The 54,561-nt window shown below is 68.5% G+C and carries 66 protein-coding genes and 2 tRNA genes (1 of these 68 cut by a window edge); 47 read left to right on the top strand and 21 right to left on the bottom strand.

Translation table 11 applies throughout. From position 1 onward, the window contains the following. A protein-coding gene (locus ABZ904_RS18130) for a hypothetical protein (RefSeq protein WP_361824249.1) crosses the window boundary here: on the bottom strand, positions 1-965 show its 5' portion. 322 nt of this gene lie to the left of the window's left edge; only the first 965 of its 1,287 coding nucleotides appear in the window; the start codon lies at positions 963-965; its stop codon lies off the left edge, out of view. Positions 966-1,346: 381 nt separating this feature from the next. On the opposite strand from ABZ904_RS18130, the gene ABZ904_RS18125 reads away from it, so the two are divergent. The 12 genes from ABZ904_RS18125 (at position 1,347) to ABZ904_RS18070 (ending at position 7,764) form a co-directional block, all read left to right on the top strand. Next, entirely contained in the window at positions 1,347-2,408 is a 1,062-nt protein-coding gene (locus ABZ904_RS18125) for a hypothetical protein (protein WP_361824246.1), read from the top strand. After that, positions 2,408-2,659: a hypothetical protein gene (locus tag ABZ904_RS18120; protein WP_361824243.1), complete on the top strand. Its 252-nt coding sequence runs from the start codon at positions 2,408-2,410 to the stop codon at positions 2,657-2,659. The genes ABZ904_RS18125 and ABZ904_RS18120 overlap by 1 nt, the downstream gene beginning before the upstream one ends. Beyond that, positions 2,656-2,913, top strand: coding sequence for a hypothetical protein (locus ABZ904_RS18115; RefSeq protein ID WP_361824241.1), 258 nt, complete (start codon positions 2,656-2,658; stop codon positions 2,911-2,913). Before ABZ904_RS18120 ends, ABZ904_RS18115 begins: the two co-directional genes overlap by 4 nt. Further along, the gene (locus ABZ904_RS18110) at positions 2,910-3,284 is read left to right on the top strand and encodes a hypothetical protein (protein ID WP_361824238.1); all 375 of its coding nucleotides are present in this window, start codon (positions 2,910-2,912) and stop codon (positions 3,282-3,284) included. The genes ABZ904_RS18115 and ABZ904_RS18110 overlap by 4 nt, the downstream gene beginning before the upstream one ends. A gap of 2 nt (positions 3,285-3,286) precedes the next feature. Next, a complete protein-coding gene (locus tag ABZ904_RS18105) occupies positions 3,287-3,412 on the top strand; it encodes a hypothetical protein (RefSeq protein WP_361824235.1) in 126 nt (41 codons plus the stop codon). Next, the gene (locus ABZ904_RS18100; RefSeq protein WP_361824232.1) at positions 3,409-4,083 is read left to right on the top strand and encodes a hypothetical protein; all 675 of its coding nucleotides are present in this window, start codon (positions 3,409-3,411) and stop codon (positions 4,081-4,083) included. The genes ABZ904_RS18105 and ABZ904_RS18100 overlap by 4 nt, the downstream gene beginning before the upstream one ends. 6 nt (positions 4,084-4,089) lie before the next feature. Then, positions 4,090-4,827: a hypothetical protein gene (locus ABZ904_RS18095; RefSeq protein WP_361824229.1), complete on the top strand. Its 738-nt coding sequence runs from the start codon at positions 4,090-4,092 to the stop codon at positions 4,825-4,827. Between the two features lie 94 nt (positions 4,828-4,921). Then, complete coding sequence (locus tag ABZ904_RS18090; protein ID WP_361824226.1) at positions 4,922-5,647, top strand: hypothetical protein; 726 nt, start codon at positions 4,922-4,924, stop codon at positions 5,645-5,647. A gap of 91 nt (positions 5,648-5,738) precedes the next feature. Then, on the top strand, positions 5,739-6,263 hold the full coding sequence (locus ABZ904_RS18085) for a hypothetical protein (RefSeq protein ID WP_361824223.1): 525 nt from the start codon (positions 5,739-5,741) through the stop codon (positions 6,261-6,263). 36 nt (positions 6,264-6,299) lie between these two features. Beyond that, positions 6,300-6,806, top strand: coding sequence for a hypothetical protein (locus tag ABZ904_RS18080; protein ID WP_361824220.1), 507 nt, complete (start codon positions 6,300-6,302; stop codon positions 6,804-6,806). Between the two features lie 45 nt (positions 6,807-6,851). Continuing rightward, positions 6,852-7,409: a hypothetical protein gene (locus tag ABZ904_RS18075; protein ID WP_361824217.1), complete on the top strand. Its 558-nt coding sequence runs from the start codon at positions 6,852-6,854 to the stop codon at positions 7,407-7,409. A gap of 145 nt (positions 7,410-7,554) precedes the next feature. After that, entirely contained in the window at positions 7,555-7,764 is a 210-nt protein-coding gene (locus ABZ904_RS18070; protein ID WP_361824214.1) for a helix-turn-helix domain-containing protein, read from the top strand. 2 nt (positions 7,765-7,766) lie between these two features. Here the strand turns inward: ABZ904_RS18070 and ABZ904_RS18065 are convergent, their stop codons facing one another. After that, on the bottom strand, positions 7,767-7,994 hold the full coding sequence (locus ABZ904_RS18065; protein WP_361824211.1) for a hypothetical protein: 228 nt from the start codon (positions 7,992-7,994) through the stop codon (positions 7,767-7,769). 93 nt (positions 7,995-8,087) lie between these two features. Here ABZ904_RS18065 and ABZ904_RS18060 point away from each other — a divergent pair, with 93 nt between their 5' ends. Next, positions 8,088-8,315, top strand: coding sequence for a hypothetical protein (locus ABZ904_RS18060; protein WP_361824208.1), 228 nt, complete (start codon positions 8,088-8,090; stop codon positions 8,313-8,315). 22 nt (positions 8,316-8,337) lie between these two features. Here the strand turns inward: ABZ904_RS18060 and ABZ904_RS18055 are convergent, their stop codons facing one another. Next, positions 8,338-9,021, bottom strand: coding sequence for a hypothetical protein (locus ABZ904_RS18055; protein WP_361824205.1), 684 nt, complete (start codon positions 9,019-9,021; stop codon positions 8,338-8,340). Positions 9,022-9,117: 96 nt separating this feature from the next. On the opposite strand from ABZ904_RS18055, the gene ABZ904_RS18050 reads away from it, so the two are divergent. The 29 genes from ABZ904_RS18050 to ABZ904_RS17910 all read left to right on the top strand — a co-directional run bounded on the left by ABZ904_RS18050 (position 9,118) and on the right by ABZ904_RS17910 (position 32,019). After that, on the top strand, positions 9,118-9,630 hold the full coding sequence (locus ABZ904_RS18050; RefSeq protein ID WP_361824202.1) for a hypothetical protein: 513 nt from the start codon (positions 9,118-9,120) through the stop codon (positions 9,628-9,630). Next, entirely contained in the window at positions 9,611-10,891 is a 1,281-nt protein-coding gene (locus tag ABZ904_RS18045; RefSeq protein ID WP_361824200.1) for a PBSX family phage terminase large subunit, read from the top strand. Before ABZ904_RS18050 ends, ABZ904_RS18045 begins: the two co-directional genes overlap by 20 nt. Further along, positions 10,891-12,498: a phage portal protein gene (locus ABZ904_RS18040; protein ID WP_361824197.1), complete on the top strand. Its 1,608-nt coding sequence runs from the start codon at positions 10,891-10,893 to the stop codon at positions 12,496-12,498. Before ABZ904_RS18045 ends, ABZ904_RS18040 begins: the two co-directional genes overlap by 1 nt. A gap of 66 nt (positions 12,499-12,564) precedes the next feature. Then, complete coding sequence (locus ABZ904_RS18035; RefSeq protein WP_361824194.1) at positions 12,565-13,275, top strand: hypothetical protein; 711 nt, start codon at positions 12,565-12,567, stop codon at positions 13,273-13,275. 36 nt (positions 13,276-13,311) lie between these two features. Continuing rightward, positions 13,312-14,160 (top strand): P22 phage major capsid protein family protein, encoded by an 849-nt coding sequence (locus tag ABZ904_RS18030; RefSeq protein ID WP_361824191.1) that lies wholly within the window; start codon positions 13,312-13,314, stop codon positions 14,158-14,160. Between the two features lie 14 nt (positions 14,161-14,174). After that, the gene (locus ABZ904_RS18025; protein ID WP_361824188.1) at positions 14,175-14,540 is read left to right on the top strand and encodes a hypothetical protein; all 366 of its coding nucleotides are present in this window, start codon (positions 14,175-14,177) and stop codon (positions 14,538-14,540) included. Further along, positions 14,540-14,860: a hypothetical protein gene (locus tag ABZ904_RS18020; protein ID WP_361824185.1), complete on the top strand. Its 321-nt coding sequence runs from the start codon at positions 14,540-14,542 to the stop codon at positions 14,858-14,860. The genes ABZ904_RS18025 and ABZ904_RS18020 overlap by 1 nt, the downstream gene beginning before the upstream one ends. Before the next feature lie 15 nt (positions 14,861-14,875). Beyond that, positions 14,876-15,208: a hypothetical protein gene (locus ABZ904_RS18015; protein WP_361824183.1), complete on the top strand. Its 333-nt coding sequence runs from the start codon at positions 14,876-14,878 to the stop codon at positions 15,206-15,208. Positions 15,209-15,224: 16 nt separating this feature from the next. Beyond that, the gene (locus tag ABZ904_RS18010) at positions 15,225-15,626 is read left to right on the top strand and encodes a hypothetical protein (RefSeq protein ID WP_361824180.1); all 402 of its coding nucleotides are present in this window, start codon (positions 15,225-15,227) and stop codon (positions 15,624-15,626) included. A gap of 3 nt (positions 15,627-15,629) precedes the next feature. Continuing rightward, positions 15,630-15,971 (top strand): hypothetical protein, encoded by a 342-nt coding sequence (locus ABZ904_RS18005; protein ID WP_361824178.1) that lies wholly within the window; start codon positions 15,630-15,632, stop codon positions 15,969-15,971. Further along, the gene (locus tag ABZ904_RS18000; RefSeq protein ID WP_361824175.1) at positions 15,971-16,261 is read left to right on the top strand and encodes an HK97 gp10 family phage protein; all 291 of its coding nucleotides are present in this window, start codon (positions 15,971-15,973) and stop codon (positions 16,259-16,261) included. The genes ABZ904_RS18005 and ABZ904_RS18000 overlap by 1 nt, the downstream gene beginning before the upstream one ends. A gap of 4 nt (positions 16,262-16,265) precedes the next feature. After that, complete coding sequence (locus ABZ904_RS17995) at positions 16,266-16,502, top strand: hypothetical protein (RefSeq protein ID WP_361824174.1); 237 nt, start codon at positions 16,266-16,268, stop codon at positions 16,500-16,502. Between the two features lie 9 nt (positions 16,503-16,511). Then, on the top strand, positions 16,512-16,937 hold the full coding sequence (locus ABZ904_RS17990; RefSeq protein ID WP_361824171.1) for a hypothetical protein: 426 nt from the start codon (positions 16,512-16,514) through the stop codon (positions 16,935-16,937). Between the two features lie 102 nt (positions 16,938-17,039). Further along, complete coding sequence (locus tag ABZ904_RS17985; protein WP_361824168.1) at positions 17,040-17,615, top strand: phage tail protein; 576 nt, start codon at positions 17,040-17,042, stop codon at positions 17,613-17,615. 97 nt (positions 17,616-17,712) lie between these two features. Next, on the top strand, positions 17,713-18,105 hold the full coding sequence (locus tag ABZ904_RS17980; RefSeq protein WP_361824166.1) for a hypothetical protein: 393 nt from the start codon (positions 17,713-17,715) through the stop codon (positions 18,103-18,105). A gap of 104 nt (positions 18,106-18,209) precedes the next feature. Then, positions 18,210-18,626: a hypothetical protein gene (locus ABZ904_RS17975; RefSeq protein ID WP_361824164.1), complete on the top strand. Its 417-nt coding sequence runs from the start codon at positions 18,210-18,212 to the stop codon at positions 18,624-18,626. Between the two features lie 16 nt (positions 18,627-18,642). Beyond that, a complete protein-coding gene (locus tag ABZ904_RS17970) occupies positions 18,643-22,176 on the top strand; it encodes a hypothetical protein (protein ID WP_361824161.1) in 3,534 nt (1,177 codons plus the stop codon). Between the two features lie 21 nt (positions 22,177-22,197). Further along, positions 22,198-23,136: a phage tail family protein gene (locus tag ABZ904_RS17965; protein ID WP_361824158.1), complete on the top strand. Its 939-nt coding sequence runs from the start codon at positions 22,198-22,200 to the stop codon at positions 23,134-23,136. Between the two features lie 9 nt (positions 23,137-23,145). Next, complete coding sequence (locus tag ABZ904_RS17960; RefSeq protein WP_361824156.1) at positions 23,146-24,318, top strand: siphovirus ReqiPepy6 Gp37-like family protein; 1,173 nt, start codon at positions 23,146-23,148, stop codon at positions 24,316-24,318. A gap of 14 nt (positions 24,319-24,332) precedes the next feature. Continuing rightward, positions 24,333-25,364 (top strand): hypothetical protein, encoded by a 1,032-nt coding sequence (locus ABZ904_RS17955; protein ID WP_361824153.1) that lies wholly within the window; start codon positions 24,333-24,335, stop codon positions 25,362-25,364. Positions 25,365-25,392: 28 nt separating this feature from the next. Then, on the top strand, positions 25,393-27,078 hold the full coding sequence (locus tag ABZ904_RS17950) for a polysaccharide deacetylase family protein (RefSeq protein WP_361824150.1): 1,686 nt from the start codon (positions 25,393-25,395) through the stop codon (positions 27,076-27,078). A 9-nt stretch (positions 27,079-27,087) separates the two neighbouring features. After that, positions 27,088-27,732, top strand: a complete 645-nt coding sequence (locus tag ABZ904_RS17945) for a hypothetical protein (protein WP_361824148.1) — start codon at positions 27,088-27,090, stop codon at positions 27,730-27,732. Between the two features lie 102 nt (positions 27,733-27,834). Then, a complete protein-coding gene (locus tag ABZ904_RS17940; RefSeq protein WP_361824145.1) occupies positions 27,835-28,773 on the top strand; it encodes a hypothetical protein in 939 nt (312 codons plus the stop codon). 149 nt (positions 28,774-28,922) lie between these two features. Further along, the gene (locus tag ABZ904_RS17935; protein WP_361824143.1) at positions 28,923-29,789 is read left to right on the top strand and encodes a hypothetical protein; all 867 of its coding nucleotides are present in this window, start codon (positions 28,923-28,925) and stop codon (positions 29,787-29,789) included. Positions 29,790-29,885: 96 nt separating this feature from the next. Then, positions 29,886-30,224, top strand: a complete 339-nt coding sequence (locus ABZ904_RS17930) for a hypothetical protein (protein ID WP_361824141.1) — start codon at positions 29,886-29,888, stop codon at positions 30,222-30,224. Positions 30,225-30,226: 2 nt separating this feature from the next. Then, positions 30,227-30,448: a hypothetical protein gene (locus ABZ904_RS17925; RefSeq protein WP_361824138.1), complete on the top strand. Its 222-nt coding sequence runs from the start codon at positions 30,227-30,229 to the stop codon at positions 30,446-30,448. Positions 30,449-30,462: 14 nt separating this feature from the next. Then, entirely contained in the window at positions 30,463-30,780 is a 318-nt protein-coding gene (locus ABZ904_RS17920; RefSeq protein ID WP_361824135.1) for a hypothetical protein, read from the top strand. Positions 30,781-30,898: 118 nt separating this feature from the next. Beyond that, the gene (locus ABZ904_RS17915) at positions 30,899-31,762 is read left to right on the top strand and encodes a peptidoglycan-binding protein (RefSeq protein ID WP_361824132.1); all 864 of its coding nucleotides are present in this window, start codon (positions 30,899-30,901) and stop codon (positions 31,760-31,762) included. 2 nt (positions 31,763-31,764) lie between these two features. Beyond that, a complete protein-coding gene (locus ABZ904_RS17910; protein ID WP_361824129.1) occupies positions 31,765-32,019 on the top strand; it encodes a holin in 255 nt (84 codons plus the stop codon). 212 nt (positions 32,020-32,231) lie between these two features. Here ABZ904_RS17910 and ABZ904_RS17905 read toward each other — a convergent pair whose 3' ends face one another. Together ABZ904_RS17905 and ABZ904_RS17900 are read right to left on the bottom strand one after the other, a co-directional pair. Next, the gene (locus ABZ904_RS17905) at positions 32,232-32,606 is read right to left on the bottom strand and encodes a hypothetical protein (RefSeq protein ID WP_361824126.1); all 375 of its coding nucleotides are present in this window, start codon (positions 32,604-32,606) and stop codon (positions 32,232-32,234) included. Between the two features lie 9 nt (positions 32,607-32,615). Continuing rightward, entirely contained in the window at positions 32,616-33,368 is a 753-nt protein-coding gene (locus tag ABZ904_RS17900; RefSeq protein ID WP_361824123.1) for a GntR family transcriptional regulator, read from the bottom strand. A gap of 145 nt (positions 33,369-33,513) precedes the next feature. Between ABZ904_RS17900 and ABZ904_RS17895 the strand changes: the two genes are divergently transcribed. Next, positions 33,514-33,984, top strand: coding sequence for a hypothetical protein (locus tag ABZ904_RS17895; RefSeq protein WP_361824120.1), 471 nt, complete (start codon positions 33,514-33,516; stop codon positions 33,982-33,984). After that, a complete protein-coding gene (locus tag ABZ904_RS17890) occupies positions 33,981-34,160 on the top strand; it encodes a hypothetical protein (RefSeq protein WP_361824117.1) in 180 nt (59 codons plus the stop codon). Before ABZ904_RS17895 ends, ABZ904_RS17890 begins: the two co-directional genes overlap by 4 nt. A gap of 62 nt (positions 34,161-34,222) precedes the next feature. Here ABZ904_RS17890 and ABZ904_RS17885 read toward each other — a convergent pair whose 3' ends face one another. The 6 genes from ABZ904_RS17885 to leuS all read right to left on the bottom strand — a co-directional run bounded on the left by ABZ904_RS17885 (position 34,223) and on the right by leuS (position 43,349). Then, positions 34,223-34,522, bottom strand: a complete 300-nt coding sequence (locus ABZ904_RS17885; RefSeq protein WP_361824114.1) for a hypothetical protein — start codon at positions 34,520-34,522, stop codon at positions 34,223-34,225. A 2-nt stretch (positions 34,523-34,524) separates the two neighbouring features. Next, positions 34,525-36,963 (bottom strand): ComEC/Rec2 family competence protein, encoded by a 2,439-nt coding sequence (locus ABZ904_RS17880; RefSeq protein ID WP_361824112.1) that lies wholly within the window; start codon positions 36,961-36,963, stop codon positions 34,525-34,527. 413 nt (positions 36,964-37,376) lie between these two features. Next, on the bottom strand, positions 37,377-38,501 hold the full coding sequence (locus tag ABZ904_RS17875) for a ComEA family DNA-binding protein (protein ID WP_360997654.1): 1,125 nt from the start codon (positions 38,499-38,501) through the stop codon (positions 37,377-37,379). A 97-nt stretch (positions 38,502-38,598) separates the two neighbouring features. Then, positions 38,599-39,444, bottom strand: coding sequence for a DegV family protein (locus tag ABZ904_RS17870; RefSeq protein ID WP_359391040.1), 846 nt, complete (start codon positions 39,442-39,444; stop codon positions 38,599-38,601). A 72-nt stretch (positions 39,445-39,516) separates the two neighbouring features. After that, positions 39,517-40,260 (bottom strand): hypothetical protein, encoded by a 744-nt coding sequence (locus ABZ904_RS17865; RefSeq protein ID WP_360997656.1) that lies wholly within the window; start codon positions 40,258-40,260, stop codon positions 39,517-39,519. A 206-nt stretch (positions 40,261-40,466) separates the two neighbouring features. Beyond that, positions 40,467-43,349: a leucine--tRNA ligase gene (gene leuS / locus ABZ904_RS17860; RefSeq protein ID WP_359391035.1), complete on the bottom strand. Its 2,883-nt coding sequence runs from the start codon at positions 43,347-43,349 to the stop codon at positions 40,467-40,469. A 460-nt stretch (positions 43,350-43,809) separates the two neighbouring features. Here leuS and ABZ904_RS17855 point away from each other — a divergent pair, with 460 nt between their 5' ends. Next, the gene (locus ABZ904_RS17855) at positions 43,810-45,114 is read left to right on the top strand and encodes a cytochrome b/b6 domain-containing protein (protein WP_360997659.1); all 1,305 of its coding nucleotides are present in this window, start codon (positions 43,810-43,812) and stop codon (positions 45,112-45,114) included. Next, positions 45,114-46,730: an NADH-ubiquinone oxidoreductase-F iron-sulfur binding region domain-containing protein gene (locus ABZ904_RS17850; protein ID WP_360997661.1), complete on the top strand. Its 1,617-nt coding sequence runs from the start codon at positions 45,114-45,116 to the stop codon at positions 46,728-46,730. Before ABZ904_RS17855 ends, ABZ904_RS17850 begins: the two co-directional genes overlap by 1 nt. Positions 46,731-46,847: 117 nt before the next feature. On the opposite strand, the gene ABZ904_RS17845 is transcribed toward ABZ904_RS17850, so the two are convergent. From ABZ904_RS17845 to ABZ904_RS17800, 10 genes are all read right to left on the bottom strand, one after another. Then, a tRNA-Ala gene (locus ABZ904_RS17845) sits at positions 46,848-46,920 on the bottom strand. Positions 46,921-47,117: 197 nt separating this feature from the next. Then, complete coding sequence (locus ABZ904_RS17840; protein ID WP_016643127.1) at positions 47,118-47,351, bottom strand: hypothetical protein; 234 nt, start codon at positions 47,349-47,351, stop codon at positions 47,118-47,120. 3 nt (positions 47,352-47,354) lie between these two features. Then, the gene (locus ABZ904_RS17835; RefSeq protein ID WP_361824107.1) at positions 47,355-47,528 is read right to left on the bottom strand and encodes a hypothetical protein; all 174 of its coding nucleotides are present in this window, start codon (positions 47,526-47,528) and stop codon (positions 47,355-47,357) included. Positions 47,529-48,197: 669 nt separating this feature from the next. Then, positions 48,198-48,270: transfer RNA gene (locus ABZ904_RS17830), tRNA-Ala, on the bottom strand. 95 nt (positions 48,271-48,365) lie between these two features. Further along, positions 48,366-49,034 carry a histidine phosphatase family protein gene (locus ABZ904_RS17825; protein WP_359391022.1) on the bottom strand — a complete coding sequence of 223 codons (669 nt, stop codon included), beginning with the start codon at positions 49,032-49,034 and terminating at the stop codon, positions 48,366-48,368. Continuing rightward, positions 49,031-49,489 (bottom strand): ribosome silencing factor, encoded by a 459-nt coding sequence (rsfS, locus tag ABZ904_RS17820; RefSeq protein ID WP_359391019.1) that lies wholly within the window; start codon positions 49,487-49,489, stop codon positions 49,031-49,033. Before rsfS ends, ABZ904_RS17825 begins: the two co-directional genes overlap by 4 nt. A gap of 112 nt (positions 49,490-49,601) precedes the next feature. Then, on the bottom strand, positions 49,602-51,470 hold the full coding sequence (locus ABZ904_RS17815) for a LytR C-terminal domain-containing protein (protein ID WP_361824103.1): 1,869 nt from the start codon (positions 51,468-51,470) through the stop codon (positions 49,602-49,604). Positions 51,471-51,486: 16 nt separating this feature from the next. Continuing rightward, positions 51,487-52,149, bottom strand: coding sequence for a nicotinate-nucleotide adenylyltransferase (gene nadD / locus ABZ904_RS17810; RefSeq protein WP_359391013.1), 663 nt, complete (start codon positions 52,147-52,149; stop codon positions 51,487-51,489). A gap of 82 nt (positions 52,150-52,231) precedes the next feature. After that, positions 52,232-52,387 (bottom strand): hypothetical protein, encoded by a 156-nt coding sequence (locus ABZ904_RS17805; RefSeq protein ID WP_359391010.1) that lies wholly within the window; start codon positions 52,385-52,387, stop codon positions 52,232-52,234. A gap of 154 nt (positions 52,388-52,541) precedes the next feature. After that, the gene (locus ABZ904_RS17800; RefSeq protein ID WP_359391007.1) at positions 52,542-52,700 is read right to left on the bottom strand and encodes a hypothetical protein; all 159 of its coding nucleotides are present in this window, start codon (positions 52,698-52,700) and stop codon (positions 52,542-52,544) included. A gap of 158 nt (positions 52,701-52,858) precedes the next feature. Here ABZ904_RS17800 and ABZ904_RS17795 point away from each other — a divergent pair, with 158 nt between their 5' ends. Further along, positions 52,859-53,995, top strand: a complete 1,137-nt coding sequence (locus ABZ904_RS17795; RefSeq protein WP_359391170.1) for a M48 family metallopeptidase — start codon at positions 52,859-52,861, stop codon at positions 53,993-53,995. Positions 53,996-54,561 lie beyond the last annotated feature (566 nt).

Below are 54,561 nucleotides of genomic sequence, written 5' to 3'. Positions count from 1 at the left end.
GGAGTGCCCCGACGGGCCGCCGTGGCGCGCTCCTTGGCGTCCTTGGCCATGGCCGCGTTGAGCTTGGTCTTGTCGCCCAGGTGGCCGCAGAACATCATCCCGTCCGGGTCGAGCACCGAGTGGAACAGGAGCGTGTAGACCTTCGTCCGACCGACCTTCGCCTCGACGGCCAGGCGCATCGAGCCCTTCTTCCAGCGGTCCAAGAGGCGCCGGACCGGGCGCTCCGCCAGTCCCGTGAGGGCCATCAGGTCCGTCTGGGTCACGAAGATGTCCCGGACCCCAAAGAGGACGGCCAGACGCCACGCGTGCTTGCCCAGAGCGTCGTTCCCCTCCTCGGCCCAAACGTCGTTGGACGGGTCGAGGATCGTCATCAGGGTGTGGGACCAGGACCTCGGAGAGCCCCAGTCCGTCAGCTTCTCGAAGTCCTCATGGGCGTTGACCAGGTCGTTGACCAGCTCGTCAGCGATACCGGTCGTCTCCCGCCCATTACCCCTCTGAGGGTTCTTATCCTCCAAGATCCTTTCGGTCCAGGGCCCAGAGGGGATGTTGGTCTTAGAGAGGTACTGGGCGGCAAACGACCGGTATCCGGTGGCCCCCAGAGGAGTCCAGGACCTCCCGGCCAGAGAGTTGAACCGGAGCACCATGTCCTCGCGCTCCTCTGAGCTGATGGAGGAAGTGCCGCGCCTGGCCGTGTAGAGGAGCTGGTGCCTGGACACACCGCCCTCCTTGGCCGCCATCTCCTGGACGGTCTCCTTGTGCTGGTGGGTCCAGCGGGCGATGCCCCGAGTCCCGGACAGGAACGGGTGGACCTCCAGGGCCCAGGCGACGTGCGCCTCGTTCAGGGACTTCGGGTCGACCAGGAGACGCTGGCGGATCTCGTTGAGGTGGTGGCCGGAGACGCGCTCCGCGGACTCCTGGAGGTCGGTTCGACCGGAGACGCCACGGTCGCTAAAATGCGAGAGCACTTGGGTTGCTCCTCGTTCGGTGGTTCGGGTGGGGGCAACCGGTTCGGAGAGGTTGAGCGACCTCCCGGACCAGCCGGGAATTTAAATTCCCTGACGCAGGCCCTTCGGTTCCCGCCGGAGGGCCTCGTCGCGTCTAGGGGTCACAGGATACGCACGCGCGGGCCCCACGCGCCAACCTCCGAATTCCTCCAACAATTCCCGTAGTAACCATCTCTCCAGGAATTCTTGGAGGAATTCAGGCACCCACATGGATACGGCCAACGGTTCCTCCATACGGGTTTTGGCTGCTATTATTGAGGCATCGCCACCGAGGCGATACGACTCCGCTGGAGGACCCCTGCACGGGGATGTCCTCCGTGCGTTGAGTCGAAGGGATAGCGGATGTCCGCCATCACTGCGCGCGTCAACAATGAACTGGTCCTGACGGAATCCCGCACGATGCGGGCCCAGACCATCGAGTGCACTGACGTGCTCGACAAGGTCAAGACCCTGGTGACCCTGCCGGACTCGTTCCACGTCACGACCGAGATGGTGGCCTCGTACTACGAGGTCCCGCTCTCGACCATCGACACTCTGGTCTCCTCCAACTTCGAGGAGCTCACCGACAACGGTCGACGCGTCCTCCAGGGTCAGGAGTTGACGGCGTTTGCGACTCCGTTCGGCGGAGTCGCAAATCTGGGGCTGAGCTCCAAGGCCCGCTCCCTGGCGGTCTTCAGCCGGAAGGCCGTCCTTAACGTCGGCCAGCTCCTGACCAAGTCGGAGGTGGCCCGCCAGATCCGGACCTACCTCCTGGAGTCCGAGGGGGCCGCGTCCACTCCCCGCATCCCCGCCTCCTTCGCCGAGGCCCTGGAGCTGGCCGCCTCTCAGGCCCGAGAGCTGGAGCAGGCCAATGCGGTGGTACAGGAGCTGAAGCCCAAGGCCGCCGTGGCCGACGTGATCAGCAGTTCCCTGGGCCTCAGCCTGACCGAGTTCCACAACTGCTACTTCGTCGCCGTGAAGTACCGGGACTTCTTCGAGCACCTCTACGCGGCCGGGTACAACCGCGACGAGCGCAAGAAGCGCTGGAGCGAGAGCAAGCAGAAGCTGGTCAACGGCTTCCAGCACCTGCACCCGAAAGCGAAGGGCCGCCCCTTCCTGTACGTCACTGGCGACTTCGTCGACGACGAGGGCCGCCGCCACCAGCAGGTGCGTGTCCGGCCCGGAGAGCCGGAGCTGGACTTCGTCCGGGCCCTCGTCCGTGACGGGCTGCCGCTGAACCCCGCCAAGACCATCCCGGACCTCCCCGAGCGGAGGAAGACGCGGAAGCCCGAGGCCATCGAGGCCCCGACCGCGACCTTCCATAAATCCCTGGAGTCGGCCGAGGAAGCCCCCATCGACTTCGACAAGTTCCGGCGCCCGGTGGTCGTGGGTCTCGTCGCCCAGAAGATCCGGCGAGGTGCCTGATGACGCGCCTCAGCGCCGAGCCCGTCCCTACGGACGAGATCTACGGTGTCATGACGGACCAGGACCTCACCCACACCGCCAAGGTCGTCTGGACGTACGTCAAGGCCGTTGCCGACCCGCAGCGCATCAAGCCCATGGCCGAGGTCCTCGGGATGGCCGAGAACACCGTCTGGCGATGCCTGACCTCCCTGGAGGCCAAGGGCCTGGTCCGCCGGGTCAGCGGCGTCTGGCTGGCCGAGGAGGGCCGATGAGCATCGCCGACCCCTGGGAGCGCTACATCGTCGGCTACGACTCGCGGATGGTCCAGCAGGTCCAAGTGCGCGATCGCATTGACGGTATCGACCTCGTGGAGACCGTCACCGTCCGTCCCCTGCGGATCTACGAGAAGACCGACAGCGGGTTGGTGGAGCTGCACGGAGAGGCCGCAGACAGCGCTATGGCCGACTTCTGGGCTGCTGACGAGCAGAACAACAAGATCAACACCAACGGGGAGATCGAACTATGAGCCCGACTGTCACCTTGAACGACTTGATCCAGGTCCGCTTGGCCGAGATCGCCGAGGACGCCTGGGACCAGCACCGTGTCATGCGCCTGGGCCACGGTGACGGCCGGGTCCTGGAGATCGGATCGGCCGCCACGTGGGAGATGTGGACCTGCCACGGCCAGCACGGCAACGGCCTGTGCGGAGAGGCCCTGGTGACCTCCCGTCAGGCCAGCGTTCTCCTGGGGCTGTACAGGGACGACGAGCCGATCCCGGACCCGCAGATTGCGCCGATCGAGATCGAGCTGCTGGACGAGGGCGTGGGCGGCTTCATGTCCGACGCGCTCTTCCACTGGTCCGACGTCGTCGCCGAGTACAGGAAGGCGCAGGGCTGACGATGAACGCGAACCACATCCAACTGGCCCTCTGGGTCCTGGCCGCCGCGATCGTAATCGCCTGGATCGTCGCGTTCGTCCGCAACGAGCGGCCCCAGCCCGTCCGTACGAGGAAGGATGGCCGGTGAGCGTCTACGAGGAGCCTGCGCAGGTCCCCTGCACCGTCTGCGGCAAGGCCGCGGACCTGCCCCGCACCTGCCGCCCATGCCGCAACCGGATCAGGGGAGCGATCATGTCCCTCCCCGAGACGGTCGCCCTGTGCTGGATGGCCCGGCACCGGGTCCAGCGGGGCGGGGAGAGCGAGAGGGTCGCCACGTCCAAGACGGCCCCGCTTCCGCTGCGGATGGACGTGCTGAACCTCCTGGGCCCGAGCGCTGACGCGGTCCTGTCGGGTGAGGACCAGATCGGTGAGGTGCCCGTCGTGGGCGTCCTGAGCGCCTGGGTGGACTTGGTGGCCGAGCAGACCCGTCAGAGGCCCTCCAGCCGCACGGTCAGCGGCCTGACGCAATTCCTGCTGGACCGCCACGAGTGGTCCTGCCGACAGGAGTGGGCCCGGGACTACGCGGACGAGCTGGAGGGGCTGCTGAGGGTCCTGCGGAAGGTGGCTGGCATCGAGCCGATCCGGATTCTGCTGCCCGTCACCTGCCCCACCTGCGACATGCGCTGCATGGTGCGGGAGGAGGGCTCCGGGTGGGCGGCGGAGTGCCGGGCGTGTCCCGCAGTCCGCCTGAGCACCAGGGAGTACAGCCAACTCGTCACCGTCCAGGCCGAGGCCGCCAAGAAGTCCCGGGAGGGCTGACGCCCCATGAGCGTCCGCAAGAACCCCGCGCCGTTGGATGACGCGGGGCCTTCCCCGTCTCTGTCCCTGACCGACCGGATCCTCCTGGGCACCGCCCTCGTCGCCGGGATTGCGGTGACGGCAGTCGGCGAATGGGAGCTGGCCCGTCAGGTCGGCATCTCCCGCGCAGTCGCACCTCTGTTGGCCGTCGTGATCGACGTCTACGTGATCGCCGCTGTACGGGCAGCCCAAGGCCGGGACGTCGCCGCTGCCCTGACGATGATGGGTGGCGCCCAGGTGGCCACCCATCTGCTGACCACCCACCACATCAGCGCCTCGGTGCCCCTGGTGGCCGCCGTCAGCCTGGTGACGCCCGTCGTCATCTGGAGGGTCCACGCCCTCGCCGGGGCCGGAAGGGTCCCGAAGGTCCCGAAGCCCGTGGTGGATCTCTCCCGGGTCGGCACTCCCCCGTGGAAGCCGTCCATCGTCAAGGCCGTCAGCCCCGCTCTGACGCCCCGTCCAGAGGTGGTGACGGCCCGCGTCGACCCGAAAGACGAGAAGGCCTCCGAGAGTCCGCCGAAGCCCTCGGCGGACGAGGTCGTGAGGAGCTTGTACGACGCTCTCGGCAGTAGGCGTCCGAGCACCCGGCACATCGCCGAGGCCCTGAGGCGGAACGGGCTCGCCTGCTCTGACGGGACCTGCCGATCGGTCCGGCAGCGGGTGGAGAAAGACGAGCCGGAGTTGAAGGCGCTGCCGTCCGCCTGACGGCCGTCACGTAACGACGACTGCCGGAAGGCACCGTGGCGCGGTGCCGCCTGAGGTCCTACAGTCCCGGAGGAGCTGTCGCAAAGGGGGGCGCATGGCGCAAAGGAAGTACGACAACGCCACACTCGCCGGGCTGATGACCCTGTGCAGGGGCTACTGCTATTGGCCGGGATGTACGAGCCGCGTCATCACGATGGTCAACGGTGTGCCCAAGGTGAACGCCGAGATCGCCCACATCCGGGCAATCAACGCTGGCGGCAAACGCTTCGACGCCAAGTGGTCCGTGCCGGAGCGCAACAGCTTCAAGAACCTGCTGTTGCTCTGTGTCCCCCACCACACCACGATCGACGGCGCCAGTAGCGCCGACTACCCGGTGGAGGTCCTCGAAGGATGGAAGGCCAGCCGCGAAGGCGAAAGCATGGAGGCGCTGGAGGGCCTGACCGGGCTCACCGAAGCCCGTCTGGGCGAGATGCTCGCCGAGGCCCAGGGACAGTTCCTGGACCAGGTGCGTCCTGCGCTGGCCGAGTTCTCCAAGAGCGCCCCCGAACTGGCCGGCCTCCTCAACACCCTGCTGGATGAGCTGGCAGACCCCCGCATCCACGGCTTCGGCATCAGCCCGGATGCCATCGAGCTGTTCAGTGACGCCGCACGGTCATTGGGCAGCTTCGAGGACAACGTCGGCATCTTCGCGTCGGCCGCTGACAGGCTCGGAGACCTGGAGACCAAAGTCGTAGGGCTGATGAAGGCCGCGCAGAGGATGGAGAACGCCGCCACGTCGATACGCAGTGCCATAGACGAGATGCCACGAGGTCGCTGGTAAGACGCCGTTCAGCCGAGGGCTGGCTGTGGTGCCCTGCCATGACGGCCTTCGTGCTTCCTCCCGAACACCGGTAACCGAGAGACTGACCACCATGCAGGCAGAGACGTTGGCGGGGCTGATGGGTCTCGCGGGTGCTGTGGTGGGTGCCGGAGGCGCACTGCTGGGCGGGTGGCTCCAGCAACAGCACCAGGCCAAGACCGCGAAGGAACAACGTCGGGACGAACGCAGGTATACAGCCGGCCAGGCGGCGCTGGAGATGCTCATACGCTTCCGCCACGCCAGCATGAGGCGGACCGAGGATGCCGACAGCGCCCTCGCGTTCAGCGAGGCGCTTGTCGAGTTCGTTACGACCTTTGATGCCGCCCTCTATGTGGTGTCCCACGGCGACGAAATGCGTAGGCGGGTCTTGGGCATCATCGGTCTCGCCGCGGCCTACATGGAGCCCAGCCGCCCGAACAGTGAGGACAAGGGCTGGGTCGACACCTGTTGCAAGGAGGCCGTCGGCGTTCTCTCCGCGTTCCTGCGGGAGGAGCCGCTCCCGGAGCCCTCGCAATACTTCCTGGAGCAACGCGAGATCGCACGGGCTCGTGACAGAGCCCGCAGTGAGCCGTCATGAACCAAGTTGCACGCAGGCCCCTGGCGAGGTGATCACGTGCAGGCAGAGACGTTAGCGGGACTGATGGGTCTCGCGGGTGCCGTGGTGGGTGCGGCGGTCTCCACGGGGGCCGTGATCTGGCAGCAGCGGAAGACCGCCCACGAGGCCGAGCGGATACACCTGCTGGGTCTCGCTGAGGCGGCTGCCAACGAGGTCATCCGACTGACCTATGCGATAGAAGACCACTTTGAGCAAGGAGTGCCGACAACGAACTTTTCCGAGACTCGTCGGCACTGGTTCGAGACTCTCCAAATGATCCTGCGAGAGCTGGAGTCACAGGCTCTGAGGTTCCCCGACCCGAAGGTTCAGCGGGCCGTGCGGTGGGGTCACGCCGAAATCCTCCGGGACCCCGAGGGCGTGGCCCAGGAGGAATCACCCTGGCCGACGGCTCGGTACAGGGACATCTGCATCAACTTCCGGACCGTCATGGGAACGGTGATCCGTAGGGAGCCCTTCCCGGATGGCATGTGGACCCAGTTCCCTGGCGCCTGGCCCCCGTCATGACGCCCTTGGCGCTCCGACCTGACCGAGCCGGCTGAAAGGGAGACAGTGCAGACGGAGACGTTGGTGGGGCTGATCAGTGGTCTGGGCGGTGCCGTCATCGGTGCCGGGGGCGCCCTGTTGGGCGCATGGCTCCAGCAGCGGCAACAGGCCAAGCACGCCCGCCAGGAGCGCCACGAGACCATGGCTCGTCAGGCCGTGGATCAGCTCGTAACGGAACTCAACAAGCTGCGCCGACTGGTGCAGGAGAACCCCAGCAGGGCACATAGGGTCGAATTGCACGAGCCAGACGCGTGGACGCAGAGCCTGATCGAGTGCCGCGATCACATCTCCATGGCCGTCTTGCGTCTGCCTGACGCGGAGCTTCGTGACCGCATCAACGATGCGACCTACGTCCTGGATGCCGGTGAAGAGACGTACGAGTCCTTGAACTTTCGACGCCCCGCTCTCGGCTTTGAGGTCGACCTCCTGTGCCGTGAGGCGATGGCAGCGCTTGGTTCGTACCTCCGCGAGGAGACCCTCCCTGGGCTGAGCCGGGCGGCGCAGCGGGCCCGCAAGGTCCGCGTCACGGAACAGGCCAACCGAGCCCGGTACGGCCTGACGTAGCCCCCGTCATGACGCCCGTCAGCAGACTGCTTGCAATTTGAATCAACCTGACCGCATAATCAAGATCAGCAGGACACGTACGTCCTCGTGCAGGCCCCGACGCCACTGGCGGAACGGGGCCTTTCGCATGTTCGGGAGGGCTTCAGTGGAGGACGAACTCTGGCTGACGGTCCGAGAGGCCGCTGATCACTGTGGCGTCAGCCCGGTGACGGTCTACTCGTGGATCCGCCGAGGCCACTTGAAAGTCGAAGGCCTCGATCCCCGAGGCCAGAAGCTCTTCCGGCATCTGTCCGTCGCCCAGGCCGAGAAGGCCACGAGGGCGAAGGCGAAGCGCGTGCTGGTTCCTGCCGCCTGACGTCAGGACTGGGCGTTCTCGATCCCCACATGAATCTCCCCCGGCCCGTACACCCGTACTTCGGTGTCGCCGTCGAAGAGGACCTCGAACCACCAGATCGGCTTCCCCCGGTCTCGGCCCCAGCTCCGGTCCTTGATCACTCCGTCCCGGATCGCCCGGGCCGAGTCCTGGTTGTCGAACATCCTGACTCGCATGCCTGGGCGCCACTCGTCGCCCCATCTCTTCTCCATGGCGCGAGGAGATCACGCGCTCAGCGCGGTTGGGAAGTCGAGTGAGTCGCGCTGACGGCCGTCGAGCATCACCACACACCCACGGAGACCCGCATGGCGACGGTGGACAACATCAACCTCTTCGCCCTGTACGCGGAGATGGGGACGATGACGGACCCCCGCGAGAGCGAGCCCTCCGAGTCCCTGATGAGGATCACGGCCGGGGAGCTCGTGGACTTCGCTGACGCCGTCAGGGCCTACGAGCGCTGCCTCACCGAGGGCGGCGACTACGAGGAGGCCCGGGAGACCGCCCAGGCCCACTACAACGACACCCGGCTCTGAGCCCCTGACGGACGTCAAGCCTTCATGACGCCGAGGTCTCCGACTGCTGTTGCGGGACCGATCCGTTGACGTGTGACTGCGGCAGGAGATCGGCCGACTTCAGGACGCCGTCCAGTTCGGGCAGCTCGGCAGCGGAGAACTTCAGGATCAGCGCGGCCTGGAGATGGGCCTTGAGGGCGGTGTCCTCAACATCTTCCAGCAGCCGGACCGCCTGACCAGCGTCTCGTTCGGCCTTCATGTCCAACCGGAGCCCCTTGCTCTGATCCTGCATGTGCCGCAGGGAGAGGTCTGCTCTCCGGTGGAACAAGGCACCGATGATGGACACCACGACCCCTGCACTGCTGGTAACTGCGGCGATGTACAGGTCTCCGTTTGTCTCGGCCTTGTAGATGCCGATGCCGACACCGCAGATGAGCACCAAGCCGCCGATGACGGAGCACACGAGACTGACCGAGAAGCTCCGTTTCGCCAGGACAAGACCGAAGACGTAGTACTCAATCAGGACGTTACTGAAGCGCTCCTCCTGGGCCTCCCGTCGCTCCGAGACCGGGATTCCGTTCGCGGGCAGGCCCGCCAACAGCCTCTCCCGCTCCTTGTCAACGTCCGCTTGGATGCGCTTGTTGACGATCGGCTGGACCGCTCTTACCAGCAAAACCAGGCTCATGACGACCACGAGGAAGGTGGTCGCCGCCCATTGGGAATCCATGGACACATCCTGGCACTGCTTCTGATCGCACACCTGATGCTCACGGAACCTGACCGGTCACCCGTCACTACACGCGCGTGAGGGGGTGGGCCGGCCGTGGCACGGACCTTCTCCGCCGAGGACGAAGAGACCCTGCGTCAGCTCCACGCTGACGGCGTCAGCAGGAACGAGATCGCCCGTCAGATGGGATGGGCCGTCGGCACCGTCACCAACCACGCCAGGCGCCTCGGGCTCAACTTCGACCGGGAGGCCGTCAGGGCCGCCACTGACGCCCGTCAGATCGATCTTCGGGCCATGCGTCAGCGCGAGATCGAAGGAGCCCTGGAGTTGGCCCAGGAGGCCAGGGAGCGGGCCCTAAGCCAGTACGAGCTGACGGGGTTCGATCACCTTGGCACTCCCGTCTCCCGGATCCTCCGGCGTCCGCCTGCCCGGGAGTTCAAGGACTTCACGACGGCGCACTCCAGCGCGATGACGACGGTGACGAAGCTGGAGGCGGTCGACAAGGAGTCCGGAGTCGACACCGCCAAGGGTGCGCTCGGCTCTCTGGGTGCCGTCCTGACGGCTCTGTACGGCCAGCCGGAGGTCTCCGATGACCCCGGCAACGCTTGAGGCCCTCGGACGGCTCCTGAGTCCGAAGCAGGGCCGCTCGATCGTGGAGTCCCAGGCCCGGGTGAACATCTGGGAAGGCGCGATCCGTTCGGGCAAGACCGTCGCCTCGCTGATCCGCTGGTTGATGTTCATCGCCACGGCGCCCGCGAGCGGTGAGCTCGTGATGATCGGCAAGACGTCCGGCACCCTCGCCCGCAACATCTTCTCGGTGCTCCAGAACCCGGACATCTTCGGGATCCACGCCCGGTACGTCAGCTACACCCAGGGCGCACCCACCGCGACCATCCTCGGCCGCAGGGTCCACGTCATCGGCGCGAACGACGCCCGCTCCGAGGCCAAGATCCGAGGCATGACGGTCGTCGGCGCCTATGTCGACGAGCTGACGCTCCTGCCGAACAAAGAGTTCTTCGACCAGCTCCTGGCCCGCATGAGCGTGGAGGGCGCACAGCTCTTCGCGTCCACGAACCCGGACTCCCCCGGCCACTGGGCTCTGCGGGACGTCATCCGCTCCGGCAACCCGGACGTCCGCTCCTGGCACTTCACGCTGGACGACAACCCGTTCCTGCCGAAGGCCACGGTCGAGGCGTACAAGCGCATGTACGTCGGGCTCTTCTACCGGCGGTTCATCCTGGGCGACTGGGTGGCCGGTGAAGGCGCGATCTTCGAGATGTTCGACCACGACCGCCACGTGGTGGACATCGTCCCGTCGATCGAGCGCTGGATAGGCGTCGGCATCGACTTCGGCGTCCAGAACCCGTTCGCGGCCCTGATGGGCGGTGTGGGGACGGACGGCCGGCTCTACATCACGGCAGAGTGGCGGTACGACGGACGCAAGTCCCGGCACCAGCTCACGACGGTCGAGTACGTCGAGCGGCTTCAGGCCTGGTGGGAAGACCTCGTCATCCCAACCACGAAGCTCAGGGGCATCCAGCCCCCGATGGTGATCGTCGACCCGAGCGCCTCGCCGTTCAAGGTCCAGCTCTATCGAGCCGGGATCCGCCCGGAGGACGCCAACAACGAGGTCCTGCCGGGCATCCAGACCGTCTCGGCCCTGATGGCCAAGGACAAACTCCGCGTCCACCGCTCGTGCGAAGGGCTCCTTCAAGAGCTACCCGGCTACTCGTGGGACGAGAACGCCGCGAAGCTCGGCCAGGACAAGCCCGTCAAGATCGACGACCACAGCGTTGACGCGCTCCGCTACCTCGTTCACAGCAGTCAGCACCGCTGGCAACCCCTCGTGCGATTGGAGGCGGCTGCGTAGTGGCGTCTCAGGACAACCAGACGGCATGGCCCCCGCTGAACCTGGCCCCGATCATCGACCGGATGGCGCTGTGGAGCGCCTGGTACTCCGGCTCCGATGACGAGCTGGCATACGCGTACGGCGGCCAGATCGGGTCCAAGCCGATCAGCCAGACGTTCTTCTCCACCCCGGGCTGGACGGGTGGGGTCAACGCCAAGACCTTCTGGGGCGAGCCGATCCCGGCAGGCGAGCGCCGATCCAAGCTGCACGTCCCCCTCGCTGGGGACATCGCTGCCACGAGCGCGAACCTGCTCTTCGCCGAACCGCCCCGCTTCCTCGTCACCGACACGGCGACCCAGGACGTCCTGGACGAGCTGGTGGACGAGGGAGTCCACGCGACCCTGCGGGAGGCCGCCGAGATCTGCTCGGCCATGGGCGGGGTGTATCTGCACGTGTGCTGGAACCAGGCCCTGAACCCGGACCGGGCCTGGATCTCCATCGCCCACCCGGACTGTGCGGTCCCGGAGTGGCAGTCGGGCTACCTGACGGCCTGCACCTTCTGGAAGGTCATCGGCACCGACGGGGACACTGTGGTGCGTCACCTGGAGCGGCACGAGCCGGGCCGGATCATCCACACCGTCCACGTCGGCAGCAACAACGACCTGGGCGACAAGGCGGACCTGACCGACTTCGAGGCAACCGCGGGCTACGCGGATCTGTGCGACGAGGCCGGGGGCATCGACACCGGCGTCCAGGCCATGACGGCCGTGTACATCCCGAACCAGAAGCCCAACCGGCTCTGGCGGCACATCCCCGGCAGCGCCAACCTCGGCCGGTCGGACTATGCGGGTTCCGAGCCGCTGATGGACAAGCTCGACGAGGCATGGTCCTCATGGATGCGGGACCTGGAGATCGCCAAGGGCCGCCTGTTCATCGACCAGATGCTCTTGGAGTCCAAGGGCAAGGGCCAGGGCGCGACGTTCAGCCTGGACCGTGAGCTCTTCGTGCCGATGGATATCCCCGGCGCGGGCAACGGAGCCGATCCGATCCGAGCGATCCAGCTCGCCCTGCGGGTCCAGGAGCACGCGGATACCTGCAAGAGCCTCACCGAGCAGATCATCCGGGGCGCGGGCTACTCGCTCCAGACGTTCGGCATGGCGGTGAGCGACGGCACTTCGAAGCCGACGGCCACCGAGATCAACGCCCGCGAGCGCCAGACCATCACGACTCGCAACAACAAGATCGTGTACTGGAAACAGGGGCTCGCCGCTTTGGTGGAGGCGCTGCTCCAGGTCCAACAGACCATCTTCGGCGTGCGGGTGACGCCGCAGAAGCCGACCATCGAGTTCCCCGACATGGTCTCCCAGGACCAGCAGGCAATCGCCAACAGCATCCAGATGCTGAGGGCCGCTGGAGCCCTCTCCGTCCGCGAGGCCGTGAAGATGGCGCACTCCGACTGGCTGGACGACCAGATCGACGAAGAGGTCCAGCGGATCGAGGACGAGAAGCCCTCTCCGCCACCCACCGCCCCGGCTACAGCACCTGGGCCGGCTGTGCCCGGACAGGCCCCGGCGGATCCCCAGAACGCCCCTGTGCCCGGCCAGGAGCCGGTTCCGCAGGGCCAGTAACACCCACCCCAAGCCGGTCTTGCCCTGGTGGCGGATCGGCTCTCAGCCGTGCCCTGGAGGCCAACGGTGACCACTCCGATCAACCCCGCCCCGAACGGCCCGCAGGAGCCCGCTGGAACATCTTCGGACGCCACCGGCGCCGCGGACACCGGGACGGACACCACAGGCGCCCAGAGCGCCACCCAGGACCCGTCTCCGCAGGGCGTCGATGCTCTGCCGGACTGGGCCCAGAAGGAGATCAAGACCGCTCGGGAGTACGCGGCCCGGCAGCGTCGCGAGGCCAAGGCGGCCAAGGACGCGACCGCGCAGCAGTCCGAGACGGTCAACAAGCTCATGGCGGCCCTGAAGGCTGCTGGGCTGCCCGTGGGCGACGACGAGCCGGACCCGGCCCAGGTGGCCGACCAGCTCACGCGAGCCCAGGCGGACGCCAAGGCCAAGGCCGTGGAGCTGGCCGTGTACCGCGCTGCGGCGAAGGCCGGAGTCGACGGTGACGCCCTGCTCGACAGCCGCTCCTTCCTGGACTCCGTGTCCTCGCTGGACCTGACGGCCAACACCTTCGCCCAGGCGGTGGAGGACGCGGTCAAGGGCTCCGGCGACCGCTTCAAGACCAACCCCCAGCCGCAGAAGACGGCACCCACCAAGAGCGGCGGCGACTTCAACGGCGCCCCGAACGGCAAGCGCCAGCTCACCGAGGCCGACGTGGCCCGGATGTCCGCCGACGAGATCGACAGGGCGCTGGCCGACGGCCAGTTGAGCGCGCTTCTCGGCACCACCTGATCGAGCTGACCGCTCCCGAGTTCCGGAAGGAACAACATGTCCATCAACAACTTCAAGCGCGAGGTCTGGAGCGCGGTGCTCCTCGTGGCCCTGCGCAAGACGCTCGTGTACGCGGGCCCGGGAGTGGTCAACCGCGACTACGAGGGCGAGATCAAGCAGGCCGGTGACACGGTCCACATCTCGTCCATCGGTGACGTCACGGTCTTCGACTACAACCAGGGCGACACCCTCAACTACGAGGATGTCTCGGACGCCGGTCTGACCCTGACGGTCGACCAGAAGAAGGCGTTCGCCAAGAAGATCGACGACATCGACAAGGCCCAGTCCGTCAACGGCGGCGCGGTCATGCAGCAGACGATGCAGCAGGCGGCCTACCGGCTCGCCGACCGGGCCGACCAGTACGTGGCCGGGATGTACACCGCCGTCCAGGCGGCCAACAACCTGGGCACCGTCTCGGTCACCACCGGCGACCTGGCGTACAACTCCCTGGTTGACCTCAAGGTCAAGCTGGGTGAGGCGAACGTGCCGACTCAGGGCCGGTACGTGATCGTGCCCGAGTGGTACCACGGCCTCCTGCTGAAGAACCCGAACTTCATCAACGCGGAGAAGGCGGCCGACAACGGCGCCACTCTTCGCAACGGCATGGTCGGCCGTGCTGCGGGCTTCGACATCCTCGTCAGCAACAACTGCCCGAACCCGACTGGCGACGACTTCGTGGTCCAGGCGGGCATCCCCGGCGCCATCTCGTACGCCGAGCAGATCGTCGAGACCGAGGCCCTGCGGCTCCAGACCACCTTCGCGGACGCGGTGCGTGGCCTGCACGTCTACGGCGCTCGCCTCATCCGTCCCGACGGCATTGCCGTCCTGACCGCCTCGCGCACCTGATCGGAGGCCTGACGATGGCACGCACTGCTGTCTCGTACACCAAGCTGGTGACCAACACCGGCGTCGCCGATGTCACCGGCACCACCGCCGACGCGACCAACGGCCACACCGTGGCCAAGGCGCTCCCGGAGCAGACCCTCATCCGGGTCAAGAACACCGACACCAACCCGCACAACGTGACCGTGAAGGCCGGTGTCGGGCTGACCCCCGCCTGGTACTCCGGCGCGGGCGACCTGGTGGTCTCCGTGGCCGCGTCCAGCACCCAGTGGATCGGCCCCTTCGAGTCGGCCCGCTTCATCCAGCCGGACGGCTCCCTGGCCATCGACCTGGCCACCGGCCTGGCGGGCACCGTCACCGCCTTCCTGGTGCCGAGGCACTGATGGCGAGCGGCCACTTCCGAGGGGAGGGCGGAGCGGTCTTCGAGATCGCCCTCCCGCTCTCCCCTGCGTATGAGCACAAGGTGGCCAAGGGCTGGCTCATCCAGGTGAACCCCGACGGGTCGCCCTTCGAGGAGCCCGCGGATTCCGCGCTCCAGGAATCCCGGGAGCCGGCGGCCACCCAGGAGCCTCCGAAGAAGCCGAACAAGGCGTCCTCGAAGGCCGACTGGGTGGCCTGGGCCGTCCACCAGGGAGCGGACCAGGAAGAGGCCGAGAGCCTGACCCTGGCCGCTCTGATCGAGCGCTTCCACAGCGCCGAGTAGTCCAGGAGGACCACCATGGCGCGCACTGCGCTCACGCCCCAGCGCTTCACCACGCTGGGCCTCGCACCGAACTACGTCACGCCGGATGCATCGGGCGTCTCCTTCCCGTCCAACGGCAAGCAGATGCTCCACGTCAAGAACGCCTCGGGCGCCTCGGTCACGGTCACGCTGAAGATCGGCAAGACCGTCGAGGGCCAGGCCGTCACCGCTCCCACCGCCACGGTGGCCGCCGGTGCGGACAAGTTCTTCGGCCCGTTCAGCGACAACTACGACCAGGCAGACGGCACGACCGTCCAGGTCGACCTCAGCGCCGTCACGAGCGTCACGGTCGCCTGCCTGTCGCTCTGACCCGGAGGAGGCGTCCATGGCGTACGCCACTGTCGAAGAGCTCACCGAGTTCCTCGCCCCGGACCCTGTCCCGGCCAACGCCGCCCGTCTCCTGGACCGGGCTTCCACGAAGCTCGACCAGCTCCTGATAGGGGCTGTGTACGACACCGACGCTGACGGCCTCCCTCTGGACCCCGCGCTTGCGGCGGTCTTCCGGGAGGCCGTCTGCATCCAGGCCCAGTACATCGCCGACCTCGGGGACGAGACGGGGGCCAACGCCAACGTCTCCCAGATGTCCCTGGGCAACCAGACCATCACCCGGTTCTTCGGGAGGCCGGGCTCATCGTCGGCGGGCAAGAACTCCCGCGTCGCCCCCGACCTGCTCGAACTGCTTCAGGTCAAGGGCCTGTGGCCGGTGAACCCGTACGTGTGGGGGTGAGCCATGCTGCTCCTCCCCACGCACACGGTCACGATCCTGACGCGGCCCGCTCCCACGAGGGACCGCCAGAACAACCGGGTCGTCGAATGGTCGACGGCCACCAGGACCTCGTACCAGGGCCGTACGGAGCCCCTGAGCTCCACGGAGACGGTCCAGCAGGGCGACCAGGTCATCACGTTCCTGGACTGCTTCCTGCCCCCGTCTGCGGCCGTCACGGAGTACGACCGGGCCGAGGTCGACGGCGTCACGTACGAGGTCGACGGCAAGCCCGACGTCTACACCGGCCACGGGCCCCTGAAGGCGCTCTCGTACCAGCGGCTGACCCTCAAGCAGGTCACCGGCTGATGGGCGCCTTCAAGCCCGACGAAGCCGCCATCGCATCCCTGGTCCACGAGGACTTCGTCCAGGCCGACCTGCACGAGTGGGCCGACCGGGTGGTGGCCGTCGCTCAAGCCAACGCGCCTGTGGAGACGGGTCGGTACCGCGACTCCATCCACTCCGAGGACGAGCCGGACGGCTCGGTCCTCGTCGTCTCGGACGTCGAGTACGCGATCTACATCGAGTACGGGACCCGGGAACGCGACCACCCCGCCCACCACACCATCGGCAACGCTCTCGATGCCGCAAGGGACTGATCCCATGCAGAAGTTCGTGCTCGCCTTCGCCTATCAGGGCCATCAGCCCGGTGACGTCGTGGACGTGCCGGACCAGGCCGTCAAGGACCTCGTGAGGGCCGGGATCGGCCACCTGGAGGGCGCTGAGCCGGTTCTCCGGTTCGGTCGGCTCCCGGAGGTCGCCCAGCCCGTCCAGAGCGTTCCTGAGCCCGCCAAGCGCCCGCGCCAGGCCAAGTCTCAGGACACGCCGCCTACCGAGTAGGAGGCCGCGGTGACCCCTCCCCTGACCGCTCTGGTCTTCCCGGACGTCGAGGCGATGGTCGTCAACGAGATCCTGGACGTCCTCGCCTACGAGGCTTCCACGGTGAGACCCGAGGGCGACGCCTTCATGGAGGCGCTGCCGTTCGTCTGGGTCAACCGCATCGGCGGCGTGCGCGTCGCCGGGACCTTCGGGGGACTGCGCCTCTTCGACGAGGCCCGCATCTCCCTGGACGTCTACGCCGCCTCCCGTGTGGAGGCCACAGACGCCATGGCCCGCGTCAGGGCCGCCATGGAGCAGATGCAGGGCACCTCCCGGAACGGCGGCGCCGTGCTGCGCACCTGGGAGGAGACCGGGCCGGCTGTCCGACCCGAGGAGCCCAACTCGAACGTCACGCGCATCGGCTACATCGCCGGATTCCGCGTTCAACCTGTCTGACCCGCGACTCGCCTGGGCCTCTCCAGGCTCCACTTCCAGCCCGAGCGGAGGGGCACATCCATGGCCATCTTCGTCCAGGCGACATCACCTTCAGGAGAACAAATGGCTGACAGCAACGAGGTGAGGGTCGGCACCAAGGGCGCGTTCGTCGTTGCCCCCGTCGGCACCACCGCCCCGACCGACCCGTACTCCCCCTGGGGCACCGGATGGACGGACCTGGGCTATGGCACCGAGGACGGTCTGACCGAGTCGCCCAACGAGAACCACCAGACCTTCGGGGCGTGGGGCGAGACTTCCCCGGTCTTGGACATCATCACGGGCCGCCAGTCCCAGTTCAAGATCAACTTCGAGCAGACCAACGCCTGGACCCTGGCCCTCTGGCACGGCATCGACATCGCGGACATGACGTCCTCGGGCACCGGCGCGACCCAGTTCCTGGCGTTCAACGAGCCGCACACCCCCGAGACGCAGTTCTACGCGATCGGGATGGACGTCATCGACCAGGCGGAGCGGCCGACGCGCATCATCGTCGCCCGCGCCCAGGTCTCCGCGAAGGGTGACCGGTCCTACAAGGCCGACACGATCGCGGGCTTCGATCTGACCTTCACGTCGATGGCCGCCCCGGGCGGCGGATCCCCAATCACCCGCATGTTCGGATCGGTCGCCCTCCCGGCCTGATCCACCTGATCACTGGCCGGGGAGTCCTTCGCGGGTCTGCTCCCTGGCCAGTACCCCCTTGACCCGCGAAGACCCGCGAGATTCTGGAGAAAGTCCCATGTCCAAGCCGAACCGCAAGCGCCTGAAGATGGAAGTCGTCTACGCACAGGCGATGGAAGCCACCGGCGACAAGTACGTCGAGGTCGAGTTCCTGGACGCCGACAGCGAAGAGTGCGTTGTCCGCTTCTTGCGTCAGTCGTGGTGGCCTCTGGCCCTGGTGAAGCAGCTCACCGGCGAAGCCAAGATGACCGGAGACGACGGCGAGACGGTGGACATGTCCAGCCTGGACCGGTCTCTTGTCGTACTGCGCAAGGTCTCCCACGACAAGGACCTCTTTGACAAGCTGGCCGATCAGTTCACCGTCGTCGGTTTCAACGCCGTCATGGAGCTGATCACCGGCGAAGACGCGAACGGCGTGTCCTTGGGGGAATCCTCCAGCTCCTCGGAGTAATCGAGGAGCACCCGTCCGAGCTGAGAGCGGACATCGCCCGGTACTTCCCCGGGCGATCCCTCAACGAGTTCCACCGTCTGAACGAAGACGGAACCGAAGGCTCCATGTCGTGGCTGGAGCTGTGGGAGTTCGTCCTCGCCCTCCCGTACGACTCCATGACGAAGTCCGCGTTGTCGGGAGACCACGGCCGTCGGCGGTGGACCGAAGCGGACTACATGCTCGCCCGCAGCCTGAGCATCCAGCACGCGATGGTGCGGACACTGCTCGCGGTCAACGGCGTGAAGCCGCACGACCTGCCGAAGCTCGTCGAATGGCCAGAGCCCGACCTCCGGGCCCTGGAGCAGATCGAGGCCGACGAGGCGCTCCGGCAGAGGCAACAGCGCCACCTCGAAAGGACCCGGCCCGAGCCGCCGGACCCCGAGGTCATGCGCAAGCTCCACGAGGCGATCGAGCGCCGTCAGCAGGGCGCGAGCAACCCACAGGCTCCCCAGCCGGCCCAGCCGGACGAGGGCGCCGGATAACGGAATCGGAGGGGCGATGGCGACCAACGCAGGCCGTGTCCAGGTAAGCATCGTCCCCGACACCTCGGGCTTCGCCGCTCAGGCGGACGCTGAACTGACGCCGATCGTGAACCGGATGGGCCGGGATCTGGGGCAGAGCCTCACCCGGTCCATCAACTCGGCTCTCGACTTCTCCGGCCTCAACCGCAGGCTCCAGGAGTCCTTGGATCAGGCGGAGCTCCAGGCCACACGCGCTGGGCGCAACGCGGGCCGGAAGTTCGCCGACGCGTTCCGGGACGAGATAGAGCCCCGGCTCCGCCGCATGATGGACACCCTCCCTGCGGCCCGGATCCGGCTCGACCTGGACCCGGAGACGCTTGCGGCCTTCCGGGCCCGCATGGCGAACCTGACGCAGAACCAGACCGTCACGATCCACATCCGGACGGACGACCCGAACCTGCGCAACTTCCGCAACGACGTGAACGGGCTCACCCGTTCCCTCGGTGGCGGTTCCGGTGGCGCAGCGGCGGCCGGTGGCGGCATCGGCCTCATGGGGGCCCTGAAGGGCGCCGCCATCACCCTGGGTACGCTCCTGGTACCTGCCATCGGTGCGGCAGTCCCCGCGCTGCTGGGGGGTGCGGCTGCGGTGGGCACCCTGAAGATCGCCTTCAGCGGGGTCGGCAAGGCCCTTGAGGCGCAAGCGAAGGGCCAAAAGGAATACGAGAAGGCCCTCAAGAAGCTCAGCCCCGAGCAGCGCACCTTCACCCAGGCCCTGGTCGGCCTCAAGAAGGAATTTTCGCCGATCGGCAAGGAGATCCAGAAGGCCGCCCTGCCCGGTTTCACCAAGTTGGTGAAGGACGCCGCACCGGTCGTCAAGATCCTCGGCCGGAGCATGCACAACCTCGCCTCCGACTTCGGGGATCTCGCCGCGAAGGCGGGCAAGGCCATCCAGAACTCCGGCTTCCAGAAGCTCCTGGACACCAACCTGAGGCTCGGGGCCGGGTTCATCCACGGTGTGGCGTCCTCGGTGGGCGGTCTGACTCAGTCTCTGCTGGAGTTCGGCGCCAAGTCGAAGCCCACCCTGGACGGGATCCAGAACTTCCTCGGCCATCTGATGAGCCAGGGTCTACCAGGATTCTTCAAGGGCCTGGAACCCGGCATCCGGGGCGCAGCGCAGATCCTTGACGGGCTCGACTACTCCCTGAACGCGAAGATTATCCCCGCGCTCGGCCGGGGGCTCGGCGCGCTCACCGAAGCCTTCGGCCCGCTGGTTCAGCAGACCCTCAAGCTGTTCGGCGACGTGGCGGGCACCGCCCTGGACCTCCTTTCGAGCGGGATGCGCAAGGCGACGCCGTTCCTGCACGATCTTGCCGCCGGTCTGCACGGCCTGCGGATGGTCTTCGCCGACATGGCGCCGACGTTCAAGGATCTCGGTGCGACGATCATCGAGGCGTTCCTGCCGGTCGGCGGTGGCGGCAAAGGGCCTCTCGCGAGCCTGGCCGACTCCATCAACAACAACAAGATCGCGATCCAGGAGGCTGCCCGGGTCTTCGCCAATGTGGTGATCGACATGGTCCGGGTCGGCGTCAACTCGCTGCCGATCCTGGTGCATGCCTTCCACATCATGGCCTCCGGGGTCATTGCCGCGCTGGGTGCCGTGCTCACTGCCGCTGACAACGCCTGGGGATGGCTCCCGGGTATCGGCGGCAAGATCCACGCTGCGCGTGAGGCGTTCGACGGGTTCGCCGCAAACTTCAACTCGAAGCTGGGTGCGGCGGATGCTGCTGCCAGCGCCTTCGCAGCGTCGGTGGGGCCGAAGCTGGACTCGGGCCAGCTGAAGCTGAACATCACCAACTGGACGCAGCAGATCGCTACGGCCAAGCAGCAACTGGCGGACAAGAACCTGCCGCCGGAGAAGCGGGTTCAGCTTCGGGCGATCATCGCCGACCTTGAGGCGAAGATCCACAACGCCAAGGGTCAGCTGGCGGCGATGCCGGACTCCCGGCAGTCCAAGGTCCGGGCGAACCTGTCCGACCTCCAGTCCAAGCTGAAGACGGCGGAGAACCGGCTGGATCACGTACCGGACTCCCGCAAGGCGCAGATCCGGGCGGAAATCTCCCAGCTTGAGCGGCAGATCCGGGCGGCTCGGGGCGAACTGGCCAGCCTGCACGACAAGACCGTCACGGTCACGATCAACGGCAGGGCGACCGGCATCAACCCGGCGCAGTACTACAGCCAGGGCCCGCACAAGGCGAACGGCGGTCTCATTCCGCGCTACGCCTCGGGCGGCAACATCCAGATGTTCCCCAACGGCGGCTTCATCCAGGGGCCGGGTACGGGAACGTCGGACTCGATCCTGGCGTTCATGGGCTCCGGCGCGATGGCTCACGTCTCGAACACCGAGTACGTGATCCGCGCGGCTGCTGTGAAGAAGTACGGTGTCGCGTTCTTGGACGCGGTCAACCAGGGTGTCTTCAACGCGAAGAAACTGGCCTCGGGCGGTCTCGTGCCGAAGCTCGCCACCGGCGGAACCGCGAAGAAGCCGAATCCCCTTCCGAAGAACACAGTGCTGTTCAACGGCCAGCGGGTGAACGAGTCCTCGATCATCTCCGCGATCGGCATCTCCTTCATCAACGGCCTGGAAGGCTCCGCGTCGCAGATCCAGTCGGCTACCAACCGTGTTGTTCAGGCAATCCAGAACGCCTTCCGGGGCGTGAAGAGCACGGTGGATGACCGGGTCATCAAGATGCTGGAGTCGCAGGCGAAGAAGCTGAAGGAGCTGGCGAAGGCCCGGGACGCGCTCACGGCGAAGATTGCCCAGGCACAGCAGTTCGCCACGGACACCACGTCCGGTGCGAAGTCGTTCGCTTCCCTGGCCTCCCTGCCCAACAGCGGGGCCGGATTCGGGGCGAGCGGGGTCCTCAGCAGCCTCCAGACCCGCCTGTCGCAGCTCAGAACCTTCTCCGGCAACATCTCGAAGTTGTTCAAGATGGGCCTGTCGAAGGGTTTGATCCAGCAGATCATCCAGATGGGCCCGGATCAGGGTGCGGCGTATGCGGCGGCCTTGGTGCAGGCGACTCCGAGTCAGCTGAAGTCGATCAACTCCACGCAGGCGGCGATCGACAAGACCTCCACGGCCTTCGGCCGGAACTCCGCCGATCTCATGTACGACGCGGGCCGCCAGGCGGGGAAGGGCTTCCTGACCGGGCTCAAGGCCCAGCAGAAGTCCATCGTGGATTCGATGTCCTCGCTGGCCAAGGCGATCCAGAAGGCGATCAAGCACGCTCTGGAGATCCACTCGCCGTCCCGGGTGATGCACCGTCTCGGTGAGTTCACCGGCCTCGGGTTCAAGGGCGGTCTGGATTCCACGCGCCAGGCAATCGTCTCCAGCGCCCAGCAGATGGCGGGAGCCGTCCAGCGCGGTGTGGGCATCGAGCCGGCTGTCCGCCAAGAGCGGTCCCAGCCGCATGTGACGTTCCACGCCACCACAACGGACAAGCCGACCAGGCAGACGGTCATGGACGCCTTGCGCGACTACAACGCGCTCTACGGCGCCCAGATCGCCATGTGATCAGAACCCGGAGGGGCATACATGGCCATCTTCGTACCCCCCTCCGGGTCGGTCCCGGGCGGCGGTATCAACCCGCCACCGATCGACCCGGTGGAGGTGCCCAGCCTGTCCTGGACGGACAGACAAGGGCGCACGACGCTCCTGTCCGACTCGGAGAACGGCTGGATCCTCCAACCCGGAATCCGGGGCCTGGACCTTCCCGCTTTCGCCCCCTACACCGACGAGTCCCCGCAGATCGACGGCAACGCCCTGCGGGGGCAGCGGGCTCAGGCTCGGGAGATCTTCATCCCGATCGTCATCTTCGACACCGACCGGCCCAGCTTTCTGGCCCGCAAGAGGTCGCTCATGGCGAGCCTGAACCCGTTCCTGGGCCTCGGGATGCTGGCCGTCACGGAGGCCGACGGCTCCTCGCGATCGATCGAGGCGTACTACGTCTCGGGCCTGGAGGGCGACACCGGGCAGGACGTCTCCGGCCTGCACTGGCAGGTCGTCGGCCTGACGTTCTCCTGTCCCAGTCCGTACTGGCTCGGCGATCACATCATGCGGACCTTCTCCACCGGGGCGAGCGGGAGCTTCTTTCCGGTGCAGTTCCCGGTGCAGGTCCAGAACTCCCAGGTCCTCGGCACCACAACGATCGAGAACCCCGGCGACGCCCGGAGCTTCCCGATCTGGACGATCCACGGACCCGCCACGTCGGCGGTCATGTCGAACACCACAACGGGCCTGAGCTTCTCTGTGACGGCCTCTCTCGGCTCCTCGGACGTCCTGGTCGTCGACTGCCGTGAACGCGTCCAGACGGCCGTCCTGAACGGCTCGACGAACTGGTGGCCCAACCTCTCCACCAGCTCGGATCTGTGGGCTCTGGAGCCCGGTGAGAACGCTGTCTCCCTGGCCCTGGTCGGCGCCACCAGCGCCACCGTGGTCCAGGTCGACTACCAGCCGCGCTTCCTGACCGCGTAGGGGGTGCAGATGCCCTTCCCCGACGCCGTGACCGTCCAGGTCCGGGATCAGAACCTCCGCATCCTCGGCGTGGTCGACGACTTCACCTCGCTGAGCCTGATCCCCCGCTTCAACGCGGTCGGGGCGTTCATCCTGAACATCTCGGCGGACTCCCCCAAGGCGGACCTCCTGATCCCGGGCAACGGCCTGGTGATCCAGCGGGGCTCGAAGGTGCTGATATCCGGCCCGATCCGCGAGCCCAACTGGAGCTCCGGCCAGGGGAAGGGAACGCTGACGGTCAACGGGGTCGACGACATGACCCTCCTGGCGGGGGCGACCTGTTGGCCGAACCCGACGGCCGCAGACAGTGCCCAGACGGACCCGGTGTACAAGATCTCCGGGGTCGTGGCCGAGACGGCCATGCGGACCCTGGTGAACCTGAACATCGGCCCCGGCGCCCAGGCGGCCCGGAAGATCTCGAACCTGACCCTGGCCACCGACGGCGGGTACGGGACGAGCATCACCAGGCAGGTCAACCAGTTCGACAACCTCTTGGCCGTCCTCCAGGACGTCGCCAAGACGGCCGGGCTCGGCTTCCGGATCGTGCAGGTGGGCAGCAGCCTCCAGTTCCAGGTCTACGAGCCGGCCGACCTCTCGGCCTCCGCGAAGTTCTCCTTCAAGCTCGGCAACCTCATCGACTCCGCGTACTCCGTGACGGCCCCGACCTGCACGAAGGCCGTGGTCGTGGCCGGAGGCAGCAGCAGTCCCCGCCAGGTCAAGGTCTACACCCGGGCGGACGCGGCCTTCCCCGGCCCGTGGATCGAGCAGTTCGTGGACCTGACGAGCGTCGACACCGCGTCCGTTGACCTGACGGCCCAGATGGACCAGGCGGCCGACGAGGCCCTGACCTCCGGTGCGGCCCAGGGGAACCTGACGATGACCCCGATCGACACCCCGCAGCTCCAGTTCGGCCGGGACTACACGGTGGGCGACCAGGTCTCGTGCCAGGTGAGGGACGACTTCATCTCGGACGTGGTCCGCGAGGTCAACATCACCTTCGACGCCCAGGGCGGATACGTCGCCAAGGCCGTCATCGGCTCTTCGGACTCCACGGACAACCAGGACGTCCTGGCCCGGCAGTTCGCGTACATCGCCCGCATTTTCAACCGGCTGAGGCGTCTTGAGACGCGGAAGCCTTCCTGATCTGGAGGTTTCCCGTGCAGAGCAGCTACCCGTTCGGCTCCTCGTCGATTGCCACCGAGGACCAGTGGTCCGCCATGTTCCGCATGGCTCAGGTGGACGGCGTCTTCGCCACCAGCGAGAGCGGGACGGACCTGAAGGTCACCGCCTCCAACGCCTCCACGGTGTCCGTGGCGGCCGGAGAGGCCTGGGTCCAGGGGACCTACTACAAGAACGACGCAGCCCTGAACGTGAGCGTCCCCACCAACTCCGGTGGTGGCTCGGCCCGTAAGGACCTGATCGTCCTGCGCCGGGACCCGTCGGCGGACTCCACCGTGGTCGCGTACAAGACGGGCGGCACGAGCTTCCCGTCCCTGACGCAGACCCTGAACGGCACCTGGGAGATCCCGCTCGCACAGGTCACGGTGGCCGCTGGAGCGTCTGTCGTGGCGACGTCGGGGGTCACGGACGTCCGGTGGTTCCTGGGCCGCCCTGTGGCCCTTTCGGGCGCGACGGACACGCGTCCTCCGGTGCGGGGTCAGATCAAGGTCGTCAACGGTGTGGACCTCTACATGGGCGACGGGGCCGCCTGGAACTTCGTCGGCACCGCAGAAGGCCCGGCCGCCAAGACCTACACCCCGGTCTGGAGCACCCAGGAGGGCGCCACCATCAACTGGGGTTCCGCCGCGAAGAACGTCGGCCGCTACAAGCGCCTGTCGGGGAATCTGTACTGGGTCAAGATCGAACTGATCCCGACGAACAACCCGAACGACATGAACGATTCGCCGATCGGTGTGACGCTGCCGTTCCCTGTCCAGGGGTCTACGCGTGAGCTGTTCACGGTCAACTTCAGTCAGCTCAGCACCAACGGCGGTAAGTCCTTCGTGGGTACCGCGATGGTCTTCCCCACCGAGGGCACCAACCGGATTTCCCGCATCCGTATCCCCACGTCCGACGGCACCAACTCCGGAAGCGCCGTCGTGAACAGCCGGAACATGCTCACCAACTCGCCGTTCAACGTCCAGTCCGGCGACATCCTCACTTTGACCGGCACGTACGAGATCGCCTGACCCCGACCCGCACACCCAAGGAGGGGCCATGGCCCGTCATCTCTTCGGCCTGTCCCCGGCCGACATCACCGTCTCGCAGTCGGGCACCTCGCTGGTCCTGGAGCCCGGCTCGACTGGTACCGCCTGGGACTCCCGCACCGGCGGTACCCAGCTCACCGACCTCACCGACCTGTCCGGCAACCCGATCACGACGGTCACCTCCGACACGTACTCGACGATCGGGTTCTACGGGCCGGACGGCGTGACCAACTTGTACCTGGACTTCGGCTTCGCCGGTGGTCGCACCCTGATGCAGGCCACGGACCTCGGGGCCGCGATCGAGGACCTCCAGACCAACAAGCTCGACGTCGCGGCCGACCTGAGGTCCGGCGGCACCATCACGGGCGACCTGGCGGTGTCGGGCCGGCTGTCCGCTTCCGGCTTCGCCCTGCCGCTGATCCCGCCTTTCACCCGGCGTCCGGCTTGGCGTGACGGTTCGATCGTGACCATGTTCCAGTCGGGCCACGGCTGGACGGTCGGCTCCGGTACCGGCTCGGCCTCCCACGTTGACCCGGACACCAGCGACTTCGTCAAGGGGACCCAGGCGGTCAAGGTCACCACGGCGGGCAACGCGTCCCAGAGCCAGGTCCGCAGGTCCGGCATGGCGCCGATGGACCTCACCAACAAGGCGATCCGGTTGGTGATCAAGTTCGACGCGGTCACCAATCTCGACCGGATCAACTTCTATGTGGGCACGTCCAACTTCACCAACTTCTTCCAGTGGACTCCCCACACCCACTCGACCACCACCAGCCAGAACTGGATCTCGGACGGCGAGTGGGTGACGCTGACCTTCGGCTGGCCGTCGGTTGTCTCGGCCTCCGGCTCGTACACCCTGTCGAGCACGAAGGTCCCGAGCACCACCACGGGCTTCACGGACATGCAGATCGCCGTGTACGACAACGGCACCGGCCCGGTCACGTACCACGTGCAGTCCATCGACATCATCGACGGAACCTCGGCCACCTTCCCCAGCGGCGTCTGCTCCATCACCTTCGACGACTCGTACCAGTCGGTCTTCGACTACGCCCGACCGAAGATGGACGCCCTCGGATACCGGGGCACCAACTACACGATCGTGGGCAACCTCGGCTCCCCCAGCTACCTGACGGCGACCGAGGTTCGGCAGCTCCAGGACGTGAACGGCTGGGAGATCGGTGCCCACTCGTACGACCCGGCGGTGCACACCAACCGGTACACGAGTTACACGGCGGCCGAAGTCGACATGGACCTGGCCAAGTCCCGGGCCTGGTTGGTCTCCAACGGCCTCACCGGCGACGGCGTGGCCTATCCGGGCGGCAACTTCTGGCGGACGACCGACAACGTCTCCATCGAGGGCCTCGTGGCGAAGTACTTCTCCCACGGGCGCAGCATCACCGGACAGCCCGAGAGTGCTGCCCCGCCGATGCCGTACCGCCTGCGGGCTCAGACCGGCATCAACGACGGCACCGCGCTGGGCGGCATCACGGTGTCCCAGCTCACTGTCGCGGGCGGTCCGCTCGACCAGTGCGCGAACGGGACGTGGCTGATCCTGGCGTTCCACAAGATCGTCACCACCACTCCAGCCGCCTCCACCGAGTGCTCCCAGACCGGCTTCAACACCGTCATGGACGCCATCGCGGCCCGAGGAATCAAGGTCCTGCCCGTGAGCGACGTGCTCCGGTACTACTCCTGAGGAGGACGCATGCTCCAGGACATCGACCTGAAGTACGTCAACGGCGTGCTGACCACGTCGAAGAGCATCCACACCACGGGCAGCCTGACCGTGGACGGATCGTTCACCCTGGGCGGCGCCACCAGCTCCGCCTACCCGCCCGTTCCCGTGCCTAGTGACCACGGCCTCCTCGGATGGTCGTACGACCCGTCGTTTGCCCTGAGCACGCTCACGCCGACGCTGGGCACGGTCTACTTGTCGGCGATCTACATCCGGCAGGCCGTGACCATCAGCAAGCTGTGGTTCCTGCTGGGTACGGCGGCCACCACGCCGACGGCGGGCCAGAACTGGATCGGCCTGGTCAACTCGGCCGGGACGATCATGTCGACGGCGAGCCTGGACTCCGTGGTCACGAGCGGCAACACCCCCAAGTCGGCGACGCTCAGCGCTGCTCAGTCGGTGAACCCGGGGACGTACTGGGTGGCGTTGCTCTTCAACGCGGCTGCGGCACCGGTGATCTACAAGACTGCGATGCCCTTCACGGGCTTCGGCGTGGTCAACCAGTCGGCGGCCACCCAGCGGTACGCAACGGCGGGGACGGTCCAGACGACGCTGAGCAACGTCACCATGTCCAGCAACACAGCCGGCCAGTCCATCTGGGTCGCGGCGAGCTGACACAAGCCCCCGGCCCCGGGAGTTCCTGGGTGTGGTTCGCCCCGGGGCCGGGCCTTTTTAAATTCCATCGCCCTGTACTACAGGGGCGGTTACCGTCCCTTTGTGGACATCAACAGGATCTTCGCCGATCTGTTCCCGGGTGCCAGGAAGTTCGCACACTCTGCGTTGGACGCTCTCTCGAAGGACGACGAAGAGGTCTTCCTCCTGCACGCGGGCGTCAGCATCGAGCGACTCGCCAAGGCGGTGCTGGCACAGAAGAGCCCCTTCCTCCTGCTGGAGATGAAGGGGAACGATGACGCCCTCTTCCAGATCGCCGGCTTGGAGCAGAGCAAGAAGATCCGCACCATCGGAGCGGCATCGGCCATCATCCGGCTCAAGCGTCTCGGCGTTCTCTCGCAGACCAAGGACCCCGAGCTGGACGAACTGATCGAGCTACGGAACGGCGTCGCCCACCTCACGGCTGCGCATGACGGGTCGTTCGACGCCCTGGCCAAGTTCGTGGGAACGAGCACGAAGTTGCTGGCGGCCTGGGGTGATTGCAGCGCAGAGTGCTACTGGGGGCCTCACCACAGCCTGGTGGAACTGACCTTGAGTGAGGCTGGGGAGAAGGCCGCCCGTCACTTCAGCAGGCTCATCGAGCAGGCGCGCTATCGAGTGGCACAACGCCTCAAGGACCTTCCCTCGACCGCCGTGGAGGCGCTCCTGGAGGTGCACTCGGTTCGTGAGGCCGTGACTTGGCCTGCTACTCGAACCATGTTCCTTCCGCGCAAGTGTCCCTCCTGTGACAACTTCGGAGCGCTGCTCACCGGTCCTCCGGTCCTGATCACGAAGGGGAGGCCTGGAGAGGCAGTCCCCGCGAGGTTCTCGTGCTTCATCTGCGGACTCGACCTGAGGACCCCTGAGGAGTTGGCGTCCGCTGGCATGGACGGTCGGGTGCCGCTTGTCCAGGCGAACGGAGAGAGGGTGCTCACCGAAGCCGAAGAGGCCCTTTGGCACCAGTTCCCCGAGGGTGGCGACGAGGACGTGTCCGTCCCCCGCTGATCCCACCGCAGAGCCCCGGCGCCCCGGCCGGGGCCAGGTCCATGAAACCCATCCCCCTGTACTACAGGGGCGGTTACCGTCCATCCATGGACTATTCGCTCTCGTACGGGAGCTTCTTCGACGGCGCCAAGAGGGCCACTCAGAAGGCCATGAGCGACCATGCCGATCATGACTACGACGAGTTCGCGCTCCACGCCGGAGTCGCCGTCGAACGCCTCGCGAAGGCCGCCCTGGTCAGGATGAGCCCTGCGTACCTGGTCGAGATGCGCAACAACAACACGGACATGCTGCTGCACTTCGGCGGTGCCCTGGAGCTGCCGAGCGACAAGGTCCGCACCATCGGGGCCAAGGACGCCCTGGCTCGGCTCCGAAAGTTGCAGATCCTTCCAGCCGACTCGCAACTGGACACCCTCATCGACATGAGGAACGGCGTGGCGCACGCGAGCGGTGGCGCGGGAGCGAAGTTCCTGATCGCTACGTTCGGGCGAGCCGTGGAGCAGATCCTTGAGCACCTCGATGAATCATCCGAACGTTTCTGGGGGGAATGGATTCCCGCAGTGCGCATGGGTCTGAACGAACGGGAGAGCGAGGTATCCCGTGAGGTGCACCTTCGTATCCGGCAGGCCCGGCATCGTTTCGACGAGCGGTTCGTAGGGCTGCCGGAAGGCGCCCGGGACCTGGTGGTCGGGGCGCCACAGCGCGGTCAGGGGATGCAGATTGGCCCCATGGCACTCCCGGACGGCGGGGAGATCACCATCATGGTCGCTTCGGTGAAGTGTCCCGCATGCGGTGGCCTGGGATCGGTGATGTTGAGCCCAGCGACTCAGTCCGATACCGGTGTGACCCTGGTCCCCGATGCGTACCGCTGCGACATTTGCCGCCTGGAGCTGGACAGCGCCGAGGAGATCAGAGCCTCCGGCATCGAGATCGACGGCGCGCCAGTGCCGTCCTCCGTATCGTTGAGCTACGGACGCACCCGCATGCCCGACGAGATTCCAGAGCAACGCACGGAGTGACTCGCACCAACCCGAAGGCCCCGGCTCTCCAGCCGGGGCTTTCGCATGCCCCCACAGCGCCGGATCCTCCAGCGCACACCCCGCTAGGAGGTCCCCTTGTTACTCCCTGAGCTGCTCAGGCTGGCCGCAGCCGATGACTCGGGCCCCGATGTCGGCAAGCTGATAGGCCAGTTCGCCCAGTACGGCATCGTCGGCATAGTCGTGGTCCTGCTGATCCTCGGCGTGATCGTCCCGAAGTACGTGATGACCTCGCTCACCGCCGACCGCGACAAGTGGCGCGAAGCGTTCGAGAAGGAGCGCGAGGCGCACCAGCTCACCCGCGAGCAGCTCGCCAAGGCCGAGGAGCACGGGAGCGTCGCGATCGAGCAGGGCAAGACGCTGACCCGGCTCCTCGAAGAGCTGGGACACCGGCCGGAACTTCCCAGGAGCGCCTGACCATGCGGCCCTTCACCCGACGCACCAAGGTGTCTCCCGAGGCGGAGACCGCGATGAGGGCCGCCGAGAAGTCCCTCCAGCAGGCTCAGGCCCACCGTCCCGAGGTCGAGGCCAAACTCACCGAGAGCCGCCGGGTGAAGGAGCAGATCAGAGCCCACAACCGCGCCAACTCCTACAGCGACTGGATCGAGTCGATCGTCCTGAGCCGGCTGACCGACGGCTGATGCAAGGAGGCCCGATGCTCTACACCCTCGTCTTGTACGTCCTCCTGGGCGTCGGCCTGGCCGCCTCGGCCGGGTTCCTCGCCCTTCACCGTCCCCGGCGATTCTTCCGGACGGTCGAGATCAACGCCTCCTGGTGGGTCATCATCATCGGCCTGCTGTACGCGCGCTCCCTCGTACTTCTGGGAGTCCGCGGTGGCCGCCCCGGGGCCTGGTGGGACATGGCCATCGCCATCGGCTTCCTGGCCGCGATCGACGCCCTCCTCCTGGTCCGGTTCTTCTCCTACCTCCGGTACCTCCGGGCTCACCCTGAGGACCCGCCCACGGCCTCCTGAGCCGTCCCCCAAGCCGTCCCTCCCGGTCCCATCCCCCCGCCGGGAGGGGCTCGACTTTCCTCCGCCCCTGGCCATCGCCGGGGGCTTTTTCATGCCCTCGAACACCCAAGGAGCATCCGTGTCCGATCTTTGGCTCCCCGGTGCTGAGCGCCTGGACATAGGCGACCACGCCCCGCCCGATGGCGGCCCCGCCAAGGCGATTGCCCACATCACGTGGGACCGCAACGCGTCCAAGGCCAAGCCCCAGGACCTCGTCCCGTTCGCCAACCTCCGCTCGTACTTCTCTGGCGGCGGCCGGGGGATGGCCCCGCACATCCTGTGGTCGCCGTTCACCGGCCAGTTCACTCAGTTCGTCCCGGCCAACGGCCGCTCGAAGTCCGTGGTGGACCAGCCCGGCGGAACCAGAACCAACCGAGCCGGCTCGGTGGTGATCCAGGTGGAGGCGCTCTTCTTCCCCTGGTGCCGGACCCCGGACGGCAAGGTCTACGAGTCGCTGGAGGACACCCCCTGCAAGGGCTGGGACGAGCTCCACGCCTGGGTGAAGTCCTGGGGCGTCCCTGACGTCTGGCCGATGGGCAAGCCGAACGGCTTCGTCGGTCACCGCGACGAGCACACCTGGGAGACCAAGGCCGGGTGGTACGCCCACGCGCAGGTCCCCGAGAACGACCACACCGACCCGGGCACCTGGCCCGCCTTCCCGGCGGCTCCGAAGCCCCCGGCCGCCAAGCAGTACGAGCCCTTCCCCGGGGCCGCCTGGTTCACCATGGGCCGTACGAGCCCGATCGTGGGCCGCATGCACGACCGCCTCGTGGCGGTGGGCTGCAACCGGTACCAGAGCAGCGCCAACAAGGACGTCATCGGCTCCGGCGACAAGGCCTCGTATGAGGCGTTCCAGCGCAAGCTGGGCTTCACCGGCTCGGCGGCGACCTGGCCTCCCGGCCCGACGAGTTGGAACGCCCTCAAGGTCCCGAAGGGGGCGTGACCATGTCCGCGCTGTTCGCGAAGCTCAAGGTCGAGGCGAAGGTCTGGGCGGCCACCACGGCCGCGTTCGTCGCCTCGGTGGCCGTCTCGGTCCTCAACGCCGTGCAGGACAACCACGCCCTCCTGGGCTCCCTGCCGGACCCCCTCCAGACGATCATCCTGATCGTGGCGCCGACGGCCATCACGTTCCTGGCGGGTTATGCCGCGAAGCACACGCCCCGCCCCTCCGACGGCCCGTATCCTGAGAGCTCCTCTTAGTGGTCTCCTGGCAGGGACAACGAAGCGCCCCCGATCTCCCGTGTGGAGGTCGGGGGCGCTCTTTTCGTTTACCTGATAAGAATCCCGCTGTGGATGCAGGAATTGCGGCCGTCCTCGGTGCGGCCATCGGCGGCAGTCTTACGGGGCTGACAGCCGTCGGGACGGGGCTCTTCGGGCTTCGGACGGCCCGGCTCCAGCTCAAGGCCCAAGAGTCAGAGGCCGCGCGTCAGCGCCGCTTCCAGAGCCTCCAGGAGAGGCGTGAGCCCCGCTCGCAGGCGTACGCCGAGTTCGTCGCGGCTGGCCAGGACATCGTGGACGCCCTGCATGGGGAGCGGGATAGAGATGCGTACCTGAGTCAGTACGAATCTCTTCAGCGCAATCTCCGCAAGCGCCGCGCGACAGTCGCAATCGCCGGGCCCGACGCTGTAGTGCAGGCCGCAGGTGAGTTCGCCGGTGAAGTCCTGCGCGTGAGGGTGGAGATGGCACACGCCGAACAGCGTGTCCCTGCAAGCTACAGGCGCCGGATCGAAGACCGGTTGGACATCTTCACCCAGGTTGCCCGAGCCGCCCTGGATGACGACGGCCACCCGTCCTAATCAGACCAGTGGGATGTCGAAGTCGACGATCGTCGTGTCGCCCCGGCGAACGATCGGGCAGGCGACCTCCACGACCCTGCCGCCCTGGGCGACGTGACGCCTCGTGTACCTGAGCACGGGCACGCCGGAGCCGATCTTCAGCGTCTTGGCCTCGTGGTCGGTCGGCATCCCGCAGGTGAAGGACTCCTTGATCAGGGTGACCCGGATCCCCAGGGTGGCCAACTGGGCCTGCGTCCCGCCCGGCCAGGGCTCGTGGATGGGGTCCGCCACCGGAGTCCCCTCCACGTCGCTCCAGCGCAGGTACGAGGTACTCATCTGGTGGGGCTGGTCGTTGTCGAAGAAGACGAAGTGCCGGGCCAACAGCTCCTCCCCCACCTCGCATTCGAAGAGCGCCGCCAGCTCCGGCGTGGCCTCCACCCGCTCGAACTTCTTGTCCAAGCGGTACTCGGACCAGCCGATGTTCTGGTCCCGGGTGAACGGCGTGGACGGGACGCCCGTCTTGTTCCGATACCGGTCCGTGGTCATCCGGTGGATCGGAGGCCGCTCCCGAACCCGGGTCCCTGCTCGGGCCCTTGTCTCGATCAGGCCTTCGTTGCGGAGGAGCGCAAGGGCGTTGCGGATCGTGGTCTGTGAGACGTCGTACTGATCGGCGAGCTCCGGGAGCGTCGGGATCTGATCGCCGATCCGGTACTCACCGGAGTTGATGAGGTTCCGCAGCTCAGCGGCGATGCGCAAGTACCCCGGCCGCTCCATGCCCCACCACCGTCTCGTGTGATCGCCGCTTTCTGCGCACACATATTGCCCCGTCTGGCTTGACCTGCGCCAACCCCGCCCGCCAATCTGTGCAACACATATCCTCTTTCTGATACACAGAAAGTCAGGAGAGCGGGGGACACCCATGTCTGAATCGGGACAATCGTGGCGCCGAGAGTTCAAGGCGCACCCGGCTGAAGCCCGCCAGGTCCGCGAGTGGGTCGGGATCCGCTTAGCCCACCCGGACGCTCCGCAGGTCGCCAACGAGCTGTTCGTCTCCGTGCTGGGGAGCGGGACCGAGCTGGTCGAGATGACTCTCTCCACGGCGGGCTCCCGGACCCGGGTGGTGGCAGCCGGCTCGGCAGAGCTGAGCCTCCTCCAGAGCCACGGTCCCGGCTTCAGCATCGTCAACGGCCTCTCGGTCACCTCCGGCCTGAACACGGACGGACGAGGCCTGTGGGCCCATCTCGACACAGCCCGAGAGGACGGAGCAGTGAGCGACGAGTACCTGAGGGCGTACAAGGAGTTGTACGACCACGCCTTGACGTGTCGGGACTGCCCGACGAACTGCGCCGATGGGGCCGCTCTGCGTCAGGCCGTCAGGGAGGCACGATGACGAAGTGCCCCCACGGGAACCACGACTTCCCGATCGAGGACGAGACCGGGGCCTACTGCGAGGAGCACGGCGTGACCCTGCTGTGGAACCCTCCGGACTTCGCGCAGGATGACGTCGTCAGCGCCGAGGCGGTCGGTATTGTCCGCGACGCGGCGGAGGAGGCGGACCCGCCGTAGCTTCCACCCGCACACGAGAGCCCCGGCCGTAGCGGTCGGGGCTCCTGTCCGTTCCGGGAAGATCAGTCCTCAAGCTCGTACTCGAAGTCTTCCTCCTCGATGTCCTCGATCTCGTCATCCACGAGGTCGGGGCGGCGGAACTGGACATCGTGTTCCCGAGTCCAGCGGTACGACCAGTCGATCTCGCTCGTAATCTCCTTGATGCTGTCGGGCGGCAACACCTTTCGCGCTTCCCTGATAGCCGCCTCCACAGCCGCCTCGTAGGCCGCTCTGGCACGCTGGTAGTGGACTGTCGACCCTTCCGTCTGGAGGTCGAAGTCGATGGTGATCGTCAGGTGCTTCGGCGCAGGTTCCTTGGCCACAGCTACCCCCTGGTGACGTTGTGGACAATCAGTATCGACTGGCGCCGCAGCGGACGGGGGATGCGCCAAAAACCCTCAAGTGGATACGTTTGAGTGAACCCGTGGTGGGCGACCTTGAGGACATCCACCGGCCCCAGCCCGGCACCGGCAGGCGACCTCAACAGCGCCTGCTGGGCCGGGGGTTCGAGGTCGCCGAGCAGCAACAGCGTCATCCCCGCCGACCGTACGGACAGGGCAACGCTCGCGTCGTTCGGACCGTCCGGGGAGGGGCCGGGATCGGGCGGGGGCCACAGCACCTGCCACTCGAGCGCCCCGGTACGGCGCCGCTCCCCGGCCACGGCGCGCGTCACCGGGATGTGCCGGGCGGCGGCCTGAGCGCGCACGAACGCGGCCTGTTCCGGTGGCTCTGCGAACCCGGTCGTCTCGATCGCCCCCACCGACCGCCCCCGCAGCACGCCCGGGAGCCCCACGACATGGTCCGCGTGAAAGTGGGTCAGGACGAGGAGCGGGATGCGGACGATGCCGAGAGCGGTCAGGCATCGGTCGACCAGCGCCGGATCAGGACCCGCGTCCACGACCACCGCCGCGCCGTCGCCCGCCGCGAGGACCGTCGCGTCCCCCTGCCCCACGTCGCACATGGCGAACCGCCAGCCCCGCGGCGGCCATCCGGTGAGCACCCGGGGCAGCGGTGGCGGCTGCACCACCACGAGCAGCAGCACCACTGCGCAGACGCCCGCCAGCCAGGGGTGTCTCAGCAGTCGCCGGCCGATGACCAGGACGCCCCCGGTCACGGCCGCCAGCAGAAGCGCCCCGGTCCAGTCGGCCCGCCAATCCACCCCGTTGCCCGGCAGCGACGCCCCCGTGCGCGCGATGCCGGCGATCCAGCCGGTCGGCCAACCGGCGCACCACGCCAGCCACTTGGCGACCGGCATCGCCACGGGTGCGGTGGCCAGCGCGGCGAACCCCAGTACGGTGGCCGGCGCCACGGCGAACTCCGCCAGCAGATTGCACGGGACCGCGACGAGGCTCACCCGGGCCGACAGCACTGCGACGACCGGTGCGCACAGGGCCTGCGCAGCCGCGGCGGCGGCCAGCCCCTCGGCGAGCCGGGGCGGCACGCGACGCCGTCGCAACGCCGCGCTCCAGCCCGGGGCGACGGTGAGCAGGGCACCGGTGGCCAGTACCGACAGGAGGAAGCCGTAGCTCCGCGCGAGCCAGGGGTCAAAGAGGACGAGCAGCAGAACCGCCGCGGCCAGCGCGGGGATCAGGGATCTGCGGCGCCCGGTCGCCAGAGCGAGCAGCGCGATCGCTCCGCAGGCCGCGGCCCGCAGCACGCTCGGATCCGGGCGGCACACGACGACGAAGCCGAGCATGAGCGCACCGCCGAGCAGCGCCGTGCCCCGCAAGGGGATGCCCAGCCGGGCTGCCACTCCTCGCCGCTCGGCGCGCTGCGCCAGACCGGGCGGGCCGAGGAACAACGCCAGCAGGAGCGTGAAGTTGCCTCCGCTGACGGCCAGCAGATGCGCGAGGTCCGTCTCCTTGAATGCGTCGTCCAGCTCAGCCGTGACCCGCGAGGTGTCGCCGACGACCAGCCCCGGCAGCAGCGCCCTCGCGTCCGGGGCCAGCCGGTCGGTGGCGTCCCGCAGCCCGGCCCGTAACCTGCCCGCCCACCGCTGCGCCCGGGACGGCCCGCCCACCACATCGGGCGGCGCCCCGCTGCGCACACGCAGTACCGCGGCGACCCGATCGCCCCCGGTCAGCGGGGGCGCCAGCCGCGCGGTCACCCGGACCCGGGCGGAGGGCAGCAGGGCCAGCCAGGGCGACCGCGTGGCCCGCCGCTCCGCACCACTGCGAGCACCGGTCGCCGCCGCGTGGGCGCTCCCGTCGACGACCACCAGCACCGGCACCCGCATCGCCGCCACGGTCCCGTCCGGCTTGGTCAGGCGCCGGACCTCCCCGTCCAGCAGCACGGCGGTGGGCGTCGCGTGATCGCCCCTGACCCTCGGCCGGGCGAGCCGTGGATCGGATACGACCTCGATCTCCGCCGTCACCTCGGCGTACTGACGCGCCAGGGCCGGAACGGGCCCTCGTCGCAGATCCGCACCACTGAGCCCGGCCGACACCGCGGCCGCCGCGACGCAGAGCAACACGGCGGCGACGGACACCCGCGACCACGCGCGCCACAGCCGACGCCGGTCCCTGGTTCGCTCAGACACCCTCCGCGCCGCCCACAACCCGGCCGCCGCAGTCAGGCAGCCCGCCACAAGAACGCTGAGCGGACCGGAAGGGGCGTCCAGTGCCCAGGCGGCCGTGGCCCAGGCCGCCAGCGCGGGCACCACCAGCCGCAGATCCACCGGCCCCTCCTGCCGGGGATGCGGGTCTCCCAGCCGGCTCCGGGGGACGCCGTCCGCGGGGCGCCGGCCGTGGTCGGAAGGGGCCACCGCTCCGCCGTCCGGCGCTACACGCACGATCGAGCGACCAGGGCCGCGAGGCGCTCCGGCCGAATCTCCCGCCGCGGCGGGCACGGCGGGACGACCCGAGCCCCGAGGCGCGGCCACCGAACCGCTCGTCGTGCGGCCCACCATCGAGCGCCCGGAGCCGCGAGGTACTCCGGTCGAACCTCCCGCCGCGGCGGGCACGGCGGGACGACCCGAGCCCCGAGGCGCGGCCACCGAACCGCTACCGCTCGTCGTGCGGCCCACCACCGAACGACCCGGACCACGAGAAACCCGCAGCGACCCACTCACCCTGGCGCCCGCCACCGAACGCCCGAAGCCCCGAGGCGCGGTCACCGAACCGCTCGGCGTGGCGCGGACCGAACCGGCGGGGATCCGACTGTCGTCATGCGGCCGGTTCATGGTCGTACGAGATTCCGTAGGTCGGCGAAGCGGCGTTCGCCGATGCCGTTGACCTGGCGGAGTTCGTCGACCGAGCGGAAACCGCCGTGCTGCGAGCGGTAGTCCACGATGTGCTGGGCCAGGACGGGGCCGACTCCGGGCAGCGCATCGAGCTGGTCCACGGTCGCCGTGCTGAGGGAGACCGGAGTGGCGGGGGCCGCACCGGCTGCGGATCCACCGGTGGCAGGGCCCGCCGCAAGGGGGCCCTGCGCGGGTGCGGGGCCGCCGACCACGATCTGCTCGCCGTCCACCAGGAGCCGGGCACGGTTGAGGCCGTCGGTGTTCGTGCCGGGACGCACTCCGCCCGCCGCCCGCAGGGCGTCCACCACCCGGGACCCGGCCGGGAGCCTCTGCAGCCCGGGCCTGTGCACCTTGCCGCCGACGTCCACGACGACTTCCGCGGCCTGCCCGGGCCCCGCCCCGCCCGTCGGCGGTGGCCCGGCCGAAATGCCCTGGCCGGAGGCGCGGTTGGGGCGCTCCGTATCCGGCGCGCCGTAGGACGCGGCAGCCCGCACCACCTCGGGGGCCCGGACCTCTTGTGTCCGGCCCGTCCAGAAGTGCTGCGCGGCGAAGGCCACCGCGGCGACGAGCAGCACGCTCAGCGCGGCCACGCTCCTGCCTTCCAGCCCGCACCTCGACTGCAGCCACAGCGGCATCCGCTCGCGCACGGCCAGGCCGACCCGGTCCCGCCACCTGCCGGCCGTCGGCTCGTACGCGGGGGCGTCGGCGTCCCCGGCCGTGTGGGAGGGGGCGGCGACATGGGACCGGTGCACCGGTAGCGGATCCACGAGGGCCGTCCGCGGCCGGCCCGTCCCGCTGCCCGACGTCGTGCTCGTCCGTGGCGCCACCGGGTCCCGGTCCGGGCCCGGCGGGCCGCTTCCCGACTCCCGCCCCTCCGTCGTCCCTTCGGCGAAGAGCGCTTGCGCTCGCAGGCGCAGGGCGTCGGCGTCCGGGGTGTGGTGGTGCCCTCGGCTGCGCCCGTGTGAGTGCCGCAGGCGGTGGTGTGTGCGGCCGTCGGAGCGCGGGCCGCGGCCGGGACCGCTGGTGGGAGTCGCTGTGCGTGTGCGTGATCGAAGTGCCATGCGCCGAGGATCGGGCAAGCCATCCGACTCGCGGTGATCTTGGTCAAATTCCGGGGATTACCGCCTGGTTGTGGACAACTCCGTCACCCGCAAGCGGTCACCGGGGCGACACCACGACCCCCAGCAGCCCCGGTCCCGTGTGCGCCCCGATCACGGCGCCGATCTCGCTCACATGCAGTTCGGCCAGGCCCGGCACTCGCGCGCGCAGACGGTCCGCGAGCGCCGAAGCCCTCTCGGGTGCGGCGAGATGGTGGACCGCGATGTCGACCTTCGCGTCGCCGGAGCGTTCGGCCACGATCTCCTCGAGACGGGCGATGGCCTTGGACGCGGTCCGCACCTTCTCCAGCAACTCGATACGCCCGTCAGCCAGCTGGAGCAGCGGCTTCACCGCGAGCGCCGAGCCCAGCAGTGCCTGGGCGGCCCCGATCCGGCCGCCCCGCCGCAGATAGTCGAGGGTGTCGACGTAGAAGTACGCGGAGGTGCTCGCGGCCCGCTTCTGCGCCGCCGTGACCGCTTCGTCGACCGAGCCACCTGCTTCCGCGGCCTCCGCGGCGGCCAAAGCGCAGAAGCCGAGGGCCATCGCGACCATCCCGGTGTCGACCACACGCACCGGTACGGGAGCCTCTCGCCCGGCGAGCACGGCGGCGTCGTAGGTGCCCGAGAACTCGGAGGACAGGTGCAACGAGACGATGTCGGTGGCTCCGGTCTCGGCGACCTTGTGATAGGTCTCTGCGAAGAGTTCGGGGCTGGGCCGGGATGTGGTGACGGGCCGTCGCTTCTGCAGTGCCTGGGCCAGGGAGCGGGCCGAGATCTCGGTGCCCTCCTCGAGCGCCTGGTCGCCCAGGACCACGGTCAGCGGCACCGCGATGATGCCGTGGCGCTCCATCGTCCGCGGCGGCAGGTAGGCCGTTGAATCGGTGACGATCGCGACATGGCGGGACATGAGCTGGAGGTTACCTGCCGGACCGCACGGGCGGCAGTCCGGCCCCTCCGACCTTCGCTCCCCCTGACCGGATCACCGGGTGCTCTCGGGGCGGGGCTTCTTCTGCCAGGGGTATGCCGCACGCTGTCCGGACGACCCGACGGCGGGCCGGGCCTGCCCTCGCACCGCACGGGACTCGGGTGTCTCCGGCCAGGTCTGGCCGCCGTCGGCCGCGACCCCGGGGGCCGGTGCCTCGGGCCAGGTCACGGCGGCGGCGGGCGGCGTCGGCTGCTCCTTGGTCCAGTGCCGCAGGGCGCCGGCCTCCACGTCGATCTGCGCGCTCAGCGCGTCGAGGTCGTCGTCCGCGAACCGGCGTGCCCGGTCGTGTGCCGCCCACCGCAGCGAGTCCGCGGAGTGTGTGATCCGCTCGGTGCGCTCGCGCAGTCCGGGCAGCCGGGAGGCCAGCGCCCGCCGGTCCGGATCGGTCTCCAGGCGCTTGAGCTCGGCGTCCAGTTCCTGCCCGTACATGCTGAGGCGGTGGAAGAGGTGCAGCGACTCCTTCAGCGACGCGTCGTCGACGGCGCCCGCCTGCAGCGCGTCCTGTGTGGCACGCATCGAGGTGCGCAGTGTCAGCCTGAGCCCGGCGACCTCGCCCGCCGGTCCGATCTGCGCAAGTGTCCTGGCGCGCAGAGCGGTGTCCTCGACCGTGCGGCGGGCCTGCGCGATCGTACGGTCGACACCGCGTTTGGCCGCGCCGATCGCCTTCACCGTCGCGTAGACCCCGAGCACGACGCACAGCACGAACAGGAGCACGATGACGGTCAGCACGGATTCCACGTCGCTCCTCCTCAGGCCGGCGATGGCGGCTGCTGCGCCTCTTTCACGGTAAACGCAAAGGGCGGGTTCGGGGTTCCGGAAGAACCCCGAACCCGCCCGTAGGGAAGTACCCCGATATGGCGGAACCGTTCGGCGCTGTCCGCGTCCCGGCGGCCGGGACGGAGCGGAAGAGGGCCCGGACCGGGCCCTTCGGCCGACCGCGGCCGTCAGGCGGTGACGATGTTGACCAGCTTCGGCGCGCGCACGATCACCTTGCGGATCCCGGCGCCGTCCAGCGCGGCGACCACCTTCTCGTCGGCCAGCGCCACCTTCTCCAGCTCCTCCTCGGAGATCGAGGGGGGAACCTCCAGCCGCGCCTTGACCTTGCCCTTGATCTGGACGACGCAGGTCACGGTCTCGTCCACGACGTACGCCGGGTCGGCGACCGGGAAGTCCCGGTGGACGACCGAGTCGGTGTGGCCCAGCCGGCGCCACACTTCCTCGGCGATGTGCGGGGCCAGCGGCGCGATCAGCAGCACCAGGGCCTCGGCGACCGAGTGCGGCACCGCTCCCTGCGTCTTGGTCAGGTGGTTGTTCAGCTCGGTGATCTTGGCGATGGCGGTGTTGAACCGCAGACCCTCCAGGTCCTGGCGCACTCCGTCGATCGCCTTGTGCAGCGCCCGCAGGGTGTCCTCGTCGGGCTCCGCGTCGACGACGGTGACCTCACCGGACGTCTCGTCCACCACGTTGCGCCACAGCCGCTGCAGCAGCCGGAACTGACCGACCACCGCGCGCGTGTCCCACGGCCGCGACACGTCCAGCGGACCCATCGCCATCTCGTACAGGCGCAGCGTGTCGGCCCCGTACTCGGCGCAGATCTCGTCCGGAGTGACCGCGTTCTTCAGGGACTTGCCCATCTTGCCCAGCAGTCGGCTGACCTTCTCGCCCTGGTAGTAGTACGCGCCGTCGCGCTCCTCCACCTCGGCGGCCGGAACCGCGATGCCGCGGCTGTCGCGGTAGACGTAGGCCTGGATCATGCCCTGGTTGAACAGCTTGTGGAACGGCTCCGCCGAGGAGACGTACCCCAGGTCGTACAGGACCTTCGACCAGAACCGCGCGTACAGCAGGTGCAGCACCGCGTGCTCGGCGCCGCCGACGTACAGGTCGACTCCACCGTGCGGCATGCCCTCGCGGGGGCCCATCCAGTAGCGCTCGATGTCCGGGTCGACCAGCTTCTGGTCGTTGTGCGGGTCCAGGTAGCGCAGCTCGTACCAGCACGAACCGGCCCAGTTGGGCATGGTGTTGGTCTCGCGGCGGTACTTCTTCGGCCCGTCGCCCAGGTCCAGGGTGACGTCGACCCATTCCTCGTTGCGCGACAGCGGGGTCTCGGGCTGGGTGTCCGCGTCGTCCGGGTCGAAGGTGCGCGGCGAGTAGTCCTCGACCTCCGGCAGCTCCAGCGGCAGCATCGACTCGGGCAGCGCGTGGGCGACGCCGTCCTCGTCGTAGACGATCGGGAAGGGCTCGCCCCAGTAGCGCTGGCGGCTGAACAGCCAGTCACGCAGGCGGAAGTTCACGGTACCCTCGCCGATGCCCTTGCGCGCCAGCCACTCGGTGATCCGCGCCTTGGCCTCGGCGACGTTCAGACCGTCCAGCGAGACGGCCTCCGCGGAGGAGTTGACGATCTTCGCGTCGTACGAGACGAAGGCGTCCTCCCAGGTCGAGGGGTCGGTGCCGCGACCGTCGGTCGGCTCCACGACACAGCGGATCGGCAGCTCGAAGGCCCTGGCGAAGGCGAAGTCGCGGGTGTCGTGCGCGGGGACGGCCATGATCGCGCCGGTGCCGTAGCCCATCAGGACGTAGTCGGCGATGAAGACCGGGACCTTCTGGCCGTTGACGGGGTTGGTGGCGTACGCGCCCGTGAAGACGCCGGTCTTGTCCTTGGCCTCGGCCTGACGTTCGACGTCGGACTTGGAGGCGGCCTGGGCGCGATAGGAGGCGACGGCCTCGGCGGGCGTGGCGTGACCGCCGGTCCACACGTCATGGGTGCCCTCGGGCCAGGCCTCCGGGGTGAACTTGTCGACCAGCGGGTGCTCGGGCGCCAGCACCATGTAGGTGGAGCCGAACAGGGTGTCCTGGCGCGTGGTGAAGATCGTGATCGCTTCGCCGTCGATCGGGAAGTCGACACGGGCGCCCTCGGAGCGGCCGATCCAGTTGCGCTGCTGCAGCTTGATGGCCTCCGGCCAGTCCAGCTCCTCCAGGTCCTCCAGCAGCCGGTCGGCGTACGCGGTGATGCGCATGTTCCACTGGCGCAGCTTGGCCTTGAAGACGGGGAAGTTCCCGCGCTCGGAGCGGCCGTCGGCGGTGACCTCCTCGTTCGCCAGGACGGTGCCCAGGCCGGGGCACCAGTTGACGGGCGCGTCGGAGGCGTAGGCCAGGCGGAACTCGCCCAGGACGTCGGCGCGCTCGGCGACGCTCAGCTCGTTCCACGCGCGCGTGGTGCCCGGGACGCCGCGCTCACCGGACTCGAACTGGGCGATCAGCTCGGCGATCGGACGGGCCTTGCGCGCCTCGTCGTCGTACCAGGAGTTGAAGATCTGCAGGAAGATCCACTGCGTCCACTTGTAGTAGTCCGGGTCGATCGTGGCGAACGACCGGCGCTTGTCGTGGCCCAGGCCCAGCCGGCGCAGCTGGATCTTCATGTTCTCCATGTTGGCCTCGGTGGACACGCGCGGGTGCGTGCCGGTCTGCACGGCGTACTGCTCGGCGGGCAGGCCGAAGGCGTCGAAGCCCAGGGTGTGCAGGACGTTGTGGCCGGTCATGCGCTGGAACCGGGCGAACACATCGGTGGCGATGTAGCCCAGGGGGTGACCGACGTGCAGACCCGCACCGGAGGGGTACGGGAACATGTCCATGATGAACTTCTTGGGCCTGGCGGCCAGCTCCGGGTCGCCGGCCAGGTCGCCCTTCGGGTTCGGCGCCTCGTAGGTGCCGTCGGCGTCCCAGAAGTCCTGCCAGCGTGCCTCGATCTCGGCCGCCATGGCGGCCGTGTAGCGGTGCGGCGCGGTCTCCGCCGATACGGCAGCGGCGACAGCGGGGTTCGTCTCGCTCATGATCCTCAAAGCTCCATCGATCGTCTCTGCCGGCGGAAATGAAAAAGCCCCTCGCACAGGAGGGGACGCCGCGCCGATTCCGACCATCCGTTACGTCCGGCGGTCGGGACTGATCAGCGCGGCCCGCTAAGCAGAAGGCGTACGGCACGCATGGCGCCAGGGTACCCCAGCGTCCGAGCGCACCGCGACGGGCTTCCCGGCGGCACGCCCGGTAGCGGACCGCAGTGAACCCAACACGGGACCCAGCCGTACTCAGTCACCGACGGTCGAGTTGTGAAGGCCACGAAAGGCTGAACAAGGTTCAAATGTTACTTCGCGTAATGACAGCTAATCGGACATCGCTACCACCCCGTTGCCCTTTGATAACAACGCAATAACTCAAACCACGTACTGCCCGGTTTGGAGCCCCTTAGAGTGCGGCAGCGGGACCGCCTTCCCGAAACTGTTCGGAGTTGCCCCCATGAACCCTCCTCGTAGTAACAGCTCGCTCCCCAAGCCGGGCCGCTCGGCCTACGGCATGGCGACGGCTGTCGTACTGCTGCTGATACCAGTGATCGTGCTCGCCGGCGGAAACGCAGTCCGTGACTTCCTCAACTTCGGAGCGGGCGTCCTCTCGCTCGTATCGCTCAGCTGCTCGGTGATCTGGGGGCTCGTCGCCCAGGACCGGATCTTCCTCAACATCCGTCAGCGGCTCGTCGCCCAGGCCGTGCACCGGACGACCGCAGTCGCCTCGATCGCGTTCCTCCTGGTGCACATCACCGTCAAACTGGCACTCGACCACACCGTGCTGATCGCCGCACTGATCCCCTTCAGCCTCGGCGTCAGCGGCTCCGCCGGACTCATCGGCCTCGGCTCCCTGGCCGGCCTGCTCATGATCTTCGTGGGGGTGACCGGCGCGTTGCGCGGCGCCTTCGCGTCCCCGGCCCCCGTCGCGGCCCGCTGGCGGGCGATGCACATGCTGGCCTACCCGTCCTGGTGCGCCGCGCTGATCCACGGCCTGTACGCGGGACGCGCGGCGAAGCCTTTCTTCACGGTGTCGTACGAGCTCTGCCTGCTCGGCGTCATGGCGGCACTGGCCCTGCGCGCGGCGCCTCGCCCGGTCAAGCGGAAGGTGGCCGACCGGATCTTCGCGATCGTCGGAACCGACGACAGGCCCGGACGCGACGGACTGGACGCCAGCCGCGCCCGCAACGCGGAGGCGGCCGCCGCCCTGGCGGGCTTCGGAGCGCGCTCAGCGGGCCGCGCCGGCGCCGACAGCGGACTGATCCCCCAGCAGCCCTCCTCGCCCCTCTACAACGCCCCTCCGGCCCGCACCATGACCCCCGAGCCCGGAAACGGCTTCGCGGCCGCCTACCGCGCCATGTCGGCCACCCCGCGCGCCCAGGGCCCGGTCACGCCCGACCCGACGCAGCGCATGAACCCGCAGATGGACATGCAGCCCACGCAGGCGATGCCGCGGATGGACGGCACCGGCAGCACCTCGGGCAGCTGGCCGGTCCCCTCTCCGCCGCCCGTCGGCGAGGCGCCCCCCTCCGCGTACGACCCGCTTCAGGACACCGGATACAACATCCCGGCCTATGGCAATTCCGGCTACAACGGGTACGGCGGGGGTGAGATGTACGACACGAGTGAGACGAACATCCCCTACGGCACGTACAACACGAACAACACGTACAACAGCGGTCCCGCCACTGAGACGTTGCCCGGCGCCTACGACACGCCGAGTACCGGCGAACCCTGGAACGCGCCTTCCGGAGGCTTTTAGTGAACGAGGCCCTGCCCGACGTCCCAGAAGTCCGCGTGGTCGGACTTCCGCAGCTCACGTCGGGCTTCGACCTTGTCGAGCGACTCGACCTGCCCATGCACCTCAAGGTGCACGGCCCGCTCGAGCCGATGGGCGGCGAACAGCTCGCACAGCTGGCCGAGCAGATCTCCTTGAAGGGGCGCGGCGGCGCCGGCTTCCCCTTCCACAAGAAACTGCGGTCGGTCGCCGAGTCGGCGATCCGCCGCGGGATCCGGCCGGTGGTCGTCGTCAACGGCAGCGAGGACGAGCCGGCCTGCCGCAAGGACACGGTGCTGATCAACCGTGCCCCGCACCTGATCCTGGACGGTGCCCTGCTGGTCGCCGAGGCCCTCGGCGCGCGGACGCTCGTGGTCGGGGTGACGCGGGCCTCCACCGAGCGCTCGATGGAGCAGGCGCTGGCCGAGCGCGGGCTGAGTGACCGGCGCGGCGCGCCCATACGCGCGCGCGTGCAGCGCAATCCGGTGCGGATGGTCACCGGCGCCGCCGCGTCGCTGATCCGCTCCATCGACGGCGGTCCGGCCATCCCGCCGGGCCGCAAGACCAGCGCCTCGCAGAGCGGCGTCGGCGGCGCGCCCACGCTGCTGTCGAACGCCGAGACGTTCGCCCAGCTGGCCATCGCCGCGCGCATCGGCGCCGAGCGCTACTGCAACACCGGTCTGTACGACGAGCCGGGCACCGTCATGCTCACCGTCTCGGGCGCGGTCAACCGCCCCATGGTGATCGAGGTGCCGACGGGTGTGCCGCTGCGGTACGTGCTCCAGCTTGCCGGTGCCCCGCCGGCCCCGCAGGGCGTCCTGACCGGCGGCTACCACGGCAAGTGGATCGACGCCGCGACGGTCAACGAGGCGATCGTCTCGCGCAACTCCCTCGACGCGGTCGGCGGCTCGCTCGGCGCCGGCGCGATCCTGCCCATCAGCCAGGAGACCTGCCCGCTGGGTGAGTCCCTGCAGGTGGCCAAGTGGCTGGCCGAGGAGAGCGCGGGCCAGTGCGGGCCCTGCTACCTCGGTCTGCCCGCCGCGGCCCGCGGCATGGAGGACATCCTGAACGGCGGCGGTCCGGCCGCCCTGGAAGCCCTGAAGCAGGTCGCCAAGGCCGTGAAGAGGCGCGGTGCGTGCTCGCACCCGGACGGCTCGGCGATGTTCCTGGAATCGACCATCAAGGCCTTCACCGACGACCTGGCCGCCCATGTCCTCGGCAACGGCTGCGGCAGGCCCGTGGAGGGCGTGCTGCCGCTCTTCGAGGGCGGCAGGGCACCCACGGGCATCGCGGGCGGTGGCCAGGCCGAGCCCGAGGCGGGTGCCAGCCGGCAGAAGATCTTCGTCGACTGGACGCTGTGCCGCGGCCACGGCCTGTGCGCGGACATCCTCCCGGAGGTCTTCGAACTGGGCGCCGACGGCTTCCCCACGGTCGCCCAGGCGCCCGTGCCCCGGTACGCGGAGGCGAAGGCGCTGAGGGCCGTGCGCCGCTGCCCGGCGCTCGCGCTGCGGATCGAGGAGGACACTCGCTCCGGCGCGCCCGCGCGCAACAACCTGCCGGTGCTGTCGCAGGGCCGCGGACGCCGCGCCCTCGGCCGCTGAACCACGGACCACGGGCCACCCCGCGCGGGGTGGCCCACGGCATGCTCGACGCCCGGAACGGGCCCCGCACACGCCGAAGGCGGTCCATCCGATCGGATGGACCGCCTTCAAGTCTTGTGGAGCTAAGGAGAATTGAACTCCTGACCTCCTGCATGCCATGCAGGCGCTCTACCAACTGAGCTATAGCCCCTCGCGGCCACGCGGCGAAGCCGCATCTTGACCATGTCGCCCGGTTTCCCCGGCGGCGACGCCAACATTACACGGTCCACCGGGTGGAACACCAAATCGTTTCCGTCCGTGCGGTTACGGGCCCACCCGCACGGATACACGGGCTGACGCCACGCCCGGACGGCCGACGTCACCGCGGTCCGGGCCCGCGTCCACCCGTCAGGCCGTGGCGAACGAATAGAAGCGTTTGAGCGTGCAGTGCTCATCCAGGAGGCGGCCGTAGATCGGCTCCCCCTCCAGTTCCCGATAGGTCTCGATCGGGTCGCCTTTTATGATCAGCGCCCGCGCGCATTCCTCGCACCAGTACTGGTAGTCCGGATTGACCGGTTCCATGTCGCGGACGATCGGCGTGCCACTGCCGCACCAGTCGCACTTCCGCCTGTGTGCACCCATCAATCAGCTCCAGCTGTGGCCGCAGGCCGTGCACACGTAGGAGATGCCGCCGTTGTCGCCGAGGACCTGTGCGACGTGGGACGAGCCGCAGGAAGGGCAGTCGAGGAGGGTGGCTGTCCGACGTGTCACCGCAACTGCGAGGAGATCGTGGACCTCCCCGCGGATGCTCGCAGGCATCGCTACTCCCTCCCGTCGGGCCGCGCCCCCTTCCGGCCGTTTGATTCTGCCACGGCCGGGCCAATACGGTCAGCGACGCATTCGTACCAGTCCGGACACGGCGCCCAGCGTGGCCGTCGCGGCCAGCGCGTCCATGCACACGAGGGGCGCATCCGAAGAGGTATACGCCCCGGGGGCCCCAAGTGACTCAAGCCCATTCGAGAAGAATCGGCCTGAGGACCGCGAGCCCCGGCCAGGCGGGCCGAGGCGGGTGACGCGACTCCCGTGGGGCAGCGCCGGAGCCACAGCGGGCAGTCCTCCCCGGGCCGCGCACGAGCGCCCGGTGGGCAGCGGGACGGCAGCTCCGGGGCGGGCAGATCGCGACCGGGCGCCCCGTTGCAGCGACCGGCGCCAAGCACCCTCGCTCGCGCCCCATCGTGAAGTGACGCTACATCAGGACGAGCGCATGCGAGGGCATCGCGGCCGAACCAGCCGCCGGCACGAGGCCGAAGGCGAGCAACTCCCCCGCGTTCCCGGCCAGTCCGCAGCGGGCGGAGCGGCCGCGCGCACCCCGTCCCGACGACGCCGGGGTACCGGATCATGGTGTGAGGTGAAACACGGGGCATGAAAAAATCCCGCCCACTGGACGGGATTCTCTATCGATCTTCGATGACTCGAAGTGTCGATCCGTGGAGCTAAGGAGAATTGAACTCCTGACCTCCTGCATGCCATGCAGGCGCTCTACCAACTGAGCTATAGCCCCTTGCGTTCTTCCCGCCCGGCGGGGCGAACAAGAAGAACTTTAGCCTGTGAGCTGCCGGAAAGTGAAATCCGGGCCCCGGTGGCGGTGAGGAGGCGTCAGTCGTCGTCGCCGAGGACCGGCTCCGGCAGCGTGCCAGCGTTGTGCTCCAGAAGGCGCCAGCCGCGTACGCCTTCGCCGAGCACGGACCAGCAGCAGTTGGAGAGACCGCCGAGGCTCTCCCAGTGGCGGGCTTCGAGGCCCAGCAGCCGGCCGATGGTGGTGCGGATCGTGCCGCCGTGGCTGACCACCACGAGAGTGCCGTCCTCGGGGAGCTTCTCGGCGTGCCGCAGGACGACCGGGGCGGCGCGGTCGGCCACCTCGGTCTCCAGTTCGCCACCACCGCGGCGGACGGGCTCACCGCGCTTCCAGGCGGCGTACTCCTCGCCGTACCGGACGATGATCTCCTCGTGGGTCAGCCCCTGCCAGACGCCCGCGTAGGTCTCGCGCAGAGCCTCGTCCAGGGTGACCTCGAGGCCGGTGAGCGCGGCCAGCTCGGCGGCCGTGTGGGCGGCGCGCTTGAGGTCGGAGGCGACGATGGCCTGCGGCTTGAGGGACGCCAGCAGACGGGCGGAGCGGCGGGCCTGGCCGATGCCGGTCTCGGTCAGCTCGACGTCCGTGGAGCCCTGGAAGCGGCGCTCCACGTTCCACGGCGTCTGGCCGTGCCGCCACAGAATGACCCGGCGGCCCCGGCCCTTCTCGCCGGTGCCGGCGCCCCGGGCCGTCACCGCAGCTCCCCGCCCAGATCGGCGTTGAGCTCGGCGGCGTCCTCGGCGGCCTGCAGCCGGGCGTGCTCGGCGGCCTTGCCCCGGGTGGCCTTGGCGTCCGGGGGCAGCTCGAGCTCGGGGCAGTCCTTCCACAGCCGCTCCAGGGCGTAGAAGACGCGCTCCTCGCTGTGCTGGACGTGCACCACGATGTCGACGTAGTCCAGCAGCACCCAGCGGGCCTCGCGGTCGCCCTCCCGGCGCACCGGTTTGGCGCCGAGCTCCTTGTTCAGCCGCTCCTCGATCTCGTCGACGATCGACTTGACCTGGCGGTCGTTGGGCGCGGACGCGAGCAGGAACGCGTCCGTGATCGACAGCACGTCGCTGACGTCGTAGGCGATGATGTCGTGCGCGAGCTTGTCGGCGGCCGCCTGGGCGGCGGCGGTGATGAGCTCGAGAGAACGGTCCGTTGCGGTCACTACGAGGCTTTCCTTCGGCGGTCAGTGATACCTCAAGGGTCTCACGGACCGCTGACGACACCCCACGTGATTAACGGAGCACACCCCCGGCCCTCCAGGGGTGTGGCCCGCGTCACGAGGACGGCTTGTAGTCCTGGCCGAGGACGACCGAGACGTCGGCGCTGCCGGCGATCTTGCCCTTCTTGACGGAGCTGGTCGGCAGACCCAGCGTCTTGGCGACCTCGATCGCGTTCGCCTTGTCGCCGTCGTCGGCGTAGATGACCTGGGAGGCGACCTGGGCCGTGCCGGTGCCGGCGTCGAGGAAGGTGTAACCGCCGTTGACGAGGACGACCCGCGCCCGCTCGGCCGTCGACTTGGAACCGGTGGCGTTCTTGATGCCGACCCGGACGGCGTCCCCGGCCTGGGGGCTCTTCACGGTGCCGCCGAGCAGGGTCTTCACCACCGTGTCGGTGGCCTTCTCACCGATCGAGCCGTCGGACTGGACCGGGAGCAGTTCGGTCTTGTAGTCGCCGTCCTTGGCGTGCTCGGCGAGTTTGGCGAGGAAGGTCCCGAGGTCCTTGTCGTTCAGGGACGGGTCGAGGATCTGGGCGAGCGTCTGCACGGTGATCGTCGCGGCCTGCGGGTCCGAGGACAGCTTGCGCAGCACGCCCTGCATGACCTGGCCGAACCGTGCCAGCTGGGCGTCCTGGGACTCGCCCGGACCACGGTAGGTGGCATAGGCGACGGCCATCTTGCCGCTGAGGGTCTGGTCCTCCCCCTTGTGCACGAGGGGGGCGCCGCCCTTCTTCTTGGCATCGGGGTCGGGGACGTCCGTGTCGGTGGTGACCTCGATGTTGCCGACGAGCTCGACGAGGTTGTTCAGGTACGGGGTGTCCAGGCGCCAGGTGCCCTCGATCTTGGTGCCCAGGACCGAGTCGATGGCGTCGCCGGTGCCGGAGGAGCCGTCGTCGGCGACCGACTTGGCGAGGGTGGTCGTGCTCCCGTCGTCCGAGGTCAGCGCAAGGGAGTTGGGCAGCAGGACGGTGGCGCCCTGCTTGATGGTGGTGTTGTTGACGAGCAGCGCGGTCGAGGTGCCGCCGCCCTTGGTGTTGTGCAGATGGACGACGATGACGTCCCGGTTCTGGGCGCCGGCGGCCGGCGTCGTGCTGCCGGACTTGTGGTCCGAGGAGGTACCGGGCAGCTTGCCCGCGTACCAGAGGTAGCCGACGCCGCCGACGGCCACCAGGGCGAGGACCACGACGAGGCCGACGATCCGGCTGCGCGCCCGGCGCCTGGCCTCCTCGCGGCGCTCCGTGCGGTTCTCGGTGAACTTCAGCCAGTCGATGACGTCTTCGGAGTTGCCGTCCGGCTCCTCGACGAAGGCGAACTGCTCGGTGTGGTAGTCACGGTCACCGCGCTGCTGCGTCCGAGGCGGGGTGTCCCCTCGGCCGTCCGGGCCGCCGCTGAAACCGGCGGGGCCGTCCGTGTGCCCGGATCCGCGCTCGTCCGGACCCGTCTGCTGCGGGATGTAGGCGGTCTGTTCCGTGACACGCGGCTGCTGCCCGCTCGCGGCGGTCTGCCCGTAGGGGTCGTAGCCGGGGGCGGTGTTCCCGTACGGGGCATACGGGTCGTACGAGGGGGCGGACGGCTGCCTGCCGGTTTGCTGCGGCGGCACGGGTCGCTGCCGGCCGGTTTGCTGCGGCGGCACCGGTTGCTGCCGGCCGGTTTGCTGCGGCGGCACGGGTCGCTGCCGGCCGGTTTGCTGCGGCGGCACCGGTTGCTGCCGGCCGGTTTGCTGCGGCGGCACCTGCTGCTGCGGACCGGTCCCGTACGGGTCGTAGCCGTACCCCTGGGGCTGCCGGGGCTGCTGCGTGCCGTAGGGGTCGTATCCCTGCTGGGTCCGCTGGGCAGGGACCTGCTGGTACACAGGCTGCCCGAACTCGTCGTAGCCGACGAGTTCATACTGGTCGCCGCCCGCGTACCCGTCGTATCGGTCGTTCACCGGTGCCCCTATCAGCTCACTCGCCGCGGTACAGCTGCCGCTTGTCGATGTAGCGCACCACACCGTCCGGCACCAGGTACCAGACGGGTTCGCCCTTGGCGACTCTCGCACGGCAGTCTGTGGAGGAGATGGCGAGAGCGGGAACTTCGATGAGTGACACACCGCCCGCGGGCAGGCCCGGGTCGGTCAAGGTGTGACCGGGGCGGGTGACGCCGATGAAGTGCGCCAGGGAGAACAACTCGTCCGTGTGGCGCCAGGTGAGAATCTGGCCCAACGCGTCGGCACCGGTGATGAAGAAGAGGTCGGTGTCGGGATTGAGGGCCTTCAGATCGCGCAGGGTGTCCGTGGTGTAGGTGGGACCCCCGCGGTCGATGTCGATGCGGCTGACCGAGAACTGGGGGTTCTCGGCCGTGGCGATGACCGTCATGAGATAGCGGTCCTCGGCCTCGGACACCTTGCGGTCGGTCTTCTGCCACGGCTGTCCGGTGGGTACGAACACCACCTCGTCGAGGTGGAACTGCGCGGCGACCTCACTGGCCGCGACGAGGTGCCCGTGGTGGATCGGATCGAACGTCCCGCCCATGACGCCCAGGCGGCGTTTGCCCGGGTTCGACGGCCCGCTTCCGGGTCCGAATCCCGGGCCATTCGCCGGACCGGTGGGCATGTGCTGCTCTCCCATGCGTGCAGACCCTACCGGCCCGGCCGACGGAACCCGGCCGACGGTCCCCCACGGACGGCCCTGACCAGGCGTTTTGCCGGACTCAGCGGTCGCGGTTGAAGCGAGTGGTGATCCACAGCAGCAGGAGCAGGATGACAAAGGCCCCTCCGCCCGTCATGAACGGGCTGATGCTGGCATGGCGTTCGCCCTCGCCCTCGGCGAGGGTGGCCAACTGGGCAGCGGTGCTGTGGAAGCTCATCTTCGGCAGTACCTATCCGGTGTGGGCGGGATAAAGACGTCAGTTCATCGTATGCGGGCGCCTGCGCGCCGATCACGCCGACTCCGCCATCGGGGCGGCGGGTTGCCCGGCCGGCCACGCAGCGGGCCGTGCGGCTGCAGAGCCGTCGCGTTCGTCACTGGTCCTTGCGCTTGTAGCCCCGCAGCAGGAACCACGCGGTCAGGGCCGTGCCGAAGACCATCACGATCAGCACGACGCGGAGCAGATTGCCCGGGCCCTGCCGATCGGCGGCCATCGCGGCCTCGGTGAGCCAGGCGGCGGAAATGTGCTCCATGGGATCGCTCCTAACAGTGTGCTGCCCTGCCACCGTATCTCCGCCTAGGCTGGACTCCGCTTCGGGGGCACATCGGGCGTCGCACACCGCGCAGCCATCACTCGAGCGGTGGCCCGATGATCAATCGCACAGTGGTCACCAGACACATGGGGGAACACATGTCCGACGTCGGCCATGAGCACAACGGGCACGAGCACGTGCCGAGCAGGCAGCGCAGGCGTTTCCCGGGGATCTCCTCGCGCGCGTACGAACACCCGGCGGACCGTTCGGCCCTGGTGGCCCTGCGCAGGCTCAGCGGCTTCGACACGGTCTTCAAGGCACTCAGCGGTCTGCTGCCCGAGCGCAGCCTGCGGCTGCTGTTCCTGTCCGACTCGGTGCGGGTCTCGGACGCGCAGTTCGCCCATCTCAACGACATGCTGCGGGACGCCTGTTACATCCTGGACCTGGAGAAGGTCCCGCCGATGTACGTCACCCAGGACCCACAGCCGAACGCGATGTGCATCGGCCTGGACGAGCCGATCATCGTCGTGACCACCGGGCTCGTGGAGCTGCTCGACGAGGAGGAGATGCGGGCGGTCGTCGGGCACGAGGTCGGGCACGCGCTGTCCGGACACTCGGTCTACCGGACCATCCTGCTGTTCCTCACCACCCTCGCGATCCGAGTCGCCTGGATCCCGCTGGGCAACCTCGCGATCATGGCGATCGTGACCGCGCTGCGGGAGTGGTTCCGCAAGTCGGAGCTGTCGGCCGACCGGGCCGGACTGCTGGTCGGGCAGGATCTGCAGGCCTCGATGCGGGGGCTGATGAAGATAGCGGGCGGTAACCACCTGCACGAGATGAACGTGGACGCCTTTCTCGAGCAGGCCGAGGAGTACGACGCCGGAGGCGATCTGCGCGACTCGGTGCTCAAGATCCTCAACGTGCTGCCGCGCAGCCACCCCTTCACCACGGTCCGCGCGGCCGAGCTGAAGAAGTGGGCCGCCTCCCGGGATCACCAGCGGATCATGGACGGCCACTACCAGCGACGCGACGAGGACAAGGACACGTCCGTCTCGGGCTCCTTCCGGGAGTCGGCGGCCAGCTACGCGAACGACGTGAAGGAGTCCAAGGATCCGCTGATGAAGCTGGTCAGCGACCTCGCGGGCGGCGCGGGCGACTTCGGCGGCCGGGTACGGCGCGGCTTCGCCGGCTTCACGAGCAACGCCCCCAAGGACGCCCCCAACGGGCCGCAGGACACCCACCCGGACGACGAGGCCCCCGAGGAGGGCAGCCCCGGGGAGAAGGGCGACGCCTGACCGGACGGCACCGCCGAGCCCATCCGGGCCTCGCCCGGGGGGACGGTCCTCCTGGCCCGGCCCGGGGCCAGGGGCTACGGCGCGGGCCGGAGCCGCGGCGGTCAGGAGCACCTGGTGGCGACGCCCGCGCACAGCGTTGCCGGGCCGCCTCGACCCGGCCGGCTGGTCCCCTGGCCCCGCTCTGGAACCAGCGACGGCTCGGGCCAGGAACGCCTGGCGGCGGCGCTCCGCCCGCGCACAGCCCTGCCCGGCCGCCTCGACCCCGGCAGGCTGGCTCCCTCCCCGCCCAGGGCCAGAGGCCACGCCCCACGCCGTGGGCCGGGAGCCACGGCCCGGGCCAGGAGCCCTGGCGACGACGAACGTCCACGCACAGCTATGGCCGGTTGCCTCGGCCCCAGTGGGCGGTCCCGTGGCTCCCCCAGGGCCAGGTGCTACGGCTCAGAGCAAGAACCGCCTGGCAGCGACGCTCCCGCCCGTCGACATGCCCTGCCGGGCCGCTTCGCCCCCACCCGGCTGATCCCCTGGCCTGTCCAGGGCCAGGGGCCAGGCAAGAACCGCCTGGCAGC

Origin of the sequence: Streptomyces sp. NPDC046900 (assembly GCF_040644975.1) — a bacterium.
Classification (GTDB): Bacteria; Actinomycetota; Actinomycetes; order Streptomycetales; family Streptomycetaceae; genus Streptomyces.
This window is presented reverse-complemented; position numbering and strand designations above follow the sequence as displayed.

Bases quoted from the DNA above. Each gene is read 5' to 3' on its own strand.
- ABZ904_RS18125 (WP_361824246.1), top strand. From the start codon at position 1,347: ATGTCCGCCATCACTGCGCGCGTCAACAATGAACTGGTCCTGACGGAA.
- ABZ904_RS18120 (WP_361824243.1), top strand. From the start codon at position 2,408: ATGACGCGCCTCAGCGCCGAGCCCGTCCCTACGGACGAGATCTACGGT.
- ABZ904_RS18115 (WP_361824241.1), top strand. From the start codon at position 2,656: ATGAGCATCGCCGACCCCTGGGAGCGCTACATCGTCGGCTACGACTCG.
- ABZ904_RS18110 (WP_361824238.1), top strand. From the start codon at position 2,910: ATGAGCCCGACTGTCACCTTGAACGACTTGATCCAGGTCCGCTTGGCC.
- ABZ904_RS18105 (WP_361824235.1), top strand. From the start codon at position 3,287: ATGAACGCGAACCACATCCAACTGGCCCTCTGGGTCCTGGCCGCCGCG.
- ABZ904_RS18095 (WP_361824229.1), top strand. From the start codon at position 4,090: ATGAGCGTCCGCAAGAACCCCGCGCCGTTGGATGACGCGGGGCCTTCC.
- ABZ904_RS18090 (WP_361824226.1), top strand. From the start codon at position 4,922: ATGGCGCAAAGGAAGTACGACAACGCCACACTCGCCGGGCTGATGACC.
- ABZ904_RS18085 (WP_361824223.1), top strand. From the start codon at position 5,739: ATGCAGGCAGAGACGTTGGCGGGGCTGATGGGTCTCGCGGGTGCTGTG.
- ABZ904_RS18065 (WP_361824211.1), bottom strand. From the start codon at position 7,994: ATGGAGAAGAGATGGGGCGACGAGTGGCGCCCAGGCATGCGAGTCAGG.
- ABZ904_RS18060 (WP_361824208.1), top strand. From the start codon at position 8,088: ATGGCGACGGTGGACAACATCAACCTCTTCGCCCTGTACGCGGAGATG.
- ABZ904_RS18055 (WP_361824205.1), bottom strand. From the start codon at position 9,021: ATGGATTCCCAATGGGCGGCGACCACCTTCCTCGTGGTCGTCATGAGC.
- ABZ904_RS18045 (WP_361824200.1), top strand. From the start codon at position 9,611: ATGACCCCGGCAACGCTTGAGGCCCTCGGACGGCTCCTGAGTCCGAAG.
- ABZ904_RS18030 (WP_361824191.1), top strand. From the start codon at position 13,312: ATGTCCATCAACAACTTCAAGCGCGAGGTCTGGAGCGCGGTGCTCCTC.
- ABZ904_RS18025 (WP_361824188.1), top strand. From the start codon at position 14,175: ATGGCACGCACTGCTGTCTCGTACACCAAGCTGGTGACCAACACCGGC.
- ABZ904_RS18020 (WP_361824185.1), top strand. From the start codon at position 14,540: ATGGCGAGCGGCCACTTCCGAGGGGAGGGCGGAGCGGTCTTCGAGATC.
- ABZ904_RS18015 (WP_361824183.1), top strand. From the start codon at position 14,876: ATGGCGCGCACTGCGCTCACGCCCCAGCGCTTCACCACGCTGGGCCTC.
- ABZ904_RS18010 (WP_361824180.1), top strand. From the start codon at position 15,225: ATGGCGTACGCCACTGTCGAAGAGCTCACCGAGTTCCTCGCCCCGGAC.
- ABZ904_RS18005 (WP_361824178.1), top strand. From the start codon at position 15,630: ATGCTGCTCCTCCCCACGCACACGGTCACGATCCTGACGCGGCCCGCT.
- ABZ904_RS18000 (WP_361824175.1), top strand. From the start codon at position 15,971: ATGGGCGCCTTCAAGCCCGACGAAGCCGCCATCGCATCCCTGGTCCAC.
- ABZ904_RS17995 (WP_361824174.1), top strand. From the start codon at position 16,266: ATGCAGAAGTTCGTGCTCGCCTTCGCCTATCAGGGCCATCAGCCCGGT.
- ABZ904_RS17985 (WP_361824168.1), top strand. From the start codon at position 17,040: ATGGCTGACAGCAACGAGGTGAGGGTCGGCACCAAGGGCGCGTTCGTC.
- ABZ904_RS17980 (WP_361824166.1), top strand. From the start codon at position 17,713: ATGTCCAAGCCGAACCGCAAGCGCCTGAAGATGGAAGTCGTCTACGCA.
- ABZ904_RS17975 (WP_361824164.1), top strand. From the start codon at position 18,210: ATGTCGTGGCTGGAGCTGTGGGAGTTCGTCCTCGCCCTCCCGTACGAC.
- ABZ904_RS17970 (WP_361824161.1), top strand. From the start codon at position 18,643: ATGGCGACCAACGCAGGCCGTGTCCAGGTAAGCATCGTCCCCGACACC.
- ABZ904_RS17965 (WP_361824158.1), top strand. From the start codon at position 22,198: ATGGCCATCTTCGTACCCCCCTCCGGGTCGGTCCCGGGCGGCGGTATC.
- ABZ904_RS17960 (WP_361824156.1), top strand. From the start codon at position 23,146: ATGCCCTTCCCCGACGCCGTGACCGTCCAGGTCCGGGATCAGAACCTC.
- ABZ904_RS17950 (WP_361824150.1), top strand. From the start codon at position 25,393: ATGGCCCGTCATCTCTTCGGCCTGTCCCCGGCCGACATCACCGTCTCG.
- ABZ904_RS17945 (WP_361824148.1), top strand. From the start codon at position 27,088: ATGCTCCAGGACATCGACCTGAAGTACGTCAACGGCGTGCTGACCACG.
- ABZ904_RS17935 (WP_361824143.1), top strand. From the start codon at position 28,923: ATGAGCGACCATGCCGATCATGACTACGACGAGTTCGCGCTCCACGCC.
- ABZ904_RS17925 (WP_361824138.1), top strand. From the start codon at position 30,227: ATGCGGCCCTTCACCCGACGCACCAAGGTGTCTCCCGAGGCGGAGACC.
- ABZ904_RS17920 (WP_361824135.1), top strand. From the start codon at position 30,463: ATGCTCTACACCCTCGTCTTGTACGTCCTCCTGGGCGTCGGCCTGGCC.
- ABZ904_RS17910 (WP_361824129.1), top strand. From the start codon at position 31,765: ATGTCCGCGCTGTTCGCGAAGCTCAAGGTCGAGGCGAAGGTCTGGGCG.
- ABZ904_RS17900 (WP_361824123.1), bottom strand. From the start codon at position 33,368: ATGGAGCGGCCGGGGTACTTGCGCATCGCCGCTGAGCTGCGGAACCTC.
- ABZ904_RS17895 (WP_361824120.1), top strand. From the start codon at position 33,514: ATGTCTGAATCGGGACAATCGTGGCGCCGAGAGTTCAAGGCGCACCCG.
- ABZ904_RS17890 (WP_361824117.1), top strand. From the start codon at position 33,981: ATGACGAAGTGCCCCCACGGGAACCACGACTTCCCGATCGAGGACGAG.
- ABZ904_RS17875 (WP_360997654.1), bottom strand. From the start codon at position 38,501: ATGGCACTTCGATCACGCACACGCACAGCGACTCCCACCAGCGGTCCC.
- ABZ904_RS17870 (WP_359391040.1), bottom strand. From the start codon at position 39,444: ATGTCCCGCCATGTCGCGATCGTCACCGATTCAACGGCCTACCTGCCG.
- leuS (WP_359391035.1), bottom strand. From the start codon at position 43,349: ATGAGCGAGACGAACCCCGCTGTCGCCGCTGCCGTATCGGCGGAGACC.
- ABZ904_RS17855 (WP_360997659.1), top strand. From the start codon at position 43,810: ATGAACCCTCCTCGTAGTAACAGCTCGCTCCCCAAGCCGGGCCGCTCG.
- ABZ904_RS17840 (WP_016643127.1), bottom strand. From the start codon at position 47,351: ATGGGTGCACACAGGCGGAAGTGCGACTGGTGCGGCAGTGGCACGCCG.
- ABZ904_RS17835 (WP_361824107.1), bottom strand. From the start codon at position 47,528: ATGCCTGCGAGCATCCGCGGGGAGGTCCACGATCTCCTCGCAGTTGCG.
- nadD (WP_359391013.1), bottom strand. From the start codon at position 52,149: ATGGGAGAGCAGCACATGCCCACCGGTCCGGCGAATGGCCCGGGATTC.
- ABZ904_RS17805 (WP_359391010.1), bottom strand. From the start codon at position 52,387: ATGAGCTTCCACAGCACCGCTGCCCAGTTGGCCACCCTCGCCGAGGGC.
- ABZ904_RS17800 (WP_359391007.1), bottom strand. From the start codon at position 52,700: ATGGAGCACATTTCCGCCGCCTGGCTCACCGAGGCCGCGATGGCCGCC.
- ABZ904_RS17795 (WP_359391170.1), top strand. From the start codon at position 52,859: ATGTCCGACGTCGGCCATGAGCACAACGGGCACGAGCACGTGCCGAGC.